The organism is Corynebacterium sp. (genome assembly GCF_030532325.1).
Taxonomy (GTDB): Bacteria; Actinomycetota; Actinomycetes; order Mycobacteriales; family Mycobacteriaceae; genus Corynebacterium.
The window spans coordinates 1-56918 of record NZ_JAUNLS010000017.1; the positions used below are offsets into that span (position 1 = coordinate 1).

General features: G+C 65.2%; 52 protein-coding genes, 2 tRNA genes and 1 pseudogene (1 of these 55 running past the window's edge). 18 read left to right on the forward strand and 37 right to left on the reverse strand.

What is annotated here, in order from left to right; all coding sequences use genetic code 11:
• From Q4E25_RS09110 to Q4E25_RS09125, 4 genes and pseudogenes are all read right to left on the reverse strand, one after another.
• Positions 1 to 458: pseudogene (locus Q4E25_RS09110) on the reverse strand (HNH endonuclease); the annotation flags it as partial.
• A 130-nt stretch (positions 459 to 588) separates the two neighbouring features.
• Positions 589 to 2361, reverse strand: a complete 1773-nt coding sequence (gene selB / locus Q4E25_RS09115) for a selenocysteine-specific translation elongation factor (protein ID WP_303156471.1) — start codon at positions 2359 to 2361, stop codon at positions 589 to 591.
• On the reverse strand, positions 2362 to 3678 hold the full coding sequence (selA, locus tag Q4E25_RS09120) for an L-seryl-tRNA(Sec) selenium transferase (RefSeq protein WP_303156472.1): 1317 nt from the start codon (positions 3676 to 3678) through the stop codon (positions 2362 to 2364).
• A gap of 22 nt (positions 3679 to 3700) precedes the next feature.
• Positions 3701 to 3795 (reverse strand) — tRNA-Sec (locus Q4E25_RS09125).
• Positions 3796 to 3856: 61 nt separating this feature from the next.
• On the opposite strand from Q4E25_RS09125, the gene selD reads away from it, so the two are divergent.
• Positions 3857 to 4846 carry a selenide, water dikinase SelD gene (gene selD, locus Q4E25_RS09130; RefSeq protein ID WP_303156473.1) on the forward strand — a complete coding sequence of 330 codons (990 nt, stop codon included), beginning with the start codon at positions 3857 to 3859 and terminating at the stop codon, positions 4844 to 4846.
• On the opposite strand, the gene nrfD is transcribed toward selD, so the two are convergent.
• The 3 genes from nrfD to fdnG are packed head-to-tail and all read right to left on the reverse strand — an operon-like array spanning position 4843 to position 10289.
• Positions 4843 to 5931, reverse strand: a complete 1089-nt coding sequence (gene nrfD / locus Q4E25_RS09135; RefSeq protein WP_303156475.1) for an NrfD/PsrC family molybdoenzyme membrane anchor subunit — start codon at positions 5929 to 5931, stop codon at positions 4843 to 4845. The two genes, selD and nrfD, sit on opposite strands and share 4 nt — an antisense overlap.
• A complete protein-coding gene (locus Q4E25_RS09140) occupies positions 5928 to 6989 on the reverse strand; it encodes a 4Fe-4S dicluster domain-containing protein (RefSeq protein ID WP_303156476.1) in 1062 nt (353 codons plus the stop codon). The genes nrfD and Q4E25_RS09140 overlap by 4 nt, the downstream gene beginning before the upstream one ends.
• Before the next feature lie 3 nt (positions 6990 to 6992).
• On the reverse strand, positions 6993 to 10289 hold the full coding sequence (gene fdnG, locus Q4E25_RS09145; RefSeq protein ID WP_303156477.1) for a formate dehydrogenase-N subunit alpha: 3297 nt from the start codon (positions 10287 to 10289) through the stop codon (positions 6993 to 6995).
• A gap of 208 nt (positions 10290 to 10497) precedes the next feature.
• Between fdnG and Q4E25_RS09150 the strand changes: the two genes are divergently transcribed.
• Positions 10498 to 11907 carry a dicarboxylate/amino acid:cation symporter gene (locus Q4E25_RS09150; RefSeq protein ID WP_303156478.1) on the forward strand — a complete coding sequence of 470 codons (1410 nt, stop codon included), beginning with the start codon at positions 10498 to 10500 and terminating at the stop codon, positions 11905 to 11907.
• Here Q4E25_RS09150 and Q4E25_RS09155 read toward each other — a convergent pair.
• The 6 genes from Q4E25_RS09155 to Q4E25_RS09180 all read right to left on the reverse strand — a co-directional run bounded on the left by Q4E25_RS09155 (position 11904) and on the right by Q4E25_RS09180 (position 18157).
• Positions 11904 to 12350, reverse strand: coding sequence for a hypothetical protein (locus tag Q4E25_RS09155; protein WP_303156479.1), 447 nt, complete (start codon positions 12348 to 12350; stop codon positions 11904 to 11906). The genes Q4E25_RS09150 and Q4E25_RS09155 overlap by 4 nt on opposite strands.
• A complete protein-coding gene (locus tag Q4E25_RS09160) occupies positions 12350 to 13024 on the reverse strand; it encodes a hypothetical protein (protein WP_303156480.1) in 675 nt (224 codons plus the stop codon). Before Q4E25_RS09160 ends, Q4E25_RS09155 begins: the two co-directional genes overlap by 1 nt.
• Before the next feature lie 105 nt (positions 13025 to 13129).
• On the reverse strand, positions 13130 to 14332 hold the full coding sequence (locus tag Q4E25_RS09165) for an MFS transporter (RefSeq protein WP_303156481.1): 1203 nt from the start codon (positions 14330 to 14332) through the stop codon (positions 13130 to 13132).
• A gap of 91 nt (positions 14333 to 14423) precedes the next feature.
• Entirely contained in the window at positions 14424 to 15530 is a 1107-nt protein-coding gene (locus Q4E25_RS09170) for a GTP-binding protein (protein ID WP_303156482.1), read from the reverse strand.
• A gap of 63 nt (positions 15531 to 15593) precedes the next feature.
• Positions 15594 to 16970, reverse strand: a complete 1377-nt coding sequence (locus tag Q4E25_RS09175) for a D-arabinono-1,4-lactone oxidase (RefSeq protein WP_303156483.1) — start codon at positions 16968 to 16970, stop codon at positions 15594 to 15596.
• Positions 16967 to 18157, reverse strand: a complete 1191-nt coding sequence (locus Q4E25_RS09180; protein ID WP_303156484.1) for an alanine racemase — start codon at positions 18155 to 18157, stop codon at positions 16967 to 16969. Before Q4E25_RS09180 ends, Q4E25_RS09175 begins: the two co-directional genes overlap by 4 nt.
• A 90-nt stretch (positions 18158 to 18247) precedes the next feature.
• Here Q4E25_RS09180 and Q4E25_RS09185 point away from each other — a divergent pair, with 90 nt between their 5' ends.
• A complete protein-coding gene (locus Q4E25_RS09185; RefSeq protein WP_303156485.1) occupies positions 18248 to 19810 on the forward strand; it encodes a succinic semialdehyde dehydrogenase in 1563 nt (520 codons plus the stop codon).
• Between the two features lie 19 nt (positions 19811 to 19829).
• Here the strand turns inward: Q4E25_RS09185 and Q4E25_RS09190 are convergent, their stop codons facing one another.
• Positions 19830 to 20711: a cation diffusion facilitator family transporter gene (locus Q4E25_RS09190; protein ID WP_303156531.1), complete on the reverse strand. Its 882-nt coding sequence runs from the start codon at positions 20709 to 20711 to the stop codon at positions 19830 to 19832.
• 124 nt (positions 20712 to 20835) lie between these two features.
• Complete coding sequence (ychF, locus tag Q4E25_RS09195) at positions 20836 to 21921, reverse strand: redox-regulated ATPase YchF (RefSeq protein ID WP_303156486.1); 1086 nt, start codon at positions 21919 to 21921, stop codon at positions 20836 to 20838.
• Between the two features lie 188 nt (positions 21922 to 22109).
• Between ychF and Q4E25_RS09200 the strand changes: the two genes are divergently transcribed.
• The 3 genes from Q4E25_RS09200 to Q4E25_RS09210 all read left to right on the forward strand — a co-directional run bounded on the left by Q4E25_RS09200 (position 22110) and on the right by Q4E25_RS09210 (position 25761).
• On the forward strand, positions 22110 to 23552 hold the full coding sequence (locus Q4E25_RS09200; protein WP_303156532.1) for an AI-2E family transporter: 1443 nt from the start codon (positions 22110 to 22112) through the stop codon (positions 23550 to 23552).
• Between the two features lie 36 nt (positions 23553 to 23588).
• On the forward strand, positions 23589 to 24662 hold the full coding sequence (gene rmuC / locus Q4E25_RS09205; protein WP_303156487.1) for a DNA recombination protein RmuC: 1074 nt from the start codon (positions 23589 to 23591) through the stop codon (positions 24660 to 24662).
• A gap of 73 nt (positions 24663 to 24735) precedes the next feature.
• The gene (locus Q4E25_RS09210; protein WP_303156488.1) at positions 24736 to 25761 is read left to right on the forward strand and encodes a DUF6542 domain-containing protein; all 1026 of its coding nucleotides are present in this window, start codon (positions 24736 to 24738) and stop codon (positions 25759 to 25761) included.
• Between the two features lie 181 nt (positions 25762 to 25942).
• Here the strand turns inward: Q4E25_RS09210 and Q4E25_RS09215 are convergent, their stop codons facing one another.
• Positions 25943 to 26905, reverse strand: a complete 963-nt coding sequence (locus Q4E25_RS09215) for a 4-hydroxy-3-methylbut-2-enyl diphosphate reductase (protein WP_303156490.1) — start codon at positions 26903 to 26905, stop codon at positions 25943 to 25945.
• 211 nt (positions 26906 to 27116) lie between these two features.
• Here Q4E25_RS09215 and xseA point away from each other — a divergent pair, with 211 nt between their 5' ends.
• From xseA to Q4E25_RS09230, 3 genes are read left to right on the forward strand one after another with little or no spacing between them, the layout of a single operon-like run.
• Positions 27117 to 28358, forward strand: coding sequence for an exodeoxyribonuclease VII large subunit (xseA, locus tag Q4E25_RS09220; protein WP_303156491.1), 1242 nt, complete (start codon positions 27117 to 27119; stop codon positions 28356 to 28358).
• A gap of 39 nt (positions 28359 to 28397) precedes the next feature.
• Positions 28398 to 28715: an exodeoxyribonuclease VII small subunit gene (locus Q4E25_RS09225; RefSeq protein WP_303156493.1), complete on the forward strand. Its 318-nt coding sequence runs from the start codon at positions 28398 to 28400 to the stop codon at positions 28713 to 28715.
• Positions 28716 to 29093 carry a hypothetical protein gene (locus Q4E25_RS09230; RefSeq protein ID WP_303156494.1) on the forward strand — a complete coding sequence of 126 codons (378 nt, stop codon included), beginning with the start codon at positions 28716 to 28718 and terminating at the stop codon, positions 29091 to 29093.
• Between the two features lie 39 nt (positions 29094 to 29132).
• Here the strand turns inward: Q4E25_RS09230 and Q4E25_RS09235 are convergent, their stop codons facing one another.
• The gene (locus Q4E25_RS09235; RefSeq protein ID WP_303156495.1) at positions 29133 to 29726 is read right to left on the reverse strand and encodes a DUF4245 domain-containing protein; all 594 of its coding nucleotides are present in this window, start codon (positions 29724 to 29726) and stop codon (positions 29133 to 29135) included.
• Positions 29727 to 29952: 226 nt separating this feature from the next.
• On the opposite strand from Q4E25_RS09235, the gene glpX reads away from it, so the two are divergent.
• From glpX to Q4E25_RS09255, 4 genes are all read left to right on the forward strand, one after another.
• Positions 29953 to 30966: a class II fructose-bisphosphatase gene (gene glpX / locus Q4E25_RS09240; RefSeq protein WP_303156496.1), complete on the forward strand. Its 1014-nt coding sequence runs from the start codon at positions 29953 to 29955 to the stop codon at positions 30964 to 30966.
• A gap of 143 nt (positions 30967 to 31109) precedes the next feature.
• On the forward strand, positions 31110 to 32510 hold the full coding sequence (locus Q4E25_RS09245) for a class II fumarate hydratase (protein WP_303156497.1): 1401 nt from the start codon (positions 31110 to 31112) through the stop codon (positions 32508 to 32510).
• A 203-nt stretch (positions 32511 to 32713) separates the two neighbouring features.
• A complete protein-coding gene (locus Q4E25_RS09250) occupies positions 32714 to 33349 on the forward strand; it encodes a TetR/AcrR family transcriptional regulator (protein WP_303156498.1) in 636 nt (211 codons plus the stop codon).
• Positions 33343 to 34917: an MDR family MFS transporter gene (locus Q4E25_RS09255; protein WP_303156499.1), complete on the forward strand. Its 1575-nt coding sequence runs from the start codon at positions 33343 to 33345 to the stop codon at positions 34915 to 34917. The genes Q4E25_RS09250 and Q4E25_RS09255 overlap by 7 nt, the downstream gene beginning before the upstream one ends.
• Before the next feature lie 131 nt (positions 34918 to 35048).
• On the opposite strand, the gene Q4E25_RS09260 is transcribed toward Q4E25_RS09255, so the two are convergent.
• The 5 genes from Q4E25_RS09260 to Q4E25_RS09280 form a co-directional block, all read right to left on the reverse strand.
• Positions 35049 to 35663, reverse strand: a complete 615-nt coding sequence (locus Q4E25_RS09260) for a GNAT family N-acetyltransferase (RefSeq protein WP_303156500.1) — start codon at positions 35661 to 35663, stop codon at positions 35049 to 35051.
• Between the two features lie 75 nt (positions 35664 to 35738).
• Entirely contained in the window at positions 35739 to 36032 is a 294-nt protein-coding gene (locus tag Q4E25_RS09265) for a hypothetical protein (protein WP_303156501.1), read from the reverse strand.
• 87 nt (positions 36033 to 36119) lie between these two features.
• The gene (locus Q4E25_RS09270; RefSeq protein ID WP_303156502.1) at positions 36120 to 37505 is read right to left on the reverse strand and encodes a PhoH family protein; all 1386 of its coding nucleotides are present in this window, start codon (positions 37503 to 37505) and stop codon (positions 36120 to 36122) included.
• A 308-nt stretch (positions 37506 to 37813) separates the two neighbouring features.
• Entirely contained in the window at positions 37814 to 38422 is a 609-nt protein-coding gene (locus Q4E25_RS09275; RefSeq protein ID WP_303156503.1) for an LGFP repeat-containing protein, read from the reverse strand.
• A 149-nt stretch (positions 38423 to 38571) separates the two neighbouring features.
• Positions 38572 to 39348 carry a LysR family transcriptional regulator substrate-binding protein gene (locus Q4E25_RS09280; RefSeq protein WP_303156504.1) on the reverse strand — a complete coding sequence of 259 codons (777 nt, stop codon included), beginning with the start codon at positions 39346 to 39348 and terminating at the stop codon, positions 38572 to 38574.
• 44 nt (positions 39349 to 39392) lie between these two features.
• Here Q4E25_RS09280 and Q4E25_RS09285 point away from each other — a divergent pair, with 44 nt between their 5' ends.
• Positions 39393 to 39761 carry a DUF5997 family protein gene (locus Q4E25_RS09285; RefSeq protein WP_303156533.1) on the forward strand — a complete coding sequence of 123 codons (369 nt, stop codon included), beginning with the start codon at positions 39393 to 39395 and terminating at the stop codon, positions 39759 to 39761.
• 36 nt (positions 39762 to 39797) lie between these two features.
• Here Q4E25_RS09285 and Q4E25_RS09290 read toward each other — a convergent pair whose 3' ends face one another.
• The 3 genes from Q4E25_RS09290 to glyA are packed head-to-tail and all read right to left on the reverse strand — an operon-like array spanning position 39798 to position 43734.
• Positions 39798 to 40496, reverse strand: a complete 699-nt coding sequence (locus Q4E25_RS09290) for an aminotransferase class IV (RefSeq protein ID WP_303156505.1) — start codon at positions 40494 to 40496, stop codon at positions 39798 to 39800.
• Positions 40486 to 42426, reverse strand: coding sequence for a chorismate-binding protein (locus Q4E25_RS09295; RefSeq protein WP_303156506.1), 1941 nt, complete (start codon positions 42424 to 42426; stop codon positions 40486 to 40488). The genes Q4E25_RS09290 and Q4E25_RS09295 overlap by 11 nt, the downstream gene beginning before the upstream one ends.
• A 6-nt stretch (positions 42427 to 42432) precedes the next feature.
• A complete protein-coding gene (glyA, locus tag Q4E25_RS09300) occupies positions 42433 to 43734 on the reverse strand; it encodes a serine hydroxymethyltransferase (RefSeq protein ID WP_303156507.1) in 1302 nt (433 codons plus the stop codon).
• A gap of 205 nt (positions 43735 to 43939) precedes the next feature.
• On the opposite strand from glyA, the gene coaA reads away from it, so the two are divergent.
• The gene (coaA, locus tag Q4E25_RS09305; protein ID WP_303156508.1) at positions 43940 to 44866 is read left to right on the forward strand and encodes a type I pantothenate kinase; all 927 of its coding nucleotides are present in this window, start codon (positions 43940 to 43942) and stop codon (positions 44864 to 44866) included.
• Here coaA and Q4E25_RS09310 read toward each other — a convergent pair.
• From Q4E25_RS09310 to mca, 4 genes are read right to left on the reverse strand one after another with little or no spacing between them, the layout of a single operon-like run.
• Entirely contained in the window at positions 44863 to 45396 is a 534-nt protein-coding gene (locus Q4E25_RS09310) for a flavodoxin domain-containing protein (RefSeq protein ID WP_303156509.1), read from the reverse strand. The genes coaA and Q4E25_RS09310 overlap by 4 nt on opposite strands.
• 22 nt (positions 45397 to 45418) lie before the next feature.
• Entirely contained in the window at positions 45419 to 46189 is a 771-nt protein-coding gene (locus tag Q4E25_RS09315) for an isoprenyl transferase (protein WP_303156510.1), read from the reverse strand.
• Positions 46190 to 46245: 56 nt separating this feature from the next.
• Positions 46246 to 46560 carry a hypothetical protein gene (locus tag Q4E25_RS09320; RefSeq protein WP_303156512.1) on the reverse strand — a complete coding sequence of 105 codons (315 nt, stop codon included), beginning with the start codon at positions 46558 to 46560 and terminating at the stop codon, positions 46246 to 46248.
• Between the two features lie 3 nt (positions 46561 to 46563).
• Positions 46564 to 47454 (reverse strand): mycothiol conjugate amidase Mca, encoded by an 891-nt coding sequence (mca, locus tag Q4E25_RS09325; RefSeq protein ID WP_303156513.1) that lies wholly within the window; start codon positions 47452 to 47454, stop codon positions 46564 to 46566.
• A gap of 105 nt (positions 47455 to 47559) precedes the next feature.
• On the opposite strand from mca, the gene Q4E25_RS09330 reads away from it, so the two are divergent.
• From Q4E25_RS09330 to Q4E25_RS09340, 3 genes are all read left to right on the forward strand, one after another.
• Entirely contained in the window at positions 47560 to 48039 is a 480-nt protein-coding gene (locus Q4E25_RS09330; protein WP_303156514.1) for a DUF4307 domain-containing protein, read from the forward strand.
• A 248-nt stretch (positions 48040 to 48287) separates the two neighbouring features.
• The gene (greA, locus tag Q4E25_RS09335; RefSeq protein WP_303156515.1) at positions 48288 to 48809 is read left to right on the forward strand and encodes a transcription elongation factor GreA; all 522 of its coding nucleotides are present in this window, start codon (positions 48288 to 48290) and stop codon (positions 48807 to 48809) included.
• 122 nt (positions 48810 to 48931) lie between these two features.
• Positions 48932 to 49225, forward strand: a complete 294-nt coding sequence (locus tag Q4E25_RS09340) for a hypothetical protein (protein ID WP_303156516.1) — start codon at positions 48932 to 48934, stop codon at positions 49223 to 49225.
• An 88-nt stretch (positions 49226 to 49313) separates the two neighbouring features.
• On the opposite strand, the gene Q4E25_RS09345 is transcribed toward Q4E25_RS09340, so the two are convergent.
• The 8 genes from Q4E25_RS09345 to eno all read right to left on the reverse strand — a co-directional run.
• Entirely contained in the window at positions 49314 to 50843 is a 1530-nt protein-coding gene (locus tag Q4E25_RS09345) for a hypothetical protein (RefSeq protein WP_303156518.1), read from the reverse strand.
• 265 nt (positions 50844 to 51108) lie between these two features.
• A complete protein-coding gene (locus Q4E25_RS09350; RefSeq protein ID WP_303156519.1) occupies positions 51109 to 51768 on the reverse strand; it encodes a DUF3558 family protein in 660 nt (219 codons plus the stop codon).
• A 443-nt stretch (positions 51769 to 52211) separates the two neighbouring features.
• Complete coding sequence (locus tag Q4E25_RS09355; protein ID WP_303156520.1) at positions 52212 to 53033, reverse strand: Bax inhibitor-1/YccA family protein; 822 nt, start codon at positions 53031 to 53033, stop codon at positions 52212 to 52214.
• A gap of 237 nt (positions 53034 to 53270) precedes the next feature.
• A tRNA-Leu gene (locus Q4E25_RS09360) sits at positions 53271 to 53344 on the reverse strand.
• 88 nt (positions 53345 to 53432) lie between these two features.
• Positions 53433 to 54389, reverse strand: a complete 957-nt coding sequence (locus tag Q4E25_RS09365) for a Ppx/GppA phosphatase family protein (protein WP_303156521.1) — start codon at positions 54387 to 54389, stop codon at positions 53433 to 53435.
• A 56-nt stretch (positions 54390 to 54445) separates the two neighbouring features.
• Positions 54446 to 54994, reverse strand: coding sequence for a DUF501 domain-containing protein (locus tag Q4E25_RS09370; RefSeq protein WP_303156522.1), 549 nt, complete (start codon positions 54992 to 54994; stop codon positions 54446 to 54448).
• Positions 54995 to 55016: 22 nt separating this feature from the next.
• A complete protein-coding gene (locus Q4E25_RS09375) occupies positions 55017 to 55613 on the reverse strand; it encodes a septum formation initiator family protein (protein ID WP_303156524.1) in 597 nt (198 codons plus the stop codon).
• 219 nt (positions 55614 to 55832) lie between these two features.
• Positions 55833 to 56918 carry the 3' portion of a phosphopyruvate hydratase gene (gene eno, locus Q4E25_RS09380; RefSeq protein ID WP_303156525.1) on the reverse strand. 192 nt of this gene lie beyond the right edge of the window, so 1086 of the gene's 1278 nt are visible here — the last part of the coding sequence; its start codon lies beyond the right edge, outside the window; the stop codon is at positions 55833 to 55835.

A 56918-nucleotide genomic window follows, 5' to 3' on the forward strand; every position in this document is an offset into this window, starting at 1 on the left:
TCGAGGCAGTTGTAGACCTCGATAAGCTCAGAATCCCGAGCAGCCACCGTCAGCAACGAGATACCGTTCCTATCCCGGCGAATCTTCACACCCTCCTCACGGGGTGTGCGCAAGGCTTTGAGCTCCTTGCGGGCAGTAGCAATGATCTGCTGACTGGTTGTCAACGCCAAGAGTTTCAAGCGCAACTGCCAGGCAGCATCCTTGCCCTTGACCTTCTTGGCATAAGACTCAATCAACTTCAGGGTGGACAGGCTGTGGGTGGTGGCCTGGGCCTTACGCTGCCGCCTCGTGTATCTGGTCGGCCCGAAGTAGACCTGAGCTAAATGCACCAACTCTTCGGCTTCGCGCTTACTGCAGCCGGCCTCCTCCAACTGGGCAGCCGATAGCCCGGCTGCCCCCTGGATGATGGCCATACCCGCGGCCTGCGCGGCAAGATAAGCCTCTAACTGTTCGTTCATGAGCCTGAGACTAAAAGCCAGCGTCAAGGAAAAATAGGACGAATCGAGTTGGAGGCCTCGATCTGTGGATAACTCCGCCTGACGCGCCCACCCAGGGCGCGTTATCCACAGGCAGCGGCCGCCGCGGAGGCTAACGCAGCTCCCGCAGGGTGCCGTCCAGGCGACGGGTGTGGCTGTGGGCGTCGAGAAGCTCGAGCAAGGGAATGGCCACCCGGCGGGTGGTATCCCACGCCTTGCGCGCCTGCGAGGTGCTGAAAGGCTGCTCCAGCGTGCGCAGAATCTCCACGGCCCGCTGCGGGGCAGAGGGCAGCAGCACCACTCCCCCGCCCAAGCGCAGTACGCGCCCGGCGCGCTCCGCCGCCGCCAGCTCTTTGGGTCCCAGCCCCCAGCGAGCGAGGTCATCGGCCTCCGGCGCCGCAAAAGGCTGCTTTTCGAGCCGCTGCTCCAGCTCCCGCACGCCCTTCTCCGCCGGCCCCAGGTCTACGGTGGCACCGGGCAGGCGCAGCACGCCCTCGGCGGACTCCAGCTTGGCGGCGGCGATGGCGAGGTTGAGCAGAGGACCCTCGTCAAGCGTAAGCGCCTGCGCCGCCGCCGGGCGGGGCAGACCGGAGGCCAGCGGGTTGGCCTGCGCGTGGGCCTCCACCGCCTCGAGCAGCTGCTTCTTCCACGCCCCCACCTGGGCGGCGGCCACCCACCACTGGCGGAAGGCAATCACCCCGGCCGGCGGCGTGGCGGTATCAAAGCCCAGGCGCTGCAGCGTCGAAACCAGCACGTAGCCTTCCCGAACTACCAGTGCACCGGCATCGCGCGGGTTGTCCAGCGCGGCCAGCGCCGACGCCCGCCGTGCCGCGTCGCCGCGACGTGTAAAGGCCGGCGGCACGGGGTCCACTACCTCGACTCCTGCCACCACGTGACGCGCCCCCGGCCCGCGCAGCACGGCCCTATCCCCGATGCGCAGCGGCAGAGGTTCACTGAGGCTCACCCGCGCGTGCTGCGCCGACAGCGGCCGCACCCGGGCCTCCACCGCGGCCGTGCCTACGTGCAACACCAGGTTCTCCGCCACAGCATCGAGTGCTTCGCCCGTCACCCGCTGCGCGTCAAAGATGGAGACCTGCTGCCACGCTCCGGGGCTGAGCAGCACGTCGCCGCGGGAGATGCTGCCCGCGTCCACCCCGCGCAGGTTGATGGCCACGCGGCTGACAGGCTCCGCGGCCTGCACCGCGGTGTTCTCGCTGTGCAGCCCGCGAATGTCTAGGTTGTGCCCCCGCAGCTCGAGGGTATCGCCCACCGCCAACCGGCCAGCCGCCAGCGTTCCGGTGACCACCGTGCCGGCGCCCTTGACGCTAAAGGCGCGGTCCACCCAGAAGCGCACCGGCGCCTGAGCATCGGGGGCCGGGGCCGCGGCCAGCAGCTCATCGAGTGCCGCCTTCAGCGCCTCCAGGCCCTCACCGGTGCGCGCGGAAACCTCCACCATAGGAGCCTCGGCAAAGCTTGTTGCCGCCAGCTCCTCGCGCACCTCAGCGCGCACCCGCGCCCGGCGCTGCTCATCGGCGCGGTCCGCGCGGGTCAGCGCCACGACGACCTCCCCAACCCCCAGTGCATCGAGCGCATCGCGGTGATCGCTGGACTGGGCCTGCCAGCCCTCGTCGGCGGCCACCACGAACAGCGCCACCGGCACCGGCCCCACCCCGGCCAGCATGTTGGACAGGAAGCGCTCGTGGCCGGGCACATCCACGAAGGCCACGTCCGCCCCCGAGGGCAGGTGGGTCCACACGAAGCCTAAGTCGATGGTCAAGCCGCGCCGCTTCTCCTCCTCCCAGCGGTCCGGCTCCATGCCGGTCAGCGCCCGCACGAGGGTGGATTTGCCATGGTCAACGTGCCCGGCGGTGGCAACGACGTACATCTACTCCCCTTCCTGTGCGCGCACAATCGCCGCGCGCACCGCGGCGTCCTGTTCCTGCGGCACGCAGCGCAGATCGATAAGGCAGCGCCCCTGGTGCACGCGGGGTAGCACCGCGGGGCTGCCGGTGCGCAAGGGCGCGGCCAGCTCCTCCGGCAGTGCCACCGCCCAGCCCGGCAGAGGGTATTCTGGCGCCCCACCGCCGCCCACGCGGCCCTCATGCTTGACGAGTTCCCCCTTTACCGCCGCCGCGAGCTCCCGCGTGCGCTGCTCGTAGGAGGCGGCGTCGATGTGCAGGGCGTCCTCGACGGCGTTCGAGGGCGTGGAAACCGCCGCCTCCAGCGCGTTGAGGCGCAGCTTGTCAATGCGCACTGCCCTGGCCAGCGGGTGCACCTTGAGGCGGGCAATCGCCTGCGTGGTGCCCAGCAGGATGCCGGCCTGCGGCCCGCCCAGGAGTTTGTCGCCGGAGGCGATGACGATATCGGCGCCCTCGGCAAGCTGGCGGTGCAGGTCCGGCTCCTCGGGCAGGACCGGATCGGCGGTGAGCAGACCGGAACCCAGGTCGACGATGAGCGGCAGGTCGTGCTGGGTGGCAATCGAGCGCAGCTTCGGCACGGAAACCTGCGCGCTAAACCCCTCAATGCGGAAGTTGGAGGGATGCACCTTGAGGATGGCGCCGGTCTCGGGCCCTATGGCCCGCTCGTAGTCCTGCGGGTGTGTGCGGTTGGTCGCGCCGATCTCCTTGAGACGCACGCCGGTGGACTCGATGAGCTCGGGGAGGCGGAAGCCCGCGCCGATCTCGATGAGCTCCCCGCGGGAAATGATGACCTCCTTGCCGGGGGCGAGTGCCGCGGTGGCCAGCAGCAACGCTGCGGCACCGTTGTTGACCACGAGTGCGTCCTCGGCGCCCGGGCAGGCGGCCAGCAGCGCCGCGGTGGCCCCGGCCCCGCGGGTGGAGGAGCGACGCCCGGTGGGCAGATCCAGCTCGACGTCGGTGTAGCCGGCGGCGGCGATGAGCGCCTCGATGGCCGCAGGCGGCAGCGGCGCGCGGCCCAGGTTGGTGTGCACGATGACCCCGGTGGCGTTGATGACCGGGTGCAAAGAATAGGCGGTAGCGGCGTTGAGTTGGCGGGCGACCTCGCGGTGGACGTCGCCAGGCTCCAGCTCGCCGCGGCGGGCGCGATGCAGCTGCGCGGTGACGATGGCTTTGATGCGGTGCTCGGACAGCCGCGCGCGGGCGGCCTGGGCAGCCGGAGTGGACAAAAGCTCATCCATGCGGGGGATGAAGCGGCGGGGATCGGGCTGGGAGGAGGTGCTCATCGTGAAGAAAGTGGGGTTAGTGTGGCGGAGACGGACAGGAATCGAACCTGCCAGACCGAGATACTCGGCCTCAACGGTTTTGAAGACCGCGGCGCCCACCAGGACGCGTACGCCTCCATCGGGCTACTTTACACGGAGTAGGCCAAATCCCCGCCTGCCGCCGCGTAATGTGGGAGTCATGGCTGACATTAAACTGACCTCTTTTGCAGCCGGTGGCGGCTGCGCATGCAAGATTCCGCCCGGCGAGCTTGAGTCCGCCGTCGAGGGCCTGGTGGGCACCGCGGATCCCAACGTGCTCGTGGGGCTTGACGACGGCGACGATGCCGCCGCCGTCAAAATCCAGGACGGCCTCGCGGTGATTTCCACGGCGGACTTCTTCACCCCGATGCTCAACGACCCCTACGACTGGGGCCGGGTGGCCGCGGCGAACGCGCTGTCCGACGTCTACGCGATGGGCGGCACCCCGGTGACCGCCATCAACCTGGTGGGCTGGCCGCGCGAGGTGCTTCCCTTGGACATCCTGCGCGAGGTGCTGCGCGGCGGCATGGACGTGGCCAGCAAGGCCGGGATTTCCATCACCGGTGGTCACTCGATCACCGCCCCCGAACCCATCTACGGCCTGGCCGCCACGGGTGTGGTGTCCCCGGAGAAGCTCATGCGCAACGACTCCGCCGAGGCGGGCCTGCCGATTACGCTGACCAAGCCGATTGGCGTGGGCATCCTCAACAACAAGCACAAGGCCACCGGGCAGGTTTCCCAGGCGGCGGTGGACTCCATGACCGCGCTCAACCGGGAGGCCTCGCAGGCAGCGGTGGCCGCAGGCGTCAAGGCAGCGACGGACGTCACCGGCTTTGGCCTGCTGGGTCACCTGTACAAGATGTGTCGTGCCTCGGGTATCGCCGCGGAGATTAACGCCGCCGCGGTGCCGGCGGTCGAGGGCGCGCGCGAGGCGCTGGCCGAGGGGTTTATCCCCGGCGGCTCGCGCCGCAACCTGGACTGGGTGCGCCCGCACATCACCGCTGAGGGCTTCAGCGAGGAAGAGCTCATCTTCCTGGCTGACGCCCAGACCTCGGGCGGGCTGCTCATCGTGGGCGAAGTGCCGGGCTACCCGGTCATCGGCCGCACGGTGGAGCGCCCGGAGGGCGCCCCGTTCATCACCGTCTCCTAGAAGGGGGTGACCACGGAAGCGTCGAGGCCGCGCTTCGCGGCCCGGCGCTTCTGCGGGCCGATGGTGGTCATCGGATCCTCCACGGCCTTCAGTCCCGCGTTGAGCACGCCGAAGCGGGTGCACGCGGAGCCGGCCAGCAGGGCAAGGCCGCTGGCCACGGACACGGCGCGCGACTTGGTAGCGGTGGCTACCGCCGCGCCCACGCCGCCTGCTGTGATGAGGTACTCGGAGGCCTTCATCAGGGCCCCCGGGGTGCCCTCGTGCAGCGGGCGCAGGGTCTCGGGCTCCATGTTCTTTTCCATCACCTTGGTCGCGGCGATGTCGCTGACCGCGGCGGCCATGCCCAGCGCGCGGGCCGGGGCGGCGGAATCCACCGGGGTAAACACCATGGCCGCACCTGCGGAGGCCGCGGCGGCCGAGGACACGAACACGTAGGGCAGGTGCTCCTTGGCGTCATTCCACGTCGGGTTGGAGGTATTGCCCAGCAGCACCGCGGTGTAGCCAGCCAGCGGGCCGCCCAGCACACCGGCCGCCGCACCCGCGGGGCCCGCGGCGCGGCGCAGGGCCTTGCGCAGGAACTTCGGCAGCGGCAGGCGCCTGCCGGTCAGCTCGTCCGCTTCGACGATGGCCGGGACGGAGGCCGCGGTGGCAAAGCTGCCCAGGATCCAGGAGCCCACGGACATCGGCGAGGTCACCTTGAACACGCGGAACATGTTGAGCAGGCGTTCCGGGCGGCCCAGATCCAGCACGAGGAAGACCGATCCCAGCGAGGCCGCGCTGAACGCGGTCAGGCGGGTGCTGCGGCGCAGGGCCTTATTGCCCGTTGCCTGCGCGCCGGCGGCCAGCAGGGCCGATCCGCCGGAGACGCCGCCGAGGAAAAGGTACGCGCCAATCGGCCACTCCCACGGCGGAGCCTTGACCACTGGCTTGCCGTAGTAGGAGGTGAACTCAAAGTCCTCCGCCATGCGCTGCTCTTTGGAACCGTCCTGCGCGCCGGCACCAACGCGCTTGCGCTTGCGCTTCTTGCCACCGAACCCGCGGCGGCGCGGCTCTTGCGGCGGGCGGTACTCGTCAAACTCAGTCACTTGCGTCCTCCCAGTACGAATGCGCCGGCCACGGCGAGCGCCATGCCGCCGATTGCCTTCGCTGCGGTTGTGTACATCTGCGGTAGGTCTGCCGTGGGCACGCGCGGGTCCGGCGGCAGGCCGTAGACCTCCGGGGAATCCAGCAGCAGGAAGATAGAGCCGGTGCCGCCGACGCCGTCCTTGCTGTTGGCGCCGTAGAGGCGGGCCTCCGTCAGCCCCTGGGAGTGGAGCACCTTGACGCGCTCCTTCGCCGCGGCGAGCATCTCCTCGTAGGGGCCGAACTGAATGGAATCAGTTGGACAGGTCTTGGCGCACGCCGGCTGCTCCCCCATCTTCAGGCGGTCGTAGCACATGGTGCACTTCTGGGCCACGCCCATGTTGTGGATGGGCATCGGCTTGCCCGGGGTGTGGTCCGGGCCCTGCGGCTGCAGCTGGCGCAGCTTCTTGAGCAGGTTCACGCCGGCGTGGCTGTAATCCTCGTAGTCCACGGTGGCGGTCTTGTCCGTCTTGAGCGTCACGCCGCCGTCGTCGCGGCGCTCGATGACGCCGAAGGGGCATCCGGCCACGCAGGTGCCGCAGCCGTTGCACACGTCATCTTGCACCACGACGGTGCCGAACTCCGTGCGAAACAGCGCGCCCGTGGGGCAGACATCGAGGCAGCCGGCGTTGGTGCAGTGCTTGCACACATCGGAGGACATCAGCCAGCGGAAGTCGCTGGTGTCCGGCGGGGTGGTATCGGGGGCGTCGTCAAGCGCGGCGCCCACCGAGGGCATGCCCAGCGAGACCAGTTTGCGGCCCTCCTCGCGGGCCTGCTCGATGCGCTCGTTGTTCTGCTCGATAAAGGCCACGTGGCGCCAGGTGTTGGCGCCGAGGGAGCCGGTGTTGTCGTAGGAGTTACCGGTAACCTCGTAGCCCTCGACGGGGTTGCGGTTCCACTCCTTGCAGGCAACCTCGCAGGCCTTGCAGCCGATGCACACCGACGTGTCGGTGAAAAAGGCCATGCGCCGGTAGGACTCGTAGCCGTGCTGATCGGCCTTCTCGGTCAATGCGTTGACCATCTTCTATCCTTCCTTGCCTTCCTCGGGCTTCTCCGTGCTGATCGGCGCGGAGCTGGGCTCGGCGTCAGAGCCCGGGGTGGGACCCTCGGTCTCGGCGACACCGTCCGTGGTGGTGAACTCGTCACCCACGTCGAGCACGCGGTTACCGGTCTCGACGGTCAGCCCTGCCTTCTGCTGATATTCCTTGAGCAGCTCCACGCGAGCCTCGCCGCGCGGACGGCGGCCCGGGCGGATATCGCAGGCGCCGACCTTGGAGTTCTGGATGAACACGTTCGGCTCGAGGGTCAGGCCGAGCAGGTCATTGGCGCCGTCGCCAGCCACCGGCGTGGTGTCGGACTCACCGTAGTGGTACGGGATACCAATCTGGTGGAAGTCCTTGCCGTTGATGGTGAGCATCTCCATGCGGTCGGTAACCAACACCTGGGCCTCGATGACACCACGCGGGGAGACGATGGTGGCCCACTCGCCGTTGACCAGGCCGCGCTTGGCGGCCAGATCGCGGTCAACCTCACAGAACAGGCCCGGCTGCAGCTCCGCCAGGTAAGGCAGGCGGCGCGACATCGCACCCGAGGTGTACATCTCCGTGAGACGGTAGGTGTTGAACACGAACGGGAAGACATCCTCGCCGAACTCACCCGGCGCCGGACGCGACAGGTTGTCCGGGCGCTTGATGGTCAGGCGGGTCGGCGACTGCTGCTGCTTGTACAGCGCGTTGAGCACCGGGGATTCCTGCGGCTCGTAGTGCGTGGGCAGAGGACCATCGGACAGGCCCTTCGGGGCGAAGAGCCAGCCCAGGCCGTCGGCCTGCATGATGAAGGGATCGTCGCCGTCGAGGGCGGCGGGGCCGACGGCGTCGACAGGAGCCTTGTAATCCGGGCGCTTGGTGGCCGGGAAGTCGGGCACGTCATCACCCACCCAGGAACCGGATGCCTCGTCCCACCAGATGTACTTCTTGCGCTCCGACCACGGAGTGCCATCCGGCTTTGCCGATGCACGGTTGTAGAGGATGCGGCGGTTGGCCGGCCAGACCCAGCCCCACTCCAGGGCCACCTCGTTCTGCTCGGAACCAGGCACCTTGCTGGCGGAGTGGTTGATGCCGTCCTTGAACACGCCGGTGTAGATCCAGCAGCCACCGGAAGTGGAGCCGTCATTCTTCATCTCCACGAAGGCAGGCAGCAGCTGGCCCTTCTTCGGCCCCTCCAGGTAGTAGCCGTTGATCTCGCGCAGGATCTCCTCGGAATCCGGCTCGCCGTGCTCGTCCTCGGTGTAATCCCAGGTCACGGACTGGATGGGCAGATCGCGTGGATCAGTGGACTCGGCCAGGCGCTCCTTGATGCGCTTGCCCAGCTGGTAGAAGAACCAGCCGTCGGACCGGGCCTGACCCGGCGGGGTCACGGCCTGGAAGCGCCACTGCAGCATGCGCTGAGTCTGGGTGAAGGTACCGGACTTCTCCACGTGGGTGGCCGCCGGCATGAGGAAGACTTCGGTGCCGATCTCCTCGGTCTTGAGCTCGCCGTTGCGTACCTCGGGCGAGTCCTTCCAGAAGGAGGCGGTCTCGATTTCCTGGAAGTCGCGAACCACGAGCCACTTTAGGGAGGCCAGGCCGCGTCGCTGCATGCCGCCATTGGACTGTGCCACCGCTGGGTTCTGGCCGAAGACGATGTAGCCCTCGACCTCCTTGTCCAGCATGGCCATGAGGGTCTCGTAGGTGGAGTGCGCGCCGGAGATCTTGGGCATGAGGTCGTAGCCCCAGCCGTTCTCCTTGGTGGCAGCATCGCCCCAGTAGGACTTCATGAGCGAGACGGCGTAGTTCTCACCGATCTGCCAGAAGCCCTTCTGGTCCTCAGCCCGGATGGCCTTGACGTAGTCCTGCCACGTCTCCTGCGCCACGTGCGGCATGGGCAGGTAGCCCGGCAGGGAGTGGAAGAGCGTCGGGATATCCGTGGAGCCTTGGATGGAGGCGTGGCCACGCAGCGCCATGATGCCAGAGCCCGGGCGGCCCACGTTGCCCATGAGCAGCTGGAGAATCGCCGCGGTGCGGATGAACTGCGCGCCCAGGGTGTGCTGGGTAAAGCCCAGCGCGTAGGCGAAGCAGGTGGTGCGCTCCGGGTTGGAGTTATCGGCGATCGAGTTTGCCAGGTAGTAGAAGTCCTCCTGCGAGATACCGCAGGTCTCCTCCACCAGCTCCGGGGTGTAGCGCGAGTAGTGACGCTTAAGAATCTGGAACACCGAGTTCGGGTGCTGCAGGCTCATGTCCTTCTCCACGTTCCACGAGGAGCCTTCCGGCTTGCGCACGTACTGCCAGGAGTCCGTGACGTACTTGCCACTTTCGGCGTCGTAGCCAGAGAAGAGGCCCTCGAGGTCCTCGGTATCACGGTAGTCCTCGGAGATGATCGAGGCCGCGTTGGTGTAGTTCACCACGTAGTCGTGGAAATAGAGGTCATTGTCCAAGACGTACTTGATGATGGCACCAAGCAGGACAACGTCCGTGCCGCCGCGGATGCCGATGTGGCGGTTCGCGAAAGCGGAGGTACGCGTGTAGCGCGGATCCACGTGAATGATGCGCGCGCCGCGCTTCTTGGCCTCAACCACCCACTGGAAGCCCACCGGGTGGCACTCGGCCATGTTAGAACCCTGAATGACGATGCAGTCCGCATTCGCCATATCCTGCAGCGGCTGGGTTGCGCCGCCGCGGCCAAACGAAGTTCCCAAACTGGGAACGGTGGCGGAGTGTCATATGCGGGCCTGATTTTCGACCTGAATAGCGCCCGTGGCGGTAAACAGCTTCTTAATCAGGTAGTTCTCCTCGTTGTCGAGGGTCGCGCCGCCGAGGCCGGCCACGCCCATGGTGCGGTTGAGGCGGCGGCCTTGCTCGTCGGTGTCCTCCCAGTGGTTGCGGCGGGCCTCAAGGAAGCGATCGGTGATCATCTCCATCGCGGTTTCCTCATCGAGGTCCTGCCACTCCGTGGAGTACGGGGCGCGGTACTTGATGGTGGTCAGACGCGAGGCGGAGTTGATGAGCTGCTCCGAGGCCGAGCCCTTGGGGCACAGGCGGCCGCGGGAGATCGGAGAATCTGGGTCACCTTCGATCTGAATGACGCGGTTGTCTTTGACGTAGACGCGCTGGGAGCATCCCACCGCGCAGTAGGGGCAGACGGACTGAACGACCTTGTCGGCGTCGACAAGACGGCCTTGCATGTCCTTGCTTTTTGCGGACTGCGTGTTCACGTCCCTGCCAAAGGCATCTTTATTGCGCATCTGGCGGACAACGGGCCAGTTGAGCGGGCTAAAACGAGACATATGTTAAAAGTACGTTTCGCCTTAAGAAAATTCTAGGTAGGCAACCCTAAGTGCACGCCACCCCTTCTTTCTAGCCCCGAGGAAGTTGCACGGGAATTTCTGCTTCTCGTACAGTGTTTAAAGTTGAAGTGAACCGGTTAGTTCATAATTTCTGGACTATACAGTTCACATATATACAAGGCTGTCTATTCGCTCGCAAGGAATTCTCGTGACTCAATCCGCACCCCAGCGCCGTCGACTCCCCTCGTGGGCAACCGGCTTTGGCGCCCAAGTTATCGCTGGCCTCATCGTCGGCCTCATCCTGGGCTTCATCGCCGCCGGCATGGACTCCGGCTTGCCCGCTGACAACGAGAAGGGCTCCTGGCTGACCCAAACGCTCAGCGGCGTGGGCAGCGCCTACGTGCAGCTGCTCAAGGTCATGGTCCCGCCGCTCATCTTCGCCGCCGTGGTGACCTCGGTGGCCAACCTGCGCAAGGTGACCAACGCCGCCTCCCTGGCCGTATCCACCCTGGTGTGGTTCGCCATCACCGCCTTCCTCTCGGTGATCACCGGCATCATCGTCGCCCTGGTCTTGCGCCCGGGCGTGGGATCCACCGTGGACGCCTCTACCGCCGCCGAGCCCTCCAGCGTGGGCTCGTGGACTGCCTTCCTGGAGCAGCTGCTGCCCTCCAACTTCATCGGCATGAAGGCCTCGCTTAGCGACGGCGAAGTCTCTTTGAGCTTTGGTGCACTCCAGCTGCTGGTGGTCTCCTTGGCCTTGGGCATTGCCGCGGTCAAGGCAGGCAAGGCAGCAGATCCCTTCTTGCGTTTTAGCGAGTCCTTCCTCAAGGTCATCCAGGTGGTCCTGTGGTGGGTCATCCGCCTGGCCCCCATCGGCACCGCCGCGCTCATTGGCAAGGCCGTGGCCACCTACGGCTGGGACGCGCTGAGCTCCCTGGGCAAGTTCGTGCTGGCCATCTACGCGGGCCTGGCCCTGGTCATCGGCGTGGTCTACCCTGCCGTGCTGGCCTTCAACCGCATCCCGGTCTTTGGCTTCTACAAGCGCGTGTGGCCGGTGTTCTCCCTGGGCTTTGTCACCCGCTCCTCCATGGGCGTGATGCCGGTGACGCAGCGCTTCACCGAGCAGGCCATGGGCGTGCCGCGCGAGTACGCCTCCTTTGCAGTGCCGCTGGGCGCGACCACCAAGATGGACGGCTGCGCCTCCATCTACCCGGCCATCGCCGCGATCTTCATCGCACAGTTCTACGACATCGACCTCAACTTCACCCACTACCTGCTCATCATCTTTGTCTCCGTCATTGGCTCGGCGGCCACCGCGGGCACCACGGGCGCCACGGTCATGCTTACGCTGACGCTGTCGACGCTGGGCCTGCCGCTGGCTGGCGTGGGCCTACTGCTGTCCATCGAGCCGATCATCGATATGGGTCGCACCGCGGTCAACGTCACGGGCCAGGCGCTGTGCGCGACGGTCGTGGCCAAGCGTGCGGGCATCCAGGATCAGGCGGTGTGGGACGCCGCGGAGGATGGCGTGTCCGATCTGGTGAAGAAGGGCGCCGGTGAAGAAGATGCCGACACCGAAGACACCGAGGTAGACAGCGCCTCGGTTTCCTCCCGCTAGAGCGTCGCGGGGTTGACCGGCACGCTCGTCGCCTGCGGCGGCAGGTAGGGCTCCAGCAGCGCGAGCAGGCGCAGGCGACGGTGGTTGAGGATGGCGTTGTAAAGCGTCGGGGTGGACACGGCCAACCGCGGGGGCACCGTGAGCAGCGCCTGATAGATGGGCCAGAGTTGCTCGTCACTGCGCTGCGTTTTGAAGAGGAGGTTCCACGCGGTCTCCCCGAAGCGGTTCATGGCGGAGGGGTCCGCACCGGCATCGACAAGCCGCTGCACCAAGGCCCCGTCGATGTCGGGGCGCTTGAACAGCTCGGGAAAGAGATCCTCCGGCGGCGTCCAGCCGTGATCGAGCATGGCGCCGAGGGCCTCCTCGCGCTCCTGCGGATCGCTCAGCCGCGCGGCATCAAAGAAGTCGCGGGCGGTGTCCGTGCTCTCCCAGTTGATATCCATTACTTCTCCTCCTCTGCCAGGCGCAGCTGCGCGGCGAGCCAATCCGGGATCCACTGCGCACTGCGCGGGTGCCGCTCCAGCTCCGCGGCCCACTCTGCCGGGGTGGGCTGCGCCGACCACGCCGGGCGGTGCATGAAATTCGGGGTGAGCACAAACATGTTGGGGCCGTTGACCCCGTGCAGGGAAAGCCAGGCGCCGCGCACGCCGTCCGCGGTGCGCCTATCCAGGAACTCCGTGACGGTCTCCGCGGAGATATCACCGGAGACCTCCACGCGCTCGCCGCAGCAGCGGATCACAAATTCGGGGAGATCGTATGAGTGCTGCGGGTAGGCCTCGCCCTCGAAGGGCAGGATGTCCTCCGGGGTGGCCAGACCGAAGCGCCCCACGCACCACTGCCTGTCCCGGTCGATGGCCTCGCGGGCGGCGGGGGCGGCCTCAGCGACGTTCTCCGGGCTGAAGGACTTCCCGTCCAGCACAATGCCCGCCTGGTGCTCCTCTGCGGCAAAGACGAGGAGCTCGCGCACGGTCATGCGCAGTTGCGGGCCCTCGATGGGCGCGATGTCGACGGTGCGGGCTTCGATGTGCGGCAGCTTCTTGCGGCTGCGCATCTTGGGGCGGGGCGGGCGGGTTTTCTCCAGCACCACCCCGACGAGGGAGGTCAAAGGAAGATCCATGGGCTGGCTCCTTAAGCTTCTGGCGGGTGTGCCGCACAGTTTAAGGGGCCACGCCAGATCCTGCAGCGCAGTGCTACTGAGATGGGGCCGCTGAGGTGGAACCGCTTAGGCGGGGCGGACGTGCCCGCCCTTGGCTGCGTCGGTGCGCCCGTGGACGGCGAAGTAGACGGCCACCGAGATGACGGTCAGCGCGGCGAGCATCCAGTACATCGCGGAGTAGCTGGTGGCGCCGACGAGTTCACCCAGGAGGATGGGGCCAAAGCCGATACCGACGTCGAGAAGCAGGAAGAGCGTGGAGATACCCGCGCCCATCTCATGCAGGGGAACCATGCGCACTGCGATGGCCTGGGCGGCCGGCATGATGGAGCCGTAACCCAAGCCCACCAGCGCGCCGGAGAGGATGACCTGCCAGTTGCTGTGTGCCACGGCCAGCAGGGCCAGCCCGGCGATGAAGCACACCAGCGCGCTGTAGACGATGACGTTATCGCCGCGCCTATCCTGCACGCGCCCCAACACAAAGCGCATGCCCAGGCTCACCACCGCGTAGGCCAGGAAGAAGAAGCTGGCTCCGGTGCTCAGCCCGGCTTGCTCGGTGTAGGCGTTGAGGTAGGTGATGATGCCGGTGTAGGCCACGCCGACCAGCAGCATGAACATGCCGAAGGGCGCCACCGCGGGGTGGACAATGTTGGCCAGGCTGAAGGTCACGCTCGGGCGCTCGTGGGCCGGGGCCTTGAGCAGCAGCGCTAGGCCCAGAGCAATGACGGTGAGAGTGAGCACGACGACGAAGACGGTGTTGTAGCCCATCGTGTTGGCCAGAGCCAGGCCGGCTGCGGGGCCAAAGGCGGTGGCCAGGGTGGTGCCGAGCGCGAAGTAGCCGGTGCCCTCCGCGCGGCGGTGATCCGGGATGACGGACTGCGCCACGGCCATCACGGCGGTGGAGGCCACGGCGTAGCCCAGGCCGTGCAGGGTGCGCACCACGATGAGGCTGCCCAGCGATTGCGCCGGGAAGTAGAGCACGGCGGCCACCACGACCACCACCAGCGAGCCCAGCAGGCTGCGCTTGCGGCCGACGGCGTCAACAAGGTAGCCGGAGAAGATCCTGGCGATGGTCGCGCCGACGATGAAGGCGCTGGAGGCGAAGCCGCCCGCCGTTTCCGAGGCCCCGAATTGCTGCACCGCGTACAGCGCCATGATGGTCACCAAGAGGTAGAAGATCATGAACTGGGCAAAGTTCACCAACCAGGCAAAGACGAAGGTTGGGCTGATGAGTGGCTGCTCGGATTCGGAGTTGACGGACGTTTCAGACACCTTCTTCTGCTATATCGACTTCTGCTCTATCAAGCGCATGCCGCCGGGCCGTAGGCAGGTCACGGTGGCCGCGGGCAGGGCATGCGGGATTTTAGGACCCGCTTACCTTAGCAGCATCGTCCGCACGCGCTGTGATGAGGGCCGCAACTTCGGCATCGCTGAGCACCGCATTGCGGAAGTTGCGTAGGGTCTCCTCCGCATTGAACTCCACCCCGATGAGCACCACCTCCGAGCCTGGGGTCACTCCATTGGCCGCCCACAGGGAGGCCGGCTGGATCTGCAGGTTGGGCCCGGCCTGCTGCCAGGCGTGGGCGATGCTGAGCTCGCTGTCGATCCAGCAGTAGCCTTTGGAGCGCACCAGACCGGTGGAGGCGCGCAGCGCTTCGAGCAGGCGCTGCCGGTTGAAGGGCCGATCCGAGCGGAAGACCACTGAGGAAATGCCGTATTCCTCGGTCTCCGGGGTGTGCGGGTTGGCCAGCTCCTCGGCGTAGCCCTGGTAGCTGGCGGCGGTGCCGAGATCGTAGAGGTGGGCGTCGAGGACGAGCTCGGCGGCAATGTGCCCGTTGGTCACCGGCAGCACCTTGGCGCGGCGGTTCATGGCTTTGAGGGTGGCCACCACGCGCTCGGTCTCCTCCGCGCTGACCAGGTCCGTCTTGGTCACCAGCAGCATGTCGGCGAACTCTACCTGGTCCACAAGGAGATCGGCGATGGTGCGCTCGTCTTCCGAGGTGGCCTCGATGCCTTGGGAGGCCAGGGTGCGGCCGCGGCGGAGCTGGGTGAGGAAGGTGGAGGCGTCGACCAGCGAGACCATGGTGTCGATGGGGGCGAGATCCGCAAGCCTGCGCCCTTCTTCGAACTCCCACTCAAAGGTTGCGGCTACCGGCATGGGCTCGGAGATGCCGGTGGACTCAATGATGATCTGGTCATAGGCCCCGCTGGCGGCCAGCCTTCCCACGGAGTCGATGAGATCCTCGCGCAGCGTGCAGCAGATGCAGCCGTTGGACAGCTCCACGAAGCGGTCCTCGCCGCGCTCCAGGTGGCCCTCGCCGGCCACGAGGGCGGCGTCGATGTTGACCTCGGAGAAGTCATTGACAATCACGGCGAGCTTGCGCCCGGCGCGATTGGCCAGCAGGTGGTTGAGCAGCGTGGTCTTGCCGCTGCCGAGGAATCCGGACAGTACGGTAACGGGAGTCGTCATTGCGCTAACGGTAATGGTTTTCAACAACGCCTGCAAACCGCAACTCGCTAGCCTATAACCCCGCTAGCCAAAGAGGCTGCGCATGTACTCCGATCCAAAGCGCCACTGCGGGTCCATCTCCTCGCGCAGGGCACAAAACTCGTCAAAGCGCGGGTAGAGCTGCGCGAGATCCTCGCGCACCAGGGTGTGCATCTTGCCCCAGTGTGGGCGCCCGCCGGCAGCCCGCAGGATAGGTTCGATCTTGGGCATGTACTCGTGCGGGTTCTTAAACCACGGCACGTGCACCGCGATGTACATCGACTCGCGCCCGGAGGCCGTGGAGAGCGCTACCTCGTCGGCCGCGGTGCTGCGCAGCTCCAGCGGGAAGGCAATGTGCCAGTTCTGGGCGTCGATGAAACGGCGGATCTCACGCACCGCCTCCGGGCCGGCCTCCAGGGGCACCGAGTACTCCATCTCGTGGAAGCGCACGCGGCGCGGGCTAACAAAGACCTCGTGGGCGGCGGCGCGATAGCGGTTATTCGAGATCACCGCGGTGGCCAGCTTGTTGAAGCTCGGGATGGTCTGCGGCACCACGCGACCAATCTGGATCAAGGCGCCGTAGGCGGCGTTGCCCAGCAGCTCGTCATCCACGAATTGCTTGAGGCGGGAGCGCTGCGCACTCACCCCCGGCGTGGGATCCTCGGGGCGCAGGCGGGTGTTGGACTTGGTCATGGCCATGTCGGTGTGCGGGAACCAGTAGGACTCAAAGTGGTCCACCCCGCGGCTGTACTCCTCCCAGTTATCCAGGAGATCCTCGATGGGCGCGCCGGACTCCTCGGCGAGGAGGTCAAAGGCGTCGACGCACTGCATCTCCACCTCCACCACCACGCCCAGGGTGCCCACGCTGACCACGATGAGCCGCAGCAACTCCGGGTCCTCCTCCAGGGAATAGGTGCGCAGCTGCCCGGAGGCATCCGCGAGCGTCAGCCCCGTGACCGTCGCCGCGAAGCCGGTGTAGCCAATTCCGGTGCCGTGCGTGGAGGTGGAAATGGCCCCAGCCAGGGACTGCGGGTCCACGTCGCCTTGGTTGGCCAGCGCCAGGCCAAAGGGCTTGAGCAGCCGGGGGATATCGCGCAGGCGGGTTCCCGCGAGGAAGCGCACGCGTTTGCGCTGCCTGTCCACGCTGACGATGCCGCTTAAGTGATCGAGGTTAAGCATGGTCTTCTCCCCCGCCGCCACCGGAGTAAAGGAGTGGCCGGCGCCCACCGGGCGCAGGGACTCGTGCCTGAGCACCGCCTCCTGCACGCCGGCCACGGTGGCGGGCTGAACATAGTTGTGCAGCTGGCGGGTCACCGAGCCCGACCAGTTGGAGAAGTTCTTCTGCGCTCGCGAGCGCCGTGTCTTTGTCTGGGTCTTTGTCTGGGTTTTTGTCCAGGTCTTTGCCCGTGCCTGTGCAGTCATCGCAGTGTCCATCCTTGTCCTCGATAGGTGTCCCATTCCTCGGTTGCGCCAGTGCCCCCATCCCCCACGGCGAGCAGGCGGGAAAGATTTTCTGTCATCTCCCCCGCCTTGGCGTGGCGGAACCACACCAGATCCTCCACGCGCAGGGAGTCGGCGGCCTTGCCGCGCAGCGGGGTTTGTACCTCGCCCGCCCCCTCGATGGCCGAGTAGCTCAGCCCCGCCGGCCACACGGGCACCGGAACGCGGTCCTGCGCGGGCGGGCCGGAGGCAATCCAGCCGCCGGAGTTGACCGTGGCCCAGCCCGGGGCCGGGCGGCGTGAGACCTGGCAGACAAAGAACGCGGCAGCCTTGTGGTTGATCTCGGCGAAGTGATCGAAGATGGCCGGGGTATAAAAGCCGGAACCCGCCGCCAGCTCCGTGAGGTTGCCCTCGGCCGCGGACTCGCTCAAGCTGCCGGTGCCGCCGCCGTTGACAAACTCCAGGTCCGCCACCTCGCGCGCGGCGGCGATGCACGCGCGGCGGCGCGGGGCCAGATCCTCCATGGACCGCCCGCGCAGCCAGCGCTTCACCGCGCCCACCGGGCCCTTCTCCCCGTCAGCCACGGAGGCCACCTGCCCCTCGTAGGCCATCATCCCCACCAGCCGCAGCCCGCGGCGCGTGATCTCTCGAGCCAGGGCTGCGACCTGCTCGGGCTCGCGCACCGGGGAGCGGCGCGGCCCGATGACCGTGCCGGGCAACCGCAGGGTGCAGTCGATGTCAATGGCCACCCGCAGCGGGCCCTCAAGCAGATCGAGCAGCTCCACCGAGTCCACCATGAGGGTCACTGCCTCGCGCGCGGTGGCATCCGCCGCCAGCTCCCGCAGGGCCGCCCGGTTCACACAGGGATAGGCCACGACGATATCCCGGAATCCCTCCTTGACCAGCAGCAGCGCCTCTGGCAACGAAAAGGCCAGGATCCCCCTAAAGCCCTCGTGGCCCAGCGCCCGGTGCAAAGCAGCCACGCTGCGCAGAGACTTCGAGGCCACCCGGATGGGCAGGCCTCCGGCGCGCTGGTGCATCTGCCTGGCATTGAAATCGAAGGCCTCCAGGTCGATGACCCCCATGGGCGCAGGCCACCGACCTGAGCGCACCAGGGCATCTGCGGTGGCGCGGAGTGTAGGGCTGGGAAGGGTGCTGAGGGTAGGCATGGTGCAATGCTAACCACAAACCCGCTGTGCTGTGACGCGAATCTCTCATTAAATCATTCCGACAATAGAATTTCTGCCACAATAGGCCCCATGAAAACCTTCACCCCGCCCTCCACCCACGCCACTACCCCACCGCAGCGCGTACGCGAGTTCCTGGCCACCGATCCCGCCGGCGACGTCTGCGGAACCGGCAGCCCCCACAGTGCACTGGCCCCCTTTAGTGGTGAGGAGCTCTTCTCCTTCCCCACCGCCACTGCCGCCGACGTGCACCGGGCCGTGGAGACCGCCCGCGTGGGCATCGGGCGCGGGGATCGCCGCGCCATCCTGCTGCGCCTGCACGATCTCATCTACCGCAACGAGGAGCTCATCCTCGACCTCATCCAGGCAGAAAACGGAAAGTCCCGCTCCCACGCCTACGACGAACTCATGGACCTCTACAACTGCGCGCGCTTCTACGGGGTCAACGTGCGCAAGGCCTTCGGCCCGCAGCGCCACCCCGGCGCGCTGCCCCTGCTGACCTCCACACGCACCCAGTACTACCCGCTGGGCGTGGTGGGCTTGATTAGCCCCTGGAACTACCCGCTCTCCCTGGGCGTGGGCGACGTGCTCGCCGCGCTTTCGGCCGGCAACGCGGTGGTGCACAAGCCGGATTCGCAGACCACACTCACCGCCATCCTTCTGCGCCGCTTGGCCATCGAGGCCGGCCTGCCTGCCGAGGCCTGGCAGCTGGTACCCGGCCGCGGCGCGGAGATGGGCGATGCGCTCATCCCGCTGGTGGACGGCCTCTCCTTCACCGGCTCCACCGCCGCCGGCAAGTCCATCGCCACCCAAGCCGCCGGCCGGCTCATTCCCACCATGCTCGAGCTCGGCGGCAAGAACCCACTGCTGGTGCTTGACGACGCCCCCTTAGCCGCCACCGCCCGCGGCACGGTGCGCACCGCCTTCTCCTCCTCCGGGCAGCTGTGCATGTCCGCCGAGCGCGCCTACGTGCACAGCAGCGTGTATGAGCCCTTCCTCACCGAGCTCACCCGCGCCCTGGATGAGCAGGTGCTGGGCGCCGCCTACTCGGACGCGGCCACCATCGGCTCGCTAACCTCCCAGCGCCAGCTCGACACCGTCCTCGATCACGTGGAGGACGCTCTCCACAAGGGGGCGACGCTGGTCTACGGCGGCACGCACCGCCCGGACCTCGGCCCCTACTTCTTCGAGCCCACGGTACTCACCGGCGTTACGCCGGAGATGAAGCTTTGTGCCGAGGAGACCTTCGGGCCGGTGCTGGCCGTCTACTCGGTGGACTCGGACGAGGACGCCGTCGCGCTGGCCAACGACACCCCCTACGGCCTGGCCGCCTCGGTGTGGACGGGCAACTCCCAGCACGGCTGGGCGGTTGCCTCCCAACTGGAGGCCGGCATGGTCAACATCAACGAGGGCTTCGCCGCGGCCTATGGCTCAATTGCCGCGCCGGGCGGCGGCGTGAAGGAATCCGGCCTTAACCACCGCCACGGCATCGGCGGCATGCGCCTGTGGGCCAACGAGCGCACCGTGGCCGAGCAAAAGCTGCACCCGCTCGCACCCTCAGAGCTGCTGCCGCCGGAGCGCTTCCGCGCGCTGGTGAGCACCGGCATGCGCGTAATGAAAAGCCTGCGGCTCTAGCAGCGCTGATACGCGAGCGTTAGAGCCCCGCCTGCGGCATGCGCAGTGTGCGGCGGTGCTCCACCCCGGTGGGTTCGACGTGAATGAAGACCTCCGCGCCGGGGAAGAGCTCGTCGATGGCCTCCTCGATGCGGTCGGCGATGGTGTGCGAGTAGAGCACCGTCCACTCGCCGGGCACGTCCATGATGAGATAAACCAGACGCTGGCGGCCCGAGGCCACCGTGCGCCGCGAGGTGAAGTGCACCTCGTACTTCTTCTCCAGCTCGTTGAGCAGGCTATCGAGTTCCTCGTGTTCCTCGATGGGCAGGGACTCCGAGAGCAGGCTGCTCAACGAGTTCTTGAGCAGCGTGTAACCAGTCCACAGGATGTTCAGGCCCACCGCAAATGCAATGAGCGGGTCGAGCCACAGCCAATCGGTCAAGGCCACAGCCCCGACACCCACGAGAACACCCACGGAGGTCCACACGTCCGTCATGAGGTGGTGGCCGTCGGCGTTCAGCGTGGCCGAGCGGTACTTCTTGCCCGCGCGCATGAGCGCGATGCCCACCGCGCCGTTGAGCACGGCGGCCACGGTGGACAGCAGCAAGCCCAGCCCCGCCTGCTCCAGGGGCTGGAGATGGATGAGGCGGCGGGTGGCGGTGTAGAGGATCATGGCCGCGGCCACGAAGATCATCATGCCCTCCACCAGCGCCGCAACATACTCGGCTTTGCCGTGGCCGAACTGGTGGTTCTTATCCGCCGGCTTTGCGGCGATGCGCAGCGCGATGAAGCCCACCACCGCGGCGACAAGGTTGACGCCGGACTCGAGGGCGTCGGAAAGAAAGCCCACGGAGCCGGTGAGCGCTGCGGTGGCTACCTTGAGCAGAATCGTGGCCACCGCCGTGGCGATGGACAGCTTCATGAAGCGCTCGAGCAGCTTCTGCTCAGCGGGGTTGTGTACAGACTGGGTTTCTGCGTGTGCAGGCATGCGTCACCTTTGGACAAGTCAGGGCCGTCGCCCTTGCGGGTTGTCAGCGGAGTTTTATTTAACCGCCGATCTTGAAATCGCAGACGTCGCCGTCCTGCATGATGTAGTCCTTGCCCTCCTGGCGCACCTTGCCCTGGTTGCGGGCCTCGACCATCGAGCCGGCTGCGTCAAGATCCTCGAAGGAGACAATCTCCGCCTTGATGAACTTCTTCTCAAAGTCGGTGTGAATCACGCCAGCGGCAGCCGGGGCAGCCGTGCCCTGCTTGATGGTCCACGCGCGGGCCTCCTTCGGGCCGGCGGTGAGGTAGGTCTGCAGGCCCAGGGTGGCAAAACCGGCCTTGGCCAGCGTAGCCAGGCCCGGCTCCTCCTGCCCCACGGACTCCAGAAGCTCCATGGCCTCGTCCTCGTCGAGCTCGAGCAGCTCGGTCTCGGTCTGGGCGTCGAGGAAGACGCACTCGGCCGGCGCCACCAGCTCGGCCAGCTCGGCCTTCTTGGCGTCGTCGGTAAGCACCTCCTCATCGGAGTTGAACACGTAGAGGAAAGGCTTGGCCGTCATGAGGTGCAGCTCGCGCACCAGAGCCAGGTCGATCTCGCCGTTCTTGGCCGCGGCAAAGAGAGTGCGGTCATCCTCCAGGATCTCCTGAGCCTTCTTGGTGGCCTCGACGGTCTCGGCCAGATCCTTGTTCTTGCGGGCCTCCTTCTCCAGGCGCGGCAGGGCCTTCTCGATGGTCTGCAGGTCCGCGAGGATCAGCTCCGTATTAATAACGGAAATATCGTGGGCCGGATCGACCTTGCCGTCGACGTGGATGACGTTGTCATCGGAGAAGGCGCGCACCACCTGGCAGATGGCGTCGGCCTCGCGGATGTTGGCCAAGAAGGCGTTGCCCATGCCCTCACCCTTGGAGGCGCCCTCCACGATGCCGGCGATGTCCACGAAGGACACGGTGGCCGGGAGGATGCGCTCGGAGCTAAACATCTCCGCCAGGCGGTTCAGGCGGGCGTCGGGAAGCTCGACGAGTCCCACGTTCGGCTCGATGGTGGCGAACGGATAGTTGGCCGCCAGGATGTCGGAACGGGTCAGGGCATTAAACAAAGTGGACTTGCCCACGTTGGGCAAGCCGACGATTCCAAGTGTAAGACTCACGGGGCCAATCCTAACGCACAGCGAGTTTTTTCAGGCAAGATGGTGGGGTGAGTTCTGACAAGCACGATTCCCCAGGCTCCTCGCCGGATACCCACGCCGCAGCGAGGGGCACCGACGCCGCCGAGGCCTCACGCAGCACGTCTGTCGAAGGCCCCGCAGACATTACTGAGGCGGCGCTGAGCGGCCGCATTGACGACGTCGCCGATGCCACCACCCTGGACCAGGTCTCCCCGCACCCGCCCAGCGGCCAGGTGGATCGCTCCATGGTGGTCGGCGACCTCATCAAATCCGCTTCCTTGTGGGCGCTGCGCTTGTTCATTATCGGTCTGTGCGTCTACGCGGCCTACAAGATGGCGGGCAACTTCTGGCAGGGCATCCTGCCGGTGCTCATCGCGCTGATCATCTGCACCGTGCTGGCCCCCGGCGCCCGCTGGCTGCGCCAGCATCACGTGCCCGCCGCGCTGGCCGCGGTGATCACCATCCTGATCTCGTTTAGCGCCGTCGGCTCGCTGTTTATGTTCATCGCGCCAGACTTTGCCCGCCAGTCGCAGACACTCTACTTGCAAACCGTGGAGGGCATCCAGCGCCTCCAGCTGTGGGCGCAGGGCCCGCCGCTCAATCTCGACGCCGAGGACATGTCGCGCTACGTCGATGAGATTGCCTCCTGGCTGCAGCAGCAGGCCGGCACCATCGCCGGCTCGGTTTTTACGGGCATCGGCACGGTGACCTCCATCATGGTCACGCTGCTGATCGTCTTGGTGCTGACCTTCTTCTTCCTCAAGGACGGCCACCGCTTCCTGCCCTGGCTGCGCGAGGCCACCGGCCGGCGGACCGGCTGGCACCTCACCGAGATGCTCACCCGCGCCTGGAACACCCTGGGCGGCTTCGTGCGTGCCCAGGCGCTGGTCTCGCTTGTCGACGCCGTCTTCATCGGCCTCGGCCTCGCCCTCATCGGCGTGCCTCTGGCCATGGCGCTGGCAATCATCACCTTCATCGCCGGCTTCATCCCCTTCGTCGGCGCCATCGTTGCCGGCGCGCTCTCGGTGACCATCGCTTTGGTCTCCCTGGGCTTCACCAAGGCCCTCATGGTGCTCGCCCTGGTGGTGGCCGTCCAGCAGCTGGAGGGCAACGTGCTCTCGCCGTGGCTGCAGTCCAAGGCCATGAACCTGCACCCGGTCATCGTGCTGATCTCGGTGACAGTGGGCTCCGCGCTCTTCAACCTGGTCGGCGCTTTCTTGGCGGTGCCGGTGGCCGCCACCATCGCCGTGGCCTACCGCTACTTCCAGGACATGATGATGCTGCAGTCCGGTGAGAAGCGCGCCGAGGACATGAACTTCGCCACCGTGGCGGGCTTCCTCATCGGCCGCTACACCCAGCAACAGGGCGAACACAAGCGGCAGGTGTGGCTGTCCATGCCGCAGTACGCCGCCCCGGAGGACGCGCTCGATGAGGTCTCCGCTGCCGGCGCGGACAGCGAGGACGCCGAGGCCACCCTGGATGCGCGCCCCGGCGTGGGCGGTGAGGAGGAGGCCGCCCCGGCCCAGGGGGTCAACCCGGCGGTGGTGCGCTCAAGTTTCAAGAAGGCAGTGTCCTCCGTCGAACATCTGTTGCAGCCGCGCAAGCGTTCCTAGGCCGGCGCGTCCACCGCGTCTGACAGGATGACGGGCATGACTTCTTTCGTGCCCGTCTTTTTGCTGTTTGTGGGACTCATCCTCGGCGCAATCCTCGGCTGGCTGGCGCGCGCCTACTCCGCCCAACGCTCCCAGCCCTCGGCGGAGCACGCGGCGCTGATGGAATCGCAGCGCCGCCAAGCAGAGCTCGCGCCTTTGGAAAAGGCGATGGACAGGCTGGGGCTGCAACTGCAGGAGTTGGAAGAGGACCGCCACGCCTCGCTCGCCGCGCTGAGCAGCCAGGTGCAATCCGTCACGCGCACCTCCTCGCGGCTGAGCGAGCGCACCGACAAGCTGGTGGGCGCCTTGCGCTCTCCCAACGTGCGCGGCCGCTGGGGCGAGATGCAGCTGGAGCGCGTGGTGGAGCTCGGAGGCATGCTCAAGCACGTGGACTTTGACTCGCAGGTCACCGCCTACATCAACGGCCAGGCCGTGCGCCCGGATCTGGTGGTGCACCTGGCCGGCGGCCGCAGCATCGTGGTGGACGCCAAGGTGCCGTTTAGTTCCTACCTCGATGCTCTGGAGACCGAGGACCCCGAGGAGCACGCCGGCTACCTGCGGCGGCACTCGCACCTGCTGCGCAGCCACGTGCAGGGGCTTTCCCACAAGAGCTACATCGAGGCCTTCTCCCCCACCCCGGAGTTCGTGGTGCTCTTTGTCCCGGCGGATCCATTCCTCGACGCCGCGCTCTCGGTGGACCCGGATCTCTTGGAGTTCGCCTTTGAGCGCAACATCGTCATCGCCACCCCCAGCACACTTTTCGCGCTGCTGCGCACCGTGGCCTTGGGCTGGCGGCAGGAGGATATTTCCGCCAAGGCCCGTGAGGTGCAGCGGCTCGGCCGCCAGCTCTACGCGCGCCTTAACACCGTGCACGAGCACTACGACAAGGTCGGGCGCGGCTTGGAAAAGGCGGTGCAGGCCTACAACGCCTCGCTAGCCTCCCTTGATTCCCGCGTGGCGGTGACCGCACGCCGCCTGCACGAGATGGACATTCCTGCGCGCAGCGACGTGCTCCCGGTGGAACCGCGGATGGTGGAAGACTGGCCACGGCGCGCCGGCGGTGAGGACTAACACGCGAGAATTCAGCGTTACATGCGGCACGGAACTAACGTTTCGCCATGGAGACACGCTAGACTTAGCCGCCGTGTCACAAGCCAGAAATCGCAACTCCACGGTCACGCACAGCGCAGCGCGCCCGGTCCATGGGCTCTCCCTTCCCATGGGGCTTTTGTGCATTGCGCTCGCAGCCCTCCTTGCTGTTGTGGTGACCATGCTCACCGGCGCGATTGGATGGCCTTTTGCCGTTATCTTTGGACTGACCGCACTCGCTGTCACCTGGCGGGTGGACCCGCGCGGGCTCTTCCTTACGGTGGCCTCCCAGCCACTCATTTTCTTTGTGTTCTTGGTGGCAGCCGGCTGGGTGAACACTCGCTCAAACCTGCCGCAGGGCGCCTCGGCCTTTTCCAAGACAGCCCTACTCACCTCCGCCTTTCCGGCGGTGCAGCACTTTCCAACGCTGCTGATCATCGTGGTGCTGTGTGCACTGCTGGCAGTCCTGCGCCTGTGGCGCGGCAAGGCCGCCGCCGAGCACAACACCAGGCGGGCGCAGGTCACCCGCCGCGCTGAGGCCGCAGCCAATCGCCGCACTAACTCCGAGCGCCTCTCGGTGGCTGAGCTCGTTGCCCGCGACCGCGCCGAGGACGCTGAGTACCGCCAGCGCCAGCGCCGCATCCGCGAGCGCGACCGCGAGGCGCGCCGCCGCGAGCAGGCCAAGGAGCGCGAAGAGCAGGCGCGCAAGCGCGTTGAGGCCGGCCGCCCACAGCGCGAGGCCGCGGAGCGTAGCGCCGCGCAGCGCCTGGACAAGGCCCGCGCCGCCAGTGCCTCCGGCAAGGAGACCAGCCAGGACTCCGCACAGAACGCGGCGCAGGACTACGACGCCGACCGGGACTTCGCCCCGCGCCGCCCGGACCCCACCCGCCGCGCCGGGGATACCCTCTCCGATTCCGCGCGCACTGCGCGTGCAAGCGGGCGCTACTCGGATCACTTCAAGGCAGCGGCCGAGGAGTCCATCCGCAACGAGAAGGAGCGCCTGGCCCAGAAGCAAGCCCAGCGCGAGGCGCAGCGCGCAGGCAAGAACTCCACGCTCAACGAGAACCTCTACGAGGACTAGCGGAGGAGCTGTCCAGCCCGTTGCTTCCATTTCTGTGACGTCATTGTTCCATCTCCGGCCGGACACCACCGAACACCAAGCGGCCCCGCACCCATCATGTCCGTGGGTGCGGGGCCGTTGGGGATCGCAGTGCTAGAAGCTACTGCTTCGCAGCTACTGGTTTCTGCTTCGCTGCGGCTGGTTACTGCTTCGCAGTGCGCGGGGCGCGCAGCTCGCGCGGCAGGGAGAAGGTGATGGTTTCGGTGGAGGTGGTGACCTCCTCGACGTCGTGGTAGCCGCGCTGATCGAGAAACTCGAGCACCTCGCGCACCAGCAGCTCGGGGACGGATGCTCCGCAGGTCACGCCCACGGTCTGCACGCCCTCGAGCCAGGCCTCGTCGATCTCAGAGGCAAAGTCCACGAGGTGGGCGGCCTTGGAGCCGGCCTCCAGGGCCACCTCCACCAGGCGCACGGAGTTGGAGGAGTTCTTCGAGCCCACCACAATCATCAGGTCGCACTTCGGCGCAATGTTCTTCACCGATTCCTGGCGGTTCTGGGTGGCATAGCAAATATCGTCTGAGGGCGGGTTCTCCAGATGTGGGAAGCGCTTGCGCAGCTCGTTGACGATGATGACAGTCTCATCCACGGACAGCGTGGTCTGGGAGAGCCAAATGAGCTTCTCATTTTCCAAAAAGTCCGGCAGCTTGGCCACGCCCTCGACGCCATCAACCAGGTGGGTGACCTCCGGGGCCTCACCAGCGGTGCCCTCAACCTCCTCGTGGCCCTCGTGACCCACCAACAGGATGTGGTAGCCATCGCGCTGGAAGCGGCGGGCCTCGTTGTGCACCTTGGTCACCAGCGGGCAGGTGGCGTCCAGGGTCAGCTGCTTTCGGCCCTCAGCCTCAGCACGCACCGCCGGGGAAATGCCGTGCGCGGAGAAAATAAGGTGCGCACCCTCGGGGGCCTCAGAGGCCTCCTCCACAAAGATGACTCCGCGCTTGGCCAGGGATTCCACCACGTAGCGGTTGTGGACAATCTGCTTACGCACGTAGATCGGCGCGCCGTACTTTTCCAAAGCCTTTTCCACGGTTTCCACCGCGCGGTCCACACCAGCGCAGTATCCGCGCGGGGCCGCCAGGAGCACGTTCTTGCCAGTTTCAGTCATGGCCCCAAGAGTATCTAAAGTTGCCGTCAAACAGTAGTCAGTGCTCGCTAGTCAGACTCACCGGTCGAGCTTACTTCTCACCACGAGCCGCGAGCTTTCGCCACCAGCTACGAGCAGCCCCAGCACCGCGCGTGTCCGTCGTGCTTAATACACTGGGGTGACGCGCCGCGCCGCAGCGGCACATAAGTTCTCTACAGAAAGGCATCACGGAGTGAACCAACCGGCTAACACCGCCGAGACTCCCTGGCCCGTGGGCAAGGTCAATGACCAGGTCAAGGGCTGGATCGAGCGCCTCGGATTCCTCTGGGTGGAAGGCCAGCTCACCCAGGTCAACGTCAAGCCTTCGTGGAAGCTGTCCTACCTCACCTTGCGCGATGTCTCCGTGGAAAAGTCCGTGCAGCTGACCTGCAGCACGGACCTCATCCGCCGCCTGCCCTCCCCCATCAAGGACGGCGACCGCGTCGTGGTCTACGGCAAGCCGGCCTTCTACGCCGGGCGCGGTTCTTTCTCCCTGTGGGTCACCGACATCCGCCACGTGGGCGTGGGGGATCTGCTCGCCCGCATTGAGATGCTCCGCCAGCGCCTGGCGCAGGAGGGGCTTTTCGACGTCTCCCGTAAGCGCCCCCTGCCCTACCTTCCGCAGAAGATCGGGCTAATCACCGGCCGCGGCTCCGCCGCCGAGCGCGATGTCCTCTCCGTGGCGCAGGACCGCTGGCCGGCCGTGCAGTTCCGGGTTATCAACACCGCTGTGCAGGGCGCCGGGGCGGTCAGCCAGGTGATCGACGCGCTAGAGACCCTCGACGCCGATCCGGAGGTCGACGTCATCATCATCGCCCGCGGCGGCGGCTCCGTGGAGGATCTCCTGCCTTTCTCCGAGGAGGCCCTACAGCGAGCCGTGGCCCAGGCCACCACCCCGGTGGTCTCCGCCATCGGCCACGAGCCCGACAACCCAGTGCTGGACAACGTGGCGGATCTGCGCGCGGCCACGCCTACCGATGCCGCCAAGCGCGTCGTCCCCTCCGCCGCCGAGGAGATGGCCTTTCTCACCGAGGCCCGCCAGCGCATGGCCGGCGCGCTGCGCGGCTGGGTGGAGCGCGAGCGCCGAGGGCTGGACAATATCCGCTCGCGCCCGGTGCTGGCGGATCCCATGACCCCCATCCGGCAGCGCCGGGAGGAGCTGGAGCGCGCGCAGCTGGCCATCCGCCGTGATATCACCCGCCTCATCGAGCATGAGAATCACCAGGTCTCCTCGCTGCGCGCCCGCGTGGCGGCGCTGGGCCCAGCAGCGACCCTGGAGCGCGGCTACGCGGTGGTGCAGGTCCTCCCCCGCGACGGCTCCGGCCCGGAGGTGGTGACCTCCTTCCAGCAGTCCCCGCCCGGCTCGCAGCTGCGCATCCGTGTGGGCGATGGTTCCATCACCGCGGCCGCCATGGCCGCCCAACCCGCCGACTAAACTCACAACACGTTATTGCACACAAGGAGCACACCAGAGATGAACCAGACCATCGGCAGCGGCCAGCCAGGCCAGGACGCATTCCCGCCCGTTGAGTCCTTGAGCTACGAGCAAGCGCGCGACGAGCTCATTGAGACCGTGAAGATTTTGGAACTGGGCCAGATGGGCCTGGATGAATCCCTCAAGTACTGGGAGCGCGGTGAAGCCTTGGCCAAGGCCTGCGAGGCCCACCTCAACGGCGCCGCCCAGCGCGTCGAGGCTGCACTCGCGCGCGGTGATGACGCAAATAGCGGCGAGGCAGACACACCTGTGACAAACGAAGCAGTGGAAAGCGCAGCGGAAAGCGAGGAGAACTAGATGCAGATTTACGGATACCCAGGTGATCGCGTGGACTTCGTGTCCAAGTCCGGCTCCGCGGGCTCGCTGCTTTTCGGTGACCCGCGTTCCCTGGCGGAGGAATTCTTTGGCCAGCCGCACACCAGCAGCCAGGACGGCGGGGAGGAAGCAATCTCCTACTTTTCGGAGTCCATCGTGCTGCGCTTTGACGCCTCTGGGCTGCGGGCAGTGAGCATCTACCCCACCCGCTCCAAGCGCGAGAAAGTAGACGTCTACCTGGCCAAGACGCGCCTGAGCGGACTGGAATCCGCAGAGCTCAACGAGCTCATCGAAAAGTCCCAGGGCCGCCTCGAGGTCGAGGCCGACGACAGCCTGCAGCGTGCCACTTTCCTGCGATAGCGCTGCTGCGCTCCCGCGGCGGCGCTGGTTTTAGGTGCCTTACTTGCCTTCGACGACGTTGCCCTCGGCGTCGATCTGCAGAGGGGCCGCGGCCACGAAGGCCTTGAGGGCGGCCTCAAAATCGGCGTCGGGAGCCGCGCCGGTGAGGATGAGGCGGGCGTCGCCAAGATATGCCACCCACAAGGGGCGCACGTCCTTGTCCTCGCTGGCGTAGATGGAGAACTCCTGGCCATCGATCACGCGGTGCGTGTGCTCCTCGCGGTAGTTGGCGTCGTAGTTCTTGGTGGCTTCCTCCAAGGTTGCCGCCGTCTGGGCGGACTCCACGTAGCCATCACCCGGGGTCAGCCAGCTCACCACGGACGCGGACTGCGGGCCCACCTGCACGCGGCGCGCGGCGGTAGCGGTCCAGCCCTCGGGCATCTGCGGCTCGCGGATGACCGCCCCCTCGGCACGCGCCTCCATCTCCAGGAAGGTCGCCGCGTCAACGGTCTGAACGGGACCCGACTTTTCCGGGTTAACGGAGCACAGGCCCGTCGCCCCCACCACGAGCAGCATCGCGATTACCGTCACGCCCAGGGAGAGGATGATGTCCCGGGCGCCCTCGAAAACTTTGGGTCTAGATTCTGTTGCCACGCCAACAGTATTCCATGTGGCCAGGTGCCTTGGCTAAATGGCCGCCGCTGGCCCGCTGAGCACGCACGACGCCGCACTCAGCCACCGGCAACCCACTTTCGGGGGCAGGTTTCGGGCACGTTCGGGGCATTTTTCAGCCACCTGGGCAAAAGTTAGTGCAACAATGGACGTGAGTGCCCGGAAAGGTCCGGGGCGATAATGCACAGAAGGAAGGCTTCTTTCACACATGTCCGAAAACACTTCTTATATGCCGGATCGCAACCTCGCGATGGAGCTGGTGCGAGTGACTGAGGCGGCAGCCTTGGCCTCTGGCCGTTGGGTCGGCCGCGGCATGAAGAACGAGGGCGACGGCGCTGCGGTGGACGCAATGCGCAAGCTCATCAACTCTGTTGCCATGAACGGCGTCGTCGTCATCGGTGAGGGCGAAAAGGATGAGGCCCCGATGCTCTTTAACGGCGAGCAGGTGGGCACCGGCGAGGGCGCTGCGATGGATATCGCCGTGGATCCCGTCGACGGCACCCGTCTGATGGCCGAGGGCCGCCCCAACGCCATCTCCGTTATCGCCGCTGCCGAGCGCGGCACTATGTATGACCCTTCCGCTGTGTTCTACATGAAGAAGATCGCCACCGGCCCGGAGGCCGTGGGCGCTATCGACATTGAAAAGTCCGTGGAGTGGAACATCAACTCCGTGGCTAAGGCCAAGGGCATCAAGCCCGCTGACCTCACCGTGGTTGTCTTGGACCGCCCGCGCCACGAGGAGCTCATCGCCGAGATCCGCGCGGCCGGCGCCAAGGTTCGCCTCATCATGGACGGCGACGTCGCCGGTGCCATCGCCACCTGCCAGGATTCCAACTCCATTGACCTCATGATGGGCATCGGCGGCACCCCGGAGGGCATCATCACCGCCTGCGCTATGAAGTGCATGGGTGGCGAAATCCAGGGCAAGCTGTGGCCCAAGGACGAAGCCGAGGCCGAGAAGGCCCGCGCCGCTGGCCATGACTTGGACCGCGTTCTCACCACCAACGATCTGGTCTCCTCCGATAACTGCTACTTCGCCGCCACCGGCGTGACCAACGGCGACATGCTGCGCGGCGTGTCCTACCGCACCAGCGGTGCCACGACCCGCTCCCTGGTCATGCGCTCCAAGTCCGGCACCATCCGCTACATCGACTCGGTGCACAAGCTGGCCAAGCTGCAGGAATACTCCGTCATTGACTACGGCACCCCCAAGACCAACTAAATAGCTTTCCGCCCGGAGTGTTTCGGGGTCTGTGCTGCGTACCCCCGTGGTGCAGGCCTTGAAGCATTTCGGGTTCATTTTGGCCATACTGGTACATGGCCCACGCAACAAGAACTACTGAGAACTACAGCAAAGGTGATTTCATGACTGAATACCGCATTGAGCACGACACCATGGGTGAAGTGAAGGTTCCGGCTGACGCTCTCTGGCGCGCACAGACCCAGCGCGCAGTAGAGAACTTCCCCATCTCCGGCCGCGGCCTGGAGGTTGCTCAAATCCGCGCACTCGGCCTGCTCAAGGCAGCCTGCGCGCAGGTCAACAAGGACTCCGGCGCTCTGGACGCGCAGAAGGCCGATGCCATTATCGCCGCCGCTAAGGAGATCGCCGAGGGCAAGCACAACGAGGCTTTCCCGATCGACGTCTTCCAGACCGGCTCCGGCACCTCCTCCAACATGAACACCAACGAGGTCATCGCCTCCATCGCCCACAACAATGGCGTGGAGATTCACCCCAATGACCACGTGAACATGGGGCAGTCCTCCAACGACACCTTCCCCACCGCCACCCACGTGGCCGCCACCGAGGCTGCGGTCAACGACCTCATCCCGGGCCTGAAGGTGCTGCACGACTCCCTCATGGGCAAGGCCAAGCAGTTCGCTGACGTTGTGAAGTCCGGCCGTACCCACCTCATGGACGCCACCCCGATCACCCTGGGCCAGGAGTTCGGTGGCTACGCTCGCCAGATCGAGCTGGGCATCGAGCGCGTCGAGGCCACCCTGCCGCGCCTGGGTGAGCTGGCCATCGGCGGCACCGCCACCGGTACCGGCCTCAACACCAGCGCTGACTTCGGCGCCAAGGTCACCGAGGAGCTCAAGAAGCTCACCGGCATCGAGCAGCTCAAGGAGGCGGAGAACCACTTCGAGGCCCAGGCGGCTCGCGACGCCCTCGTGGAGTTCTCCGGCGCCATGCGCACCATCGCGGTCTCCCTCAACAAGATCGCCAACGACATCCGCCTCATGGGCTCCGGCCCGCTGACTGGCCTGGCTGAGATCCACCTGCCGGACCTGCAGCCGGGTTCCTCCATCATGCCGGGCAAGGTCAACCCGGTGATCTGCGAGGCCGCCACCATGGTCTCTGCTCAGGTCATTGGCAACGACGCCGCCGTGGCCTTTGGTGGTGCCAACGGCCACTTCGAGCTCAACGTGTTCATCCCGGTGATGGCGCGCAACGTTCTCGAGTCCGCTCGCCTGCTGGCCAACACCTCCCGTGTCTTCGCCGAGAAGTGCATCGACGGGATCGAGGCCAACGAGGAGCGCATGAAGAAGTTTGCGGAGTCCTCCACCTCCATCGTGACCCCGCTGAACTCCAAGATCGGCTACGAGAACGCCGCCAAGGCAGCCAAGCACGCTCTCAATGAGAAGATCACCGTCCGCGAGGCAGTCATTGACCTCGGCTTCGTCGACGGGGAGAACCTCACCGAAGAAGAGCTGGATGAGCGCCTCAACGTGCTCACCATGACCAACCGCGACCGCGACAACTTCTAAGTTTCACCTTCGAGGTTTCGCGTCACACTCGCGCATTCCGCCCCCGCGCAGGCCATTAACACCGGCCCGGCGCGGGGGTTTTGCCTGCTCAGCCCCTTTCACCCCGCTGGAAAATCACCAAAATAATTGCGCGCGTCACACTGCGCCGTCAGTTCCTTAAAAATCACCAAGTTTGCACTTGGTGCAAACTTACACCGGGTGTAATGTTGCACCCCGTGCAAGAAGAAATGACTTTACGCGAACAGAAGCGCTTCGCAACGCGCCTGCGGATCGAGGACGCCGCCACCCGCCTGGTGGACGAGCGTGGATTCGCTGACGTCACCGTCGAAGAGATCTGTGAAGCAGCCGGAATTTCCCGCCGCACATTCTTTAACTATTTTGACTCTAAAGACTCGGCCGTTCTCGGCGCCCCCAGCGACGAGTTCACCGAATCCCAAAAGGACTATTTCCTCGACACCCCCACCAAGAGCGTCTTCCTACTCACCGTCGATCTGGTCAAGCACCACATGTCTGGCCACCACGCCGATCCCGAAATCGTGGAGAGGCGCCGCCGGATCGCAGGAGACGCGGACGCGGCAGCGGCGGCCCTGAGCCGAAAGCGCGCCAAGTCCAATGAGATTCTCAATCTCATCGCCCAGCGCCTCCAGAAGGAGCCTTCTCTGCAGATCATGCCGGAGACGGACCCCATAACGGAGGCCATTCTCATCGGTGGGCTCATCCGCCAGGCGGTATGGCTGGCCACTGCTTCGCCGGACATCAGCTGCTCAATCCCCTTTGAGGAGCGCTTTGATCAGGCATTAACACTCGTGAACGATTTTTCGAAAGGACTGAAATGGTAGATACCGCGAAGACATCGGCCCCGCAGGCCGAGACCGGCAAGCCGGAAAATAATCTCGCGCTTATCTTCTCGGCCCTCGTGCTCACCATGCTGATGAGCTCCCTGGGTCAGATGATCTTCTCTACGGCGCTGCCCACCATCGTTGGTGAACTTGGCGGCGTCGACCACATGAGCTGGGTGATTTCCGCCTTCCTCGTGTCCATGACCATCGCTATGCCCATCTCCGGCAAGCTCGGTGACATGATGGGCCGCAAGTGGCTCTACATCGGCGGTATCGCCACCTTTGTCATCGGCTCCGCCATCGGCGGCTTTGCCCAGAGCATGAACCTGCTCATCTTTGGCCGCTTCATCCAGGGCTTCGGCGCCGGCTTCATGATGATTTCCTCCCAGGCCATCATCGCCGAGGTCACCACCGCCCGTGAGCGCGGCAAGTTCATGGGCATCATGGGCGGAGTCTTCGGCCTCTCCTCCGTCCTCGGCCCCGTGCTGGGCGGCTGGTTCACCGACGGCCCGGGCTGGCGCTGGGGCATGTGGATGAACATCCCGCTGGGCATCCTCGCCATCATCGTGTGCACCCTGGTGCTGCACCTGCGCGTCGGCTCCACCGATCTGCGCCGCTTCGACGCCCTGGGGGCGACCTTCATCGCGATTACCACCGCGGCGCTTATCCTCATGACCACCTGGGGCGGCACCCAGTACGAGTGGAGCGATCCCATCATCATCGGCCTGGCCATCACCGTGGTGCTCGGCGCGATCATCACCGTCTACGTGGAGTCCAAGGCCGCTGAGCCGCTCATCCCGATCCACCTCTTCCGCAAGCGCAACATGGTGCTGACCACCGCCGCCGGTACGGTGCTGGGTCTGGCGATGTTCGGCGTGCTGGGCTACATGCCCACCTACCTGCAGATGGTCCACACTCTGACGCCGACCAACGCTGGTCTCATGATGATCCCGATGATGATCGGCCTCATCGGCACCTCGACCGTCGTGGGCTTCCTCATCGCGCGCACCGGCCACTACAAGATCTATCCCATCGTGGGCCTCATCATCACCACGGTCGCGCTGTACTGGATGTCCAAGCTCACCGTCGACACCTCCCTGACCACGCTGGGCCTACAATTCTTCGTCTTCGGCTTCGGCCTGGGCTTCGTGCAGCAGGTGCTGGTGCTCATCGTCCAGAACTCCTTCCCGGTGGCTCTGGTGGGCACGGCGACGGCCGCCAACAACTTCTTCCGCCAGATCGGCTCCGCCGTGGGTGCCTCCCTGGTGGGTTCCCTGTTCATTCACAACATGAAGGAGCAGCTCTCTGAGAACATGCCGGCCGCCATTGCCTCGCTGGGTAAGAAGGGCGCAGCCTACGCCGAGCAGTTCTCCGCCGCCGGTGGTGGCGCGTCCAAGCTGACTCCATCCCTGGTAGCCGATCTCCCCGGCCCCATCCGCGATGTCATCCTCAACGCCTACAACGACGGCCTGACCCCGGTCATCCTACTCATGGTTCCCATGGCCATCGTTGCCCTGTTGCTGCTCTTCCCGGTCACCGAGGAGCATCTCAAGGAGACCATCGACTAGCTCCACGAGCACGCAGCAGCGTTCACGGCATCGCCGTTGATCACCAAAATCCCGCGGACCCAGACGAAGGGTTCGCGGGATTTGTTGTGCTATCGCGCTCTATAGGCTTCTCGCCTTACTACACCGCTGTCCTACTCTTTAGCGTTGTTGGAGGCCGACTCGGTACCGTTGGAGGACGCCGTGCTTGGCGACGTCCCCGCGGCCGAGTACTCGGGCTTCGGCAGCAGAAGCTCGTAGACGTCCGTATCGCGCCACTGCCCGGCGAGCTCGCCGTAGGTCATCTTGGCCAGGTGAGAGTAGGTGCCAACCTTGACGAAGCCTCGGGACTTGTGCAGGCCCGCCGAGCCCTCGTTCTCCGGGAAGATCCACGAGTGGATGGCCCACTTGTGCAGGTCGCGGCAGGTCTCAATGAGCTTGTCCAGCAGCGCGCCGCCGATGCCACGGCCCTGGGCTGCGGAGCTCAGGTAGATGGAATCCTCCACCACGCCGTGGAAGACGGAGCGCGAGGAGATGGGCGCCGCCGAGACCCAGCCGAGTACCTTGGAGTCATCGTTTTCCTCAACGGCCACAAAGACAGTTGCAAGAATCTTGGCCGATTTAAACTGCTCAAGGGTGGTCGAGCGGGTCTCATAGGTGGCGTGGCCAGTGTTGAGACCTTCCTCGTAGATGGCGCGCATCTGCGGGTAATCCGCCGCGCTGAAGGGGCGGATGACGAAGTCCCGCTTCTTGTCTTTGGCTTGATTCATGTAGTTATTATCGCGTCCACCGCACCTATACGGCTACCGGAACGCGGTGACGTTCGCCATCCGCGAACGTCGCTCTTAGCGGCCCTGGAGAAGCGGCGTGAAGATGTTGGGATACTCCTTGGCGTTGATCAGCATAAATACCAGGTCAGCCAGGACAACGAAGCCCAAGCTAGCACCGAACACGATGCCCAGGGTGTCCACCTCAGAGTGATCGCTGCTACTTTCCGCGCCGGCCTTGGCCTTGGCTACCACGGCGTTGCTGGAGCCGGCATCGACGCGCGGCGCGGCGGTGGCGGGGGCCACGCTAGCCGTGCCAGCAGCCAGGGAAAACGTGAGAATGCCCGCAGCGAGGCGACGTGATAGGGACATAGTTCATCCTCATTTCTAGGGGTGGGACAGGTAAACCCCCACTATAACGCCTGGCCTCGCTGGGACAGAATGCTGCAGCGCAGCCGACTAGTTGCCGCCCTCCAGCAGATCGGTGACCAGCTCCGCGATGGCCGAGCGCTCGGAGCGCTGCAGGGTCACGTGCGCGAAGAGCTCGTGGCCCTTGAGCTTCTCGATGACCGCCTGCACACCGTCGTGGCGGCCCACGCGCAGGTTGTCGCGCTGGGCCACATCGTGGGTGAGCACCACGCGCGAGCCGCGGCCCAGGCGCGAGAGCACGGTGAGCAAAACGTTGCGCTCCAGGGACTGAGCCTCATCGACGATGACGAAGGTATCGTGCAGGCTGCGCCCGCGAATGTGCGTCAGCGGCAGGACCTCGAGCAGGCCGCGGTCGTGGACTTCCTCGATGACGTTGTCGGAGACCAAGCCCTCGAGGGTGTCGTAGACCGCCTGGGCCCACGGGTTCATCTTCTCGCTCTCGGAGCCCGGCAGGTAGCCCAGGGTCTGGCCGCCCACGGCGTACATCGGGCGGAAGACCACGATGCGGCGGTGCTCCCCGCGCTCCAGCACTGCTTCGAGTCCGGCGCACAGGGCCAGGGCGGATTTGCCCGTGCCGGCGCGGCCGCCGATGGAGACGATGCCCACGCTGGGATCCATGAGCAGGTCCAGAGCCACGCGTTGCTCGGCGGAGCGGCCCTGCAGGCCGAAGGCGTTGACGTCACCGCGTACGAGGCGCACGGCGCCGTCGTTAGTCACGCGCCCCAGCGCCGACTGCGCACCGTTGACGAGGGTCACGCCGCAGTGCACCGGCAAGTCTTCGACGGCGACGCCGGATTCGGTGAGGGCACCGTCGAGCACGACTTCCCCATCGCGATACAGGGCGTCGATGTCCTCAGAGGAGGCGTGGATGGTGGCCATGCCGGTGTAACCGGTGAGCACCACGTCCTGCGCGTGATACTCGTCAGCTTGCAGGCCCACCGCGCCAGCCTTAACGCGCAGCGGGACGTCCTTGGTCACCAGTACGGTGGACTTGCCCTCGTGCTGCAGGTTCAGCGCGCAGGCCAGGATGCGGTGGTCCCCCTCCGGGCCGCGGAAGGCCACCGGCAGAAGCGACTGGTCTTGGTGGTTGAGTTCCACGCGCAGCGTACCGCCATCGACGTTGACTGGCACGGGCTTGTCCAGCGCCTCGTAGGTGGAGCGCAGCTCCTCCAAAAAGCGAAGAGCTTGGCGGGCGAACCAGCCAAGCTCAGGGTGATGACGTTTTGCCTCCAACTCGGAGATAACCACGATGGGCAGGACCACATCGTGCTCTGCGAACTTGCGCAGCGCCCAGGGGTCGGAGAGCAGGACGGAGGTATCGATGACGTAGGTGGTGGCCGTCGAAGCCGTGGCGGGTGCAGCGGCTGCTGCCTCCTCTGCGGAACCGAAAGCAGTAAGAACAGACGGGTTGGTCATGGCGGCAGGGTTCTCCCTTGTGGTGCCATCCCAACTCATCGACCTGGGATGGCGGGTTGAAGCGGGTGGTGTGCTCATCCGGCAGCGCTAGAGTTCACGCCAGAGTGCTCTAGCACCGAAGCGGCGTTTTATCCCTCTAACCTGCGGATAGCCCCCACGCTAAGGGCAGAAGGTTGAAATTACATGGGTGCAAGATGAACATTGCGCAAACGAAAATCCCCGCTGCCCCATGAACCACACGACACCCCGCGGGGATTCCCGCGGGGCGCTGTCAAAAGGCGCTCTCAGAGCGATGTGTGGAGCTGAAGCTACTTGATGGTCGGCTCGTACTGGCCGGACTCACCCTGCATCCAGGAGATGGTGCCGTTATCGAACTCCTGGGTCCAGCCGGTACCCTCGGACTGCTCCGGTGCCTTCGGCAGGCCGACCTCGCTGTCCAGGCCACCCTCGTTGGTCCAGGTCTCGGCGATCTTGCCGATGATCGGCTGGGCGCCGTTCTCCTCGCTGTAAGCCAGGAGCTTGTCCTCAGCGAAGGTGGCCACGGAACCCTTGTCGGTGCTTTCTACCTCACTGACCTCGCCCCACTCGCCGGACTTCTCCTCGATGGCGGAGGCGAAATCGGCGGGCACTTCGACGTCGCCACCGGCGGTGGAGATAGTGGTCATCTCACCGGAGCCCTCTGCGCCCTCGGACTCCTCGGAGCCGTCGCCCTTCATGGCATCGGAGGCATCCGCGGCGGCGGAACCGGCAGCCTCGGTGGCCTCGTTGGCGGCAGAGCCGGCCATCTCGGTGGCCTCGGCACCGGCAGACTTAGCGGCATCGCCAGCCTCGTTGGCGGCGTCTTCTGCATTGGAGCATGCGACGAGTCCCAGAGACAGGGATGCTGCGGCAATTCCTGCGGCGAAACGACGAGTCATCTTCTGCATAATGAACACCTTTCTTTATCTGCTCAAATACCTAACTAAGTTTTATCTGTTCGCTGTCATGCGGAACGCAGCCCACCGTAGAGAGGAGACCGCGGACAGTGCCAGTTTCTTGTAGGTGATTCGCCAACAAAATTGCGGTTTTAGCGACGTTTCCCCCGCTTAAAGCCTTTATTTCGCTTTGATAACGTTTTATTTTTCGGCCTATGTGAGGCGTTCCTGTTACTTTGCTGTGACCTTTCTGACCCCTTCCGGGCCTGTGACCTTTCTGACCCCTTAACAGCCGCCTTTGCCCGCCGCTCCTGCTTAGCCTTGGTCTTCTCCCGAGCGCTGATCTTCCCTGCGCTCGAGCGCGAGGAATTCTTGGTGCGCCCCTTGGCCACGCCAACGAAGTCCTGGATCTCCTCACTATCGCCAGCTTTGGGCCACACCAGCGCGATCTCCGTGCGCGCCACCGTAGGATCCACCAGCCCCAGCGGCACCACCAGTTTCTTGGACAGGACCTTGAGCAGCGGGCGCGGGGCGATGACAATTCCCACGTTGGCCGCCACCACCTGCAGGCCTTGGCGGACCGCGGGGACGTCGACAAGCCCGTCATCCCCGATGCGGTAGTTGAGGTGCTCCTCGGCCACATCCTCCAGTTCCACCGGCTCGCCCACCTCCGCGTAAACGGACTCCTTGGGCACGGCGATGCCAGGCTCCTCCTCGTAGAGGCGCACCACGTGGTAACTGTCATCGATACGGTGATCGCCCACCCCGAGCGGCACGCGGGCCAAAGCGAGATCCACCTGCCCTTCCAGGAGGGCGGCCAGGGCGTCATCCGCATCCACCGTGTGCAGGGCGGACTCCCCGTGCACATCGCGGTATCGACGGAACCATTTCCCGGGCTCGGTGCCTGTGGCAAAGACTAGACGCAGCATGCACGCAATCCTACTGGGCTGCTACCGTGGTGAGCGTGACTGATATGACAACTCAACCCTCCGGCACCGCGATGCGCCCGCAGACCGCTGCCAAGAAGCTGGGCATCTACCTGCCCGCTACCCCGGAGGAATTCCAACAGAACGCAGTGACCCACGCCGAGCTCCGCGAGCTGCAGGAGAATCCGCCAGAGTGGCTGGCCGCCTTGCGCCGCGAGGGCCCGCACCCGCGCCCGGTGGTGGCGCAGAAACTGGGTATTTCCGTCACGGCTCTTAAGAAGAACGAGATGGACCGCCCCCTGACCACTACAGAGATCAAGGAACTACTGGAGAACCAGCCCGAGTGGCTGCGCGAGGCCCGCACCGCGCTGGCGAAGTCGCGGGAGGAAAGCAGCCGCGCGAACGACGCCGACTAGGCAACTAGGCGCACACGCCGCCGGCTAGCCACTCGATTAGCCGCCAAGCTTTTCAGCCTGACGCCACAGCGCGGCGTTAGTCGCCGCCGCGTCAAAGGCACCAGCCGCCGCCTCCCCCGCACCGCACGTGTGGGTGGGGGCGGCGGCTTTGTGGTGAAGGCGCCCGTCCGGGCCGGTGAGAATCCACGCGGTCACCGGCGTCCAGCCGTGCAGCGCGCTGGCCACGAACGCCGGTAAATCCAGAGCCTCCACCATGCTGATCTCGCGGTGCAACGGCCGCGGAAGGAAGCCGGCCTCGACGCTGGCACGCACCGTGGTGGATTCGAGGATCTGCTCTGCCGGGGCCATGAGCGGCTGCGTGCCGTTGAAGAACACCAGCGCCGCATTGGCGGCCTCCCGGACGAAACCACCGGCGTGCAGGAGTGCGTCATCGGCGCCATGGGCCTGGGCCTGCGCGCGCAGCGCACCGAGTGCCGGGAGATCCGGGCCTTTCACTTGTGGGTGGCGCCGCGGATCCTCCTTACTACCAATCCACAGCACCGTGGCCGTGCGCAGCGGCGGCGCCGGGCGCCACTCCACGCCGCTGGCGCTTACCCGCGGAAACCACTGCCCTGTTTCGGGCACCGGCCCCAGCTCTGGGTAGCCGCTGCCCCAACGCGCGCGGTGCAGGTCTGGGCGTATCGCGCGACCATCGCGCACCAGGAAGGAATCCACCTTTTCCGTATCAGCGTTCATCGCACTCCCGTGTACCGGCCAGCAGCCTGGTCAACGGCCGCGCCTTGACCTGGGTTTCCTCCCACTCGCCCTGCGGGTCGCTCACCGCCAGGATGGCGCCGCCCACACCGTAGTAGGCGCTCGTATCGGTGGTAACCACACTGCGGATGGTCATGGAGAGATCCATCGTCCCGGTCAGGGAAAGGAAGCCGTAGGCGCCCGAGTACACGCCTCGCCACGTGCCCTCCAGCTCACTGATGATCCGCATGGTGCGCTCCTTCGGCGCGCCCGTCATCGACCCGCCGGGAAAGGCGGCGCGCACGGCGTCGATAGGCGTGGCCCCCTCCCGCAAGCGCCCGGTGACCTCAGCAAAGAGCTGGTGCACGGTGGCGTAGCTGGCCACCTGGAAGCCGCCGGGAACGGCCACGCCCGTGCACGCGCGGGTGAGATCGTGGCGCACCATGTCCACCACCATGAGCAGCTCAGAACGCTCCTTCTCCCCCTCGACGAGTTCCTGGCGCAGGGCCGCATCCGCGGCCGGGTCCTCATCGCGCGGGCGCGTGCCCTTGATGGGTTTGGAATGGACCACGTTCCAACGGTCCACGAAGAGGAAGAGCTCGGGCGACGTGGACAAGAGCGCTACCCCGCCCAGTGCCAGATAGCCGGTGCGCCCGCTGGGGTTTGCCGCGCGCAGCGCGCAGTAGGTGCCCAGCGGATCCGGCACAGGGTCCAGCTCCAGGCGGTTGGTAAGGCAGACCTCGTAGGACTCGCCGCGGCGCATGTACTCCTGGGCGCGCTCGATTAGGCCCAGGTAGCTATCCTCATCGTGCACCGGGCGGTACTCGGTGTGCCAAGCTGTGGCGGTCGTCGCTGCGGTGCTCGTCTTCGCTGCGGTGCTGGCCGCTGGCGTGCTGCCGGTGTTCGCCTGAGCGGCCGCCTCCGGGATGCCCCACGCATCGTCGCCGGCCAGGGAGAGCAGATAGCTCACGCCCTCCTCGGCGTCGATAATGACAGCGCGGTCCAGAAACGCCCACTGCGCATCCGGGCCTGGGGCCTGCGGCATCGGCCCCGCCCCGCACTGCTGACCCAGCTCGTAGCCCAGGTAGCCCACCCAGCCCAGTGTAAAGTCACAGCCTGGGATGGGCTGGCCCACTCTGGCCGGGGCACGGTGGGCGGCAAACTCGGCGTTGGCGGCGTCGAAGAAATCCACCGGAGCGTTGGCCATGTCATAGCGCAGCAGGCGCGAGGCCTCACCCACGATGCTGAAACGCCCGTGGTCCAGCCACACCTGGTTCGGCCCCATCTGCGCCAAAAGCGCCGGTGGCTCCGCGGCCCCGGGCAGGGTGCGCAAGCAGAAATACTGGCGGGCGTAGTACTGCGCGGCTAGGTCCAGGAAGTTGGCGATGAGCTTCTCACCGTCCGCGGTGAGCACGGACTCCGGGTGGAATTGCACCGCCCAGCGCGGCAAGTAGGTGTGCTCCACGGCCATGATGAGGCCCTCGCACCGTGCGGTCACTCGGTAGCCCGAAGGGAGGCTCGTGGCCACCAGCGAGTGATAGCGCACCGCGCGCAGCGGCTGGGCCACACCTTCGAAGAGCCCGGTGGCATCGTGTTCCACGAGGCAGGGCTCGCCGTGGGCAGGGCGCGGGGCGGGCCCTACCGTGCCGCCGTCGAGATGCACCATGGCTTGCAGCCCCAGGCAGACCCCGAGGATGGGCCCGTCGAACTCCCGTAGGACGTCGGCACTGATTCCCAGATCAGCCTCAACCGCCGGCGAGCCGGGCCCAGGCGAGATGATGACGGCGTCGACCTCGCTGAGGTCAACAAGAGCCCACGGCGTGTCATTCGACACCACCGTGGGCTCCACGCCAGTCACCCGCTGGGCGTAGTCCACGAGGTTGTAGGTGAAGGAATCGTGGTTATCTACGATAAGCAGGCGCTGAAAGGCCACGTAACTTTAGACCAGCTTCCACTCTTCGAGGCCATCGTACAGCGGGAAGTCCGCAGCGACCTTCTCCACGCGGGCGCGCAGGGCGGCCACATCGGCATTCTTGCCCTGTGCCAGGGCGGTGCCGATGATGTCAGCGACCTCAGTGAAGGCGGCGGCATCCAGGCCGCGGGTGGCCAGGGCCGGGGTGCCGATGCGCAGGCCGGAGGTGACCATCGGCGGGCGCGGGTCATTCGGCACAGCATTGCGGTTGACGGTGATGCCCACCTCGTGCAGCAGGTCCTCGGCCTGCTGGCCGTCGAGCTCAGAGTTGCGCAGGTCAGCCAGGACCAGGTGGACGTCGGTGCCGCCGGTGAGGACGTCCACGCCAGCGTTGCGGCAATCCTCAGCGGTGAGGCGCTCAGCCAGGATACGAGCGCCCTCCAGGGTGCGCTGCTGGCGGTCCTTGAACTCCTCGGTGCCGGCGATCTTCAAGGCGATGGCCTTCGCAGCGATGACGTGCATGAGCGGGCCGCCCTGCTGGCCCGGGAAGACTGCAGAGTTGATCTTCTTAGCAAACTCCTGCTTGCCCATGATGAGGCCGGAGCGCGGGCCACCGAGGGTCTTGTGCACGGTGGTGGAGACGATGTCAGCGTAGGGCACCGGGGAGGGGTGCAGGCCGGCGGCCACCAGGCCAGCGAAGTGAGCCATGTCGACCCACAGGTAGGCGCCGACCTCATCGGCGATCTCACGGAACTTAGCAAAGTCCAGGGTGCGCGGGTAGGCGGACCAGCCGGCAATAATGACCTTCGGCTTCTCCGCGATGGCCTGCTCGCGCAGCTTGTCCATGTCGATTTCCATGGTCTCCGGGTCAACCTCGTAGGCAGCAACCTCGTAGAGCTTGCCCGAGAAGTTCAGCTTCATGCCGTGGGTAAGGTGACCGCCGTGGGCCAGGGACAGGCCCAGGATCTTGTCACCCGGCTCAGCCAGCGCTGCCAGCACAGCGGCGTTGGCCTGCGCACCGGAGTGCGGCTGAACGTTGGCGAACTCCGCTCCGAAGAGCTCCTTGGCGCGGTCGCGGGCCAGATCCTCGATGATGTCGACGTTCTCGCAACCACCGTAGTAGCGGCGGCCCGGGTAGCCCTCAGCGTACTTGTTGGTCAGCACGGAGCCCTGAGCCTGCAGCACAGCGCGCGGCACGAAGTTCTCGGAGGCGATCATCTCCAGGGTGTTGCGCTGGCGGGCAATCTCACCGTTAATGGCGTTGAAGACGTCTGGGTCGAGTTCGCGCATCTCCTGGTAGCGCACGTCTGCGGAGTTATTGACAGTCATGGAAGCGTTAAATCCCTTCTCGGTTGCTGGCATGCACACCCCACTGGAATCACTCGCACAGGAATCACTCTCTGGCGGCGGCGCGCACAAGGTCACTTAACCTGACATACATACTAACTGCCCTGCCCCCGCGCGGGGGCCACCCTGTCGAAATTCCCCGCGGCCGATTGCACCGCGCCACGCCGCTAATGAAACAATGGTCGGCATGGCGCGAATGACTGATACCAGCCCCTACCTCGACTTCGACCGCGACGCCTGGCACGAGCTGCGCAAGTCCATGCCGCAGGTGCTCACCGAGGCCGAAGTGGAAAAGCTGCGGGGCCTGGGGGATCGCATCGACCTCACGGAGGTCGCCGAGGTTTACCTGCCTCTTTCGCGTCTCATCCACATGCAGGTCAAGGCCCGCCAGGAGCTCACCGCCGCCACCGAGGCCTTCTTGGGCAACCCGCCCACGCACGTCCCCTTCGTCATCGGCGTCGCCGGCTCCGTCGCCGTGGGCAAGTCCACCACCGCGCGCCTGCTGCAGGTGCTTCTGGAGCGCTGGGAAAGCCACCCCAAGGTGGATCTGGTTACCACCGATGGCTTCCTCTACCCCACTAAGATCCTCAAAGAGCGCGGGTTGATGCAGCGCAAGGGCTTCCCCGAAAGCTATGACCGCCGCGCGCTTTTGCGCTTTGTCACCGACGTCAAATCCGGCAAGGCCGAGGTCAAAGCGCCGTTGTACTCGCACGTCTCCTATGACATCGTCCCCGACGAGTACCAGGTGGTGCGCCAGCCTGACATCCTCATTCTCGAGGGCCTCAACGTGTTGCAGACCGGGCCTACCCTCATGGTCTCGGATCTCTTCGACTTCTCCGTCTACGTCGATGCCCGCGTCGAGGACATCGAGCGCTGGTACATCGAGCGCTTCCTCGAGCTGCGCCACACCGCCTTCCGTGAGCCGGGGGCGCACTTTGCCTCCTACGCGGACATGGCCGATACCGAGGCCGCCCAGCAGGCGCGTGAGATTTGGCAGTCCATCAACCTGCCCAACCTCATCGAAAACATTCTGCCCACCCGCGTGCGCGCCTCCTTGGTGCTGCGCAAGGGCTCGCACCACCTGGTCAACCAGGTGCGCATGCGCAAGCTTTAGCGCTGCTTGGCAGCGTCCACCCACTCAACGATGGGTTCCAACTCCGCGAAGTCCACGCGGTCCACGTCCTTGCCGTAGAGTTCGATCATGGAGCGCTCGTTGGCGGACTTCTTGGGCTTGAGCTTCAGCGCGGTGACCACCGCCTTCATGGCGGCGGAGTGCGCGGAGCTCAGCTCGCTGTAGTTCATGCGGCCCGGCAGGTAGAAACGGGCAACCTCCGGCTTGTCCGAGAGCGGGCCGGCCAGCTGGTCTTTGTCCCGGGCGACGTCGAGAAGCGTCATGCCCACCGCCGCAATGGCCACCGGCCGGGCGGAGAAATCGTGCTTGGACACAAAGGCCGCGCCCGGCACAGACGGGCCGTGCACCGGGGTGAGGACAACGAGTGGGGCACTCTCCTGGGCAAGGCGCTCGAGGGCGGCTGGCTCTTCGGCCGCGGAAAGCTCGAGGAGCTCGGCGTCAAGGCGCTGGGCCAGCTCAGCGGCGTAGTCGTGGGTGGAACCGTAAAACGAGGAGTAAATAACGGTAGTCATGCCCCTCATGCTACCCGCGGGGCTACTTGCCAAAGCGGCGCGAGCGCTGTGAGTAATCACGCAGCGCGCGGAGGAAATCCACCCGGCGGAAGGCCGGCCAGTAGGTATCGGTAAACCAGATCTCGGAGTAGGCGGCCTGCCACAGCAAAAAGCCCGAGAGGCGCTGCTCGCCGGAGGTGCGGATGACCAGATCCGGGTCCGGCAGCCCCTTGGTGTAGAGGTGGCTGGTGATGGCCTCGGCGGTGACGCGTTCGGCGATGTCCTCAGCCGAGTAGCCCTGGGCAGCCTCGTCGCGGATGAGGTTTTGGACGGCGTCGACAATCTCCTGGCGCCCGCCGTAGCCCACCGCAATGTTGACGATGATGCCGGTGTTATTCTCCGTGGCCTTCGCTGCGCTTTGCATCTTGGCGGTCACGGACTCCGGCAGCAGATCCAGGTGGCCCACCAGGCGGATGCGGCAGTTGAGATCGCCCTCCGAAAGGTGGGTGACCACCTCGGAGATGATGTCAAAGAGCAGCTCCACCTCGTGCGCGCTGCGCTTGAGGTTCTCCGTGGACAGCAGGTAGATGGTGACCACCTCGATGTCGGTGTCACCGCACCAGGAGATCATCTCCCGGATCTTCTTGGCGCCCTGGCGGTGGCCGTGGCTGATATCGGTGAATCCGGCTTCACGCGCCCAACGGCGGTTGCCATCCGCCATGATCGCAACGTGGCGCGGCTGCGGTTTCCCTTTGATGGAGCGCGTCAGGCGCGCCTCATACAGCGGGTACAACACTTTGTTGAGGATTCTCACGGCCACTTTCCTAGGGTCTGATGTTGTGCTCGACAATTCGCTGTCAGAAGGAGAGTCTAGAAGACAGACTTCTTGCGGTTATCAAAGATGCCGGCCTCCTTCATGGCGGCATCCACAGCTTCCTCGTCAAAGGGGTCGATGCCGTGTTCCTGCGCGAAGAGCGAGCGGCGACGGAAGCGGGAGTAGCGGCGGTGGAAGTTCCAGCCGGCCACCAGCACGCCCACACCCATGAGCACCAGGATCAGCAGGCCAATGGGTGAGGCCTTACCAAACTCGGGGCCCACCGGGCCGTCCTTGGCCGCTTGGGCGAGAACCATGACGTCATTCGCCGCGAGGTACGCGGAGCCGTATACAGAATCCAGTGCGATCATATTTTAAGATTCCCCTACTTCGGCGATTCCCGCAAATAGGTCAGTCTCCGGAAGTTCGCTGTCCACGCGGCTCTTGGCCAGCTCGAATTCCTCGGTGGGCCACAGGCGCTGTTGAACCTCGACAGGCGTGGCCAAGAAGGCGCCGGCCGGATCGATCTGCGTGGCGTGGGCACGCAGTGCTTCCTCGCGGTTGCTGAAGTACTCCGCGCACTCCACCTGGGTGGTCACGCGCTCCATGATGTCACCGAAGTTGGTGTCCCAGCGCGCCATCATCGGGGCGTAGGGGCTGGGCTTGCCCTCCTCCAGTAGCAGGTCGTGGAAGAGCTTCATGCGCTGGTACACAAAGCCGTGGCTGTAGTAGAGCTTCAGCGGCTCCCACGCCTCACCCAGCTCCGGGTGGTAGCTGGGATCCCCGGCCTTGTCCCAGGCGATCATCGACGCCCTGTGCACCATGAGGTGATCCGGGTGCGGGTAGCCGCCGTTTTCGTCATAGGTAATGATGACCTGCGGGCGGAACTCGCGGATGATCTGGACCAGCTCTTGGGCCACCTCGTCATCATCGATCAGCGCGAAGCAGCCCTCCGGCAGCAGCTCCTTGATGTTCGGTGCTAGGGGGTCGCCCGGCAGGCCGGAGTCCACGTGGCCCAGCCAGCGGTGCTGCACGCCCAAGGCGGCGGCCGCCTGCGCCATTTCCTCACGGCGAATGCAGGCCATGTTTTCCAAGACCCCGGGCTTATCCATGGCCGGGTTGATGATGTCCCCGCGCTCGCCACCCGTGCACGTCACGACGAGAACCTCGCCGCCCTCGGCAGCGTATTTCGCGGTGGTTGCCGCGCCCTTGGAAGACTCGTCATCCGGGTGCGCATGGATTGCTAGAAGGCGCTTTCCGCTCACTGTGCGTCCGTCCCCTCACAAAAAGTAGATTCTTCTGAATACGTGAATACTGCGCCAGTCTAGTGGATAGTTTGATTCCACAGAGCGTTGGATAGACTATGCACCATGACTTCTGCTCCTTCCCCGCGTTCTGGCGCACGCTACGGATCCACCACACCCGGCGAATCTGCCTCGCAGGGCTCCGGCGGGCCGTCGTGGACCACCCGAGCAATCGTGCTCATCCTTTTGGCCATGGTCGCCGCCGCGCTCGTCTTTGGCGTGCGCTACGTCAAGCAGCAGCAGAAGGTCAACGCCGACATCTCCTTGGTCACCCAGGAGATCCTCTCCGATGACACCACGCGCGTGTGGGTGGATATCACCCGCAACCGCGTGGAGGAGCCCGCCTACTGCATCGTGCAGGCCTTCGACTACTCCAAGTCTGAGGTGGGCCGCCGCGAGATCGCCATTCCGGCCGGCGGCGAGGAGGCCCAGCGCGTGGCTGTCGACGTCCCCACCAACCACCGCGCCGTCGCCGGCGGCGTCTACGGCTGCTCAGGCAACATCCCTTCCTATCTGGACATCAACTCATCCGACATCGTCGAGTAACCACCGGGGAGCAGCTGCCGAGAAATAGCACCCGAACGGACTATCCCCTATCCACGCATAGTTTCTCCCTGCTATGTGCTAGTATGTGTAGCGCTTAGGATAAGCCGTGCTACCTGCACTTTTAGCCTGCTACCCGTGGGGGCTAGGCACTGCCAGGGCGCGCCGCCTTATCTCTTTCATACTTCATCGTGGCCCGCCTGCCGGGTGTGGCGCACGGACGTTCACCGCTTGATACGGAAGGTTGCACAATGGCTGAGCAGCAAAAGCAGTACATCACCCCGGAAACCAAGGCCAAGCTCGAGGCCGAGCTGCAGGCCCTGATTGACCACCGCCCGGTCGTCGCCGCGGAGATCAACGAGCGCCGCGAGGAGGGAGACCTCAAGGAGAACGCCGGCTACGACGCCGCGCGTGAGATGCAGGACCAGGAAGAGGCCCGCATCAAGCAGATTTCTGAGGTTCTGGCTAACTCCACCACTGAGCGCACCGCCGTTCAGGAGGGCGTGGCTCACATCGGTTCGGTGGTGCACGTGTACTACAACGGTGACGAGGATGATAAGGAGACCTTCCTCATCGGTACCCGCGCTGCTGCCTCCGATAACAAGGATCTGGAGACCTACTCCGAGCAGTCCCCGCTGGGTGCTGCCCTGCTGGGCGCGCACGAGGGTGAGACCCGTGAGTACACCGCCCCGAATGGCAAGACCATTTCGGTCACGGTGGTCTCCGCCGCACCGTATGATTCTGCTAAGGCAGCTACTCCGCGCAAGTCCTAAACGCGGATAGGCACTGCTCCACAGTGTAGATTCACAACCATTCCACCATCACCCTTACTCCACAATCACCTTTCGCGCACCTTTCGCGTTTCGCACCGTCTTCTCAAGGAAAGAGCATCGCAATGAAGAAGTTCACCCGTTTCGCCGCCGCTGGCCTCGTCTTTTCCGCTGGTTTGACCCTGGCTGCCTGCCACCCGCCGAGCCAGCAGGATTCCACCGAGAAGGTCAACACCGGTGCGACCTACACCGGCACCGCTCCGGGTGCAGGTGCCTCCGAGTCTGAGATGGCTGAGGACTCTGAGATGATGGGCGAGGACACCATGGGCACCGCTGCTGCCACCGCCACCGCGGCTGTTGAGGGCGCCGAGACCGCTGAGACCGCCGCCGCTACTGCCGTAACCGCCGTTCAGCAGTAACGAGTAACGCCTCCCACGCGCGGCTCAGGCCCGGTGCTTCGCTCCCTCATTGCAAAGCACCGGGCCTTCGTATTTCCTTAAACTCCAGCTAGTCGGCACGTTCCTCTCGCGCCCACGCACCGATAACGCCCGGTACCACGGCTGGGGCCTCGCCCAGCAGGTCTCGGCGGTTCGGGTCCCTTTCCACCGCTGAGGTCACCGACTTGATGCGCTTGTGCCCGTCACCGCCACGCCCCGCGCCGGCCATGAGCGGCATCATTCCGCGCATCCCGGCCCCGCCGCGTTGAGCCGCGCCTCGTTGCGCCGCGCTTGCCGACGCCACCCCAGCACCCTGCCCCGCGCCGAGCGCACCCGGGCGCCCCGCGGCACCTGCTGCGTAACCTTCTCCAGCCAGCGCCCCACCGCCAGCACCCAAGCCGCCGCTGCCCAGACCACCAGCGCCCAGACCACCAGTGCCCAGAGCTCCCAATCCTGAACCACCGGTGGACAGCCCGGCTGCGCCCTTTCCTCGCGCACCACCGAAACCCATCATGCCTGGGGCTGCGCCAAAGCCGCCTAGGCCACCAGCGCCCACGCCCGCCGCGGTGGTCTGCGGATTGATCACCGCGCTGCCTGTGCCAGCGCCTACGCCACTGCCTGCACCTGGTAGGCCAGCGCCGGCCATTCCTGTTTGGGGCCCAAAGCCCAGCTGGCCTGCGCCTAGACCTGCGTTGGCATCCCTGGTACCCACTGCGCTGGCATCAATCGGCGCTAGCGAGTTGCCAAAGCCGAGCTCGTTGAGGATATCGCGTCCTGCGTTGTGCATGTCCGCGTGGAATTGCTGGATGGCTTTGTCATCCATGCCCAGCCCCTGCAGGCCCTCCATCTGGCCGTTGGCCACGCCGAAGGACCCCGGTCCCAGTGTGCCGTTGGCGATGGCCTCCGCGATCTGCTTGGGCCAGGCCACCCCTTCGGTGTTGTAGCGCTCTCCCCCGCCGGCGACGTTACCGAACTGCGTGCTCACGTCACCTCCACCGCTGGCTGGCGGTGCCGTCATGAGCGGGTGCTGGAAGGGCATGGCCGCGATGACCTGCTGCTGAAGCAACCCCTGCAGGTACACCAGCGACGCCTTCTCCGCCGCCTCCCGGGCTGCAACCTCCGGGATAGCAATAGTCTCAAAGAGCAGGCCCGCCGCCATGGGTCCCATGCCCATCAGCTGGGACTGGAAGCCAAAGAGCTTGCCCTTCATCACCGCAGCATTAGACACAAAGTGTGTGCCTGCGCTGGCGACCTCCCGAATCTTTTGTGCCGCCCGCGTGGTGGCCTCGCTCTGATTTTCTGCTTCCAACGACGACGCCGCCGAGTTCAGACCCGAGACAATCGATTCCACCTGGCTGCTCAAATCACCCCAGCGCACATTGGCCTCTGAGACATCCCAGTACTTGGTGTTGAAGAGGTCGCCCACCAACTGCGAGAGCGACGCCCCGACGCTGACCACCGGCATAGCAAACCCGAACGGGCTGTAGCCCGGGTCCGGCTGCATGACTACCGGCATGGACTCCCCCAGCACACTGCCACCAGCATCCGCTACCTCCAGCGCCCTGCCGTTGGCCGCGTCCTGGCTCTCGAAGCTCGCCATTTCCGTCTGCAGCGTCCGTGCCAGCCATGCGAGCTGTTCTCCAAATCGGCCCAGCGAGTTTTGAGCCGATCCCGGATCCACAGTGAGAACCCTGTTGTGAATGGACCCAACATCGCGTACGCCTGCAATTGCAGAGAAAGAGCCATCTAAAGGTGATCTCGCAATTTGTTGGGCAAATTGCAACCGCGTCTCAAGCCGATGCATTTGTTCGATTTGTCCGATCAGCGAGTCAAGCTGTACTTCCATTATTTCCCCCGGTTGTCAGTTAGTAATTTGCTAAGCGAGAAAGCACCCCATAGGCATGCTCGCATTTTTCTGTTTTTGGCAAGCTCAAATCGGTGCCTGTGGAACTCACAATTATAGTTCCTCGGGCTGTTTCCATGTACAACGTGCAAAAGAGACTGTCGTACTCACCTTCTTCGAAGCTAAACGCAGGTAGTGACTCGTTTCCGATCTTCGTTGCTTCACCAAATGCAAGACGATAGTTCTCAATCGGATAATCGGTAGCCCCGAATCCGACGTATTCTGCGCCTTCAAGATCCTTGTATCCACAATGAGCTACGCCGGTATCTCGCATTGGCGCATTGACTTGCTTATCAAATCCCAATTCTTGAAATACCTCCTGAGGAATTTCAGTGCAGGGATCAAACAAGCTGAACCCCGGCTCGGTCGGATCGAACGGTCCGAGCGGAGGAAGGACGCTGGATGAGTGGGCGTCGCCAAGCGTGGCGCCCTCTGCCTCAATGGCGGAGGCCCCAGCCGCCCCCGAGACGGCTGGGACCTCTCCCTCGCCCTCATGAAGAGAATCCGGCGCTCCCCCAGTGCGGGAGTCAGAAGCCACGTCCCCCGTGCCCAGCGGAGCCACGCACCCAGCCAGCACCCCCATGCTGACCAACGCGGCCGCTGCGACACCGTAGTGCTTCATAACTTCCCTTCGCACCGATTCCCTTGACGAGGTAGAAACCACCGTGTGGGTTGAGCCCCCGCGGCTAGCTTCCGGTGCCATAATGCATGAACCTTCGCACGTTGTCTCGCGTAGAGAGAATTCCACAGGTTTGGCTAACCTGTCATATTTCGAATGGTACATGCCCCAAATCACACCGTAGGCCTAAAAGCCGCTGGTCATTTTATGTGAGTTTCATGTACAGACAATCGCGTATAAGAACAAACCTCAAGAGCAACTTGACACTAACGGGTGTCCCCCGAATTACACCGTTGTTGGTTAGAAATGGGCTCCATGAGGGGGGCGCCGACAAGCAAAGCAGGGCGCATGTGGGGCCTTCGGGGGAGCAAAACGAGAACGTGGCGGCCGCGGGATGTCCGCAACCGCCACGAAGAGCATGTGACCCGGTGGGCCTTTGGCGCCGTTTAGCGCTCCTGGAAGTAGCTCAGCAGGCGCAGGATCTCGGTGTAGAGCCAGACCAGGGTGACCGCCAGGCCCAGGGCCACGCCCCAGGCATAGTTGGCCGGAGCACCGGCGCGGATGAGCTGATCGGCGGTGTCAAAGTCCGTCATGAAGGACAGAGCCGCCAGGACGATGCACACCAGGGAGAAGATGATGGCAATCATGCCGCCGTCACGCAGCGGGTTGAAACCAAAGAAGATGGCGGTCAGGAAGTTACCCAAGGACATGATGGCCACACCGGCGATGAGGCCGAACATGATCTTGTTGAACTTCGGGGTGACCTTGACAGCCCCCATCTTATAGACGATCAGCATGCCCACAAACACGCCCACCGTACCCATGATGGCCTGGCCAATCAGTGCCATGCCATTGGTATTGCCAAAGCTGACGTCGGCGAAGATGAAGGAGAAACCGCCTACCAGGAGCCCCTCAAATGCGGCGTAGATCAAGGTCACGGCAGCGGAGCCGAACTTCTTACCAAAGGCGAAGACCAGGGTGGTCACAAAAGCGCCGACGGCGCCAACCAGCGCCAGCACCATGGCCAGGCCCACGTTGCCGCTCATGGCGATGAGGAAGTTGACCACCGCGACGGCGATGATCACGCCGAGGGTAATGCCGGTCTTGGTCACAACATCATCTACGGTCATGGGGCGAGCCGAGGTCTGGGCCGCGGGAGACTGGAATGGATTGTCGTTCATCGCATAAGGGTTGGGCGCCTGCCCCATCCCCCGCTGCGAGCTGTAGCCCTTGGTCAAACTGTTCATGGCCGGGTTGCTAGAGCGCACGTGTATCCCGATTCCTTTCGCATAACGATTGTTGGAGCGGCCTGCCAGGCGGTGATAAAGAGTCACTGGCCGCCGCGTTCATCCTGTCACTAGGGTTAACGCATGCGACGCAAGATTGGTTCCCGAATTCTGAGATAAGAACAACGTAATGGAAACGCGTTGAAAACGGAGACCTTCGATTTAGGACGACAACCTTTATATGCCGCCGCTTGGCGACGTCACTGGCGCCGCCATCAGTGCCCCCAGTGGGACTCGAACCCACACTGAATCGATTTTAAGTCGACTGCCTCTGCCGATTGGGCTATAGGGGCTGCACTGGCACGCCCACCTATCTTAAGGCACGGCGCGCACGGGGCTGTCACAGGGTGGCCTGCAACGGCGTGGGCTGCACAAAGCTGTTTAAAGCTCCTCCACCAGCCCCGCGATGATGCCGTCGAGGATGTCCTTCTCACTGATGAAGAATGTGCGGGCGTCGCAGTTGCGCTCAATCATGGTCATGATGCCTTCTACGGCCACGCTCCCACCGCCGATGACGTCGGCGCGGCCCGGGTGGATGACGGGGTTAAGCGCGCGGACGTCGGCAGGCTGCGCCATGAGCTGGCGGGTGAGCACCCGCAGGGCATCGAAACGCAGCTCCGAGCCGTGGATGGCGTCGGCGTCGTAGCGCTCTAGGCCCTGCGCCAGCGCCGAGAGCGTGGTGAAGGTGCCGGCACAACCCACGAAGGTCGCGGCCTTGTCGATGGGCACAATCTTTTCCACCTCAGCCATGCGCTCCGCCACGTACTCGGTGGCGATCTCCACCTCGGCCTCCGTGGGCGGGTCCGAGCGCATGATGCGCTCCGTCAAGCGCACGCAGCCCACCTGCGTGGAGTGCGAGCCGAGGATCTCGCCCTCGTAGGTGCCCACCACGAACTCCGTGGAGCCGCCACCCAGGTCGATGACGCAGAAGGGCCCCGGCTCATAGTGCAGGTCCCCCACGGCACCCTTGAAGGAGAGCAGCGCCTCCTCCTCACCGGAGATGACCTCCGCGCTCGCGCCCGGCTGCACCTCCCCGAGTAGCTCGGCGGTCATGTCGAAGAACTCGCGCTGGTTCTTCGCATCGCGCGTGGCGGAGGTGGCCACCATGCGCACCCGCTCCACGTTTTCGAACTTCATCTGCTTGACGTACTCCACCAGCGCGGCGCGGGTGCGCTCTAGGGCCTCAGGGGCAAACTCGCCGGTGGCGTCCACGCCCTGGCCCAGGCGCACGATCTCCATCGTGCGCGTGATGTCCCGTACCTTGCCATCATCCTGCACCTCACTGATGAGCAGGCGGATAGAATTGGTGCCGCAGTCAATGGCAGCAACGCGAGTCATAGGTGTCCTTCCACATCAGCGCCGTATCCCGGCGTGATCTTAGTTGGCTTTGGGTCTTAGCCGGCGTTAGAGAAATCGAACTGGCTCATGTCGATGCCCAACTCCTCCACCGTGGGCCACTCCTGCGGGATCGCGCTGCCGCGCAGCCTGCCGTGCTCGGCTGCCATCGCCACGGCCTCCGTGCCCAGACGGAAGTGCTGCGGCCCCTCAGCCAGCGCGTAGGCGATGAGCACGTGTAGGCACTTCACGCGATCCGGCATGCCGCCGCCGGAGAACTCTGTGCCCAGGTCCTCCATCTCGTTGCGCTTGGCCAGGAAGTACTCGTGTGCGCGGCGGTAATCGGCGGCCAGCTCCTCGTCCTCGCCCAAACGGGCCTCCATCCACTTCATCACGTGGGCCACCTCCAGGCGGGAGGCCTCCGCGGTCAAGCGCGGGTCCGTGAGGTAGTACAAGGTGGGAAACGGCGTGCCGTCAGGCAGGCGCGGGGCGGTCTTGATGACGGCTGGTTGACCGTCGGGCGTGCGGTAGGCAATGTCCACGACGCCGCGCGGGGCACGCCCCAGCTGTTCGTGGACAATGGCGAGGTCTGCTTCAGTCACAGTCATGCTCCCCATTGTCTCATGCCCGCTATCCGGCCGGCGGATTATCCCCCGGAGCTGGCTCGCCGGGAATCATGTGGCCCGCGCCCTCCCCTTCCGGCGGGGCGTCCATCTCCTGCGTAGGCAGGTTGTGGGGACGCTCGTGCTCGACGGCGTCCTCCTCCGGCGCCGTCGCCACCGAATCCCAGAGCACCTCGTACCACGGGCGTTCGTCGTGCTCCTCGAGCTTATCGGTGGTCACGGTGTTCTCGTGCTTCATGCGCGGATCGATGATGCGGAAGGCAGTCTCCCCCTCCTCCATCACGCCGAAGCGGCGGCGAGCTTGCTGCTTGAGGTAATCGTCGTTGTTGTACTTATCGATCTCCTCCAGCAGCTCTTCCTTCTGCGCCTGCTTGGCGGCAATGGAGCTTTCCAGGCGGGCGGTCTCGGAGCGCACGTGGTAGTAGTTGCGCAGCGGCTGGGCGATGGCCAACAAGACGATGAGAATGACCGCGATGATGACGCCCACGCCCACGATGTCCATCTTGCCGGCGCGCTGCATGAGCCGGCCTGCGCCTTTCTTGCCCGTGAAGTTTTTGCCCTTGGTGTTGTGGGCGGTGCCGGCGGCGCGGGATCGCGAAGCCACCGGTACAGTCGACCGGCGCTGCATCGAGGATCGGGAATCGCGTGCCATAGGGTTTCCATCCTAACCGTGTGGCGCGTGTGAAAGGGGTGATCTGCGCGGCGCGCCTAGAAAGACGGGAAGAAAACAGCAATCCCGCCGCCACCTCACGGAACGCGGGGTAGCAGCGGGACGCCGAAACGGGGATGGTGGAACTCAAGGAGAACCCACCGGCATTAAAGATTAGCCCTGAAAGCGCGGGAATGCGGAACGGCCAGCGTAGACCGCACCCTCAGCCAGCTCCTGCTCGATGCGCAGCAGCTGGTTGTACTTGGCCACGCGCTCGGAACGAGCCGGGGCACCGGTCTTGATCTGGCCGCAGTTGAGGGCCACGGCGAGGTCGGCGATGGTGGTGTCCTCGGTCTCGCCGGAGCGGTGGGACATCATGGTGCGGTAACCGTTGCGGTGAGCCAGCTCGACAGCGTCGAAGGTCTCAGTCAGGGTGCCGATCTGGTTGACCTTGACCAGCAGGGCGTTGGCGGCCTTCTTCTCGATGCCCTCAGCCAGGCGCTTCGGGTTGGTGACGAAGAAGTCGTCGCCGACGATCTGGACCTTGTCACCAAGCTCAGCGGTGAGCTTGGTGTAGCCCTCCCAGTCATCCTCCTGCAGCGGATCCTCGATGGAGACGATCGGGTATGCGGCGACAAGCTCGCCGTAGACCTTGGCCATCTCCTCGGCGGTGTGCTCAGCGCCCTCGAAGTGGTACTTGCCGTCCTTGAAGAACTCGGAGGAGGCGACGTCGAGAGCCAGCGCGATGTCCTCGCCCGGCTTCAGGCCAGCATTCTTGATGGCCTCGACAATGAGGTCGAGGGCCTCCTTGGTTGAGCCGACGGAGGGGGCGAAGCCGCCCTCGTCACCCAGGCCGGTGGACAGGCCCTTGTCCTTGATGACGGCCTTGAGCGCGTGGTAGACCTCGGTGCCCTGGCGCAGGGCCTCGGAGAAGGTCTCGGCGCCGATCGGGGCGATCATGAACTCCTGGACGTCGACGCCGGAGTCAGCGTGGGCGCCACCGTTGAGGATGTTCATCATCGGAACCGGCAGCAGGTGGGCGTTCGGGCCGCCGATGTAGCGGTAGAGCGGCAGGCCGGCGGACTCAGCGGCGGCCTTGGCAGCGGCGATGGAGACACCCAGGATGGCGTTGGCGCCCAGGCGGGACTTGTTCTCGGTGCCGTCGAGCTTGATGAGGGCCTGGTCGATCAAACGCTGGTCATCGGCCTCGAAACCAGCAATCTCGTCGACGATCTCCTCGTTGATGCTCTTCACGGCGTT

Coding starts and splice junctions, on each gene's coding strand:
- selD (WP_303156473.1), top strand. CDS start 3,857: ATGGCTGACATTAAACTGACCTCTTTTGCAGCCGGTGGCGGCTGCGCA.
- Q4E25_RS09190 (WP_303156531.1), bottom strand. CDS start 20,711: ATGAAGCTGTCCATCGCCACGGCGGTGGCCACGATTCTGCTCAAGGTA.
- Q4E25_RS09160 (WP_303156480.1), bottom strand. CDS start 13,024: ATGGATCTTCCTTTGACCTCCCTCGTCGGGGTGGTGCTGGAGAAAACC.
- Q4E25_RS09270 (WP_303156502.1), bottom strand. CDS start 37,505: ATGACCAACCCGTCTGTTCTTACTGCTTTCGGTTCCGCAGAGGAGGCA.
- Q4E25_RS09255 (WP_303156499.1), top strand. CDS start 33,343: ATGGTAGATACCGCGAAGACATCGGCCCCGCAGGCCGAGACCGGCAAG.
- Q4E25_RS09340 (WP_303156516.1), top strand. CDS start 48,932: ATGAAGAAGTTCACCCGTTTCGCCGCCGCTGGCCTCGTCTTTTCCGCT.
- Q4E25_RS09140 (WP_303156476.1), bottom strand. CDS start 6,989: ATGGTCAACGCATTGACCGAGAAGGCCGATCAGCACGGCTACGAGTCC.
- Q4E25_RS09215 (WP_303156490.1), bottom strand. CDS start 26,905: ATGACTGAAACTGGCAAGAACGTGCTCCTGGCGGCCCCGCGCGGATAC.
- Q4E25_RS09365 (WP_303156521.1), bottom strand. CDS start 54,389: ATGACTCGCGTTGCTGCCATTGACTGCGGCACCAATTCTATCCGCCTG.
- coaA (WP_303156508.1), top strand. CDS start 43,940: ATGGCGCGAATGACTGATACCAGCCCCTACCTCGACTTCGACCGCGAC.
- Q4E25_RS09155 (WP_303156479.1), bottom strand. CDS start 12,350: ATGGATATCAACTGGGAGAGCACGGACACCGCCCGCGACTTCTTTGAT.
- Q4E25_RS09285 (WP_303156533.1), top strand. CDS start 39,393: ATGACAACTCAACCCTCCGGCACCGCGATGCGCCCGCAGACCGCTGCC.
- Q4E25_RS09280 (WP_303156504.1), bottom strand. CDS start 39,348: ATGCTGCGTCTAGTCTTTGCCACAGGCACCGAGCCCGGGAAATGGTTC.
- glyA (WP_303156507.1), bottom strand. CDS start 43,734: ATGACTGTCAATAACTCCGCAGACGTGCGCTACCAGGAGATGCGCGAA.
- Q4E25_RS09250 (WP_303156498.1), top strand. CDS start 32,714: ATGTTGCACCCCGTGCAAGAAGAAATGACTTTACGCGAACAGAAGCGC.
- Q4E25_RS09175 (WP_303156483.1), bottom strand. CDS start 16,970: ATGACTGCACAGGCACGGGCAAAGACCTGGACAAAAACCCAGACAAAG.
- glpX (WP_303156496.1), top strand. CDS start 29,953: ATGTCCGAAAACACTTCTTATATGCCGGATCGCAACCTCGCGATGGAG.
- Q4E25_RS09290 (WP_303156505.1), bottom strand. CDS start 40,496: ATGAACGCTGATACGGAAAAGGTGGATTCCTTCCTGGTGCGCGATGGT.
- Q4E25_RS09180 (WP_303156484.1), bottom strand. CDS start 18,157: ATGCCTACCCTCAGCACCCTTCCCAGCCCTACACTCCGCGCCACCGCA.
- Q4E25_RS09185 (WP_303156485.1), top strand. CDS start 18,248: ATGAAAACCTTCACCCCGCCCTCCACCCACGCCACTACCCCACCGCAG.
- selA (WP_303156472.1), bottom strand. CDS start 3,678: ATGAGCACCTCCTCCCAGCCCGATCCCCGCCGCTTCATCCCCCGCATG.
- Q4E25_RS09350 (WP_303156519.1), bottom strand. CDS start 51,768: ATGAAGCACTACGGTGTCGCAGCGGCCGCGTTGGTCAGCATGGGGGTG.
- Q4E25_RS09225 (WP_303156493.1), top strand. CDS start 28,398: ATGAACCAGACCATCGGCAGCGGCCAGCCAGGCCAGGACGCATTCCCG.
- Q4E25_RS09370 (WP_303156522.1), bottom strand. CDS start 54,994: ATGACTGTGACTGAAGCAGACCTCGCCATTGTCCACGAACAGCTGGGG.
- Q4E25_RS09320 (WP_303156512.1), bottom strand. CDS start 46,560: ATGATCGCACTGGATTCTGTATACGGCTCCGCGTACCTCGCGGCGAAT.
- Q4E25_RS09170 (WP_303156482.1), bottom strand. CDS start 15,530: ATGACGACTCCCGTTACCGTACTGTCCGGATTCCTCGGCAGCGGCAAG.
- Q4E25_RS09245 (WP_303156497.1), top strand. CDS start 31,110: ATGACTGAATACCGCATTGAGCACGACACCATGGGTGAAGTGAAGGTT.
- Q4E25_RS09265 (WP_303156501.1), bottom strand. CDS start 36,032: ATGTCCCTATCACGTCGCCTCGCTGCGGGCATTCTCACGTTTTCCCTG.
- Q4E25_RS09275 (WP_303156503.1), bottom strand. CDS start 38,422: ATGACTCGTCGTTTCGCCGCAGGAATTGCCGCAGCATCCCTGTCTCTG.
- Q4E25_RS09330 (WP_303156514.1), top strand. CDS start 47,560: ATGACTTCTGCTCCTTCCCCGCGTTCTGGCGCACGCTACGGATCCACC.
- selB (WP_303156471.1), bottom strand. CDS start 2,361: ATGTACGTCGTTGCCACCGCCGGGCACGTTGACCATGGCAAATCCACC.
- rmuC (WP_303156487.1), top strand. CDS start 23,589: ATGACTTCTTTCGTGCCCGTCTTTTTGCTGTTTGTGGGACTCATCCTC.
- greA (WP_303156515.1), top strand. CDS start 48,288: ATGGCTGAGCAGCAAAAGCAGTACATCACCCCGGAAACCAAGGCCAAG.
- Q4E25_RS09310 (WP_303156509.1), bottom strand. CDS start 45,396: ATGACTACCGTTATTTACTCCTCGTTTTACGGTTCCACCCACGACTAC.
- Q4E25_RS09260 (WP_303156500.1), bottom strand. CDS start 35,663: ATGAATCAAGCCAAAGACAAGAAGCGGGACTTCGTCATCCGCCCCTTC.
- Q4E25_RS09345 (WP_303156518.1), bottom strand. CDS start 50,843: ATGGCGAGCTTCGAGAGCCAGGACGCGGCCAACGGCAGGGCGCTGGAG.
- Q4E25_RS09230 (WP_303156494.1), top strand. CDS start 28,716: ATGCAGATTTACGGATACCCAGGTGATCGCGTGGACTTCGTGTCCAAG.